Origin of the sequence: Aquibium sp. ELW1220 (assembly GCF_030398385.1) — a bacterium.
In the GTDB taxonomy this organism is placed as follows: domain Bacteria; phylum Pseudomonadota; class Alphaproteobacteria; order Rhizobiales; family Rhizobiaceae; genus Aquibium.
On the sequence record NZ_JAOAOQ010000024.1, the window covers coordinates 1 to 57,129 of the forward strand.

The following is a 57,129-nucleotide window of genomic DNA, read 5'->3' on the forward strand; positions in this document are numbered from 1 at the left end:
CGAGACGAGCAGCGCGATGATGCCCCTCAGCTCCCGTCCGTACCGTCCCGCGCCGCGCATGCTCCAGTTCCTCCTTCAGCTGCGGTCATTGTGCGCCCGGGTGGGAGGGGTGTGGACAGAGCGGCGGGGGATTCGTGCAAGCGGTTGATTTTGCTGGGGGTGGCAGACGCGGATCGGGTGCCGGAAATGCGGGGACAGTTTCCTTAATTCGGATCGGGAACGACTGCGGAAGGCGTCGGAACCTGCCGAATTAAGTAAACTGTCCCCGGATTTCCCTCCGCCGCGGCGGGGCAGACCTGCGATGCTCGCGGTTCGGTCCGGCGGGGTCCCCCCCTCCGCCTCGCTTCGCTCGGCACCTCCCCCCCACTTCGTGGGGTTGGAGGATGGGCGGCAGCGTTGCCGGCGCTTATCCTCAACCCCACGGAGTGGGGGGAGGTGGCGTCGCGAAGCGACGACGGAGGGGGGGCGTGGAGACGTAGGGGGAGTGGCGTCTGTGGCGACGACGGCGGAGGGGGGAGGGCCGTGGGGCGGTCGTGTGCGTCAAGTTCTGCAAATTGGGCGGCCACGGCTCTGGTCATGCGGCTTTTCGGAGTTCGAGCTTCTTGTGCTCTCTGAGGTCGTCCATGTTGAGGTAACGGTTGGCCTCCATCCAGTTTTCGTTGGTTTCGACCGCGAGCGCACGCACGAGGCGCAGGCAGCTCTCTGTGTTGGGGAAGATGCGGACGACGTAGGTACGGCGCCGGATCTCCTCGTTGAGGCGCTCCAGCATGTTGGTCGACTTGAGGTGCTTGTGGTGCTGGCGCGGCAGCCGGAAGAAGGTGGGCGTCTGTTCGATGCTCTCCTCCGCCCAGCCCGTCAGGCGCGGATACTTGCCTGACCACTTGGCGAGCCATGCGGCGAGATCGGCCTTGGCCTCGGCGAGATCGCGGCGGTCGTAGAGCCAGCGCAGTTCCTGCAGGCAGTCGTCGCCATGCTTTCGGGGCAGGTAATCGAGCGCGTTCCGGAGGAAGTGCACGTAGCAGCGCTGCCAGGCGGCTTCCGGGATCGCTTCGCCGATCGCCGCCACCAGGCCGGCATGATCGTCGGACACGACCAGCTCGACGCCTTTGAGGCCGCGCCCCTTCAGGCCGACGAGAAAGTCCCGCCAGGACGAGCGGCTCTCGCGATTGGCCATCTCGACGCCCAGGATCTGGCGCCGTCCGTCCCAGTCGATGCCCACCGCGATCAGCACCGCCTGGCTCATGACGACGCCGGCTTCGCGGACCTTCTCGTAACGGGCATCGAGGATCAGGTAGGGAAAGGGCTCGTGAAGGGGGCGTTCGGCAAAAGCCTTCAGGCTCTCGTCGAGCCGCTTGTTGATGGCCGAGATCGACGAAGCCGAGAAGGCGTGGCCGCACAGTTCCTCGGTGATCGCCTTGACCTTGCGGGTCGACACGCCCTGCACATACATCTCCGCCAGCGTCGCCACCAGGGCCCGCTCGGACCGCTGGTAGCGCTCGAACAGTTCGGTCGAGAAGCGGCCCTGCCGGTCCTGCGGCACCCTGAGCTCGAGCTTGCCGACGCGCGTGACGAGCGTGCGGCTGTAATGGCCCGAACGGTAGCCGAGCCGCTCCGGCGTGCGTTCGCTCTTCGAGGCGCCGAGCGCTTCATCCATCTCGGCCTCCAGAACCTCCTGCATGACTACGCGGATCACGTCGCGCAGCCCATCGGGGTTCGAAAGCAGAATGTCTTTGACGGCGGCGCTGGCGGTCTTACCTTCAGTCTTGGTCATGGTGGCGTTCCTTCGCGGGAATCAGGTGACGTTGAACATCACCAGCCTGCCATGACCGCCCCTCTCAGCGAATTTGCAGAACTCTCCGCACACTACCCGTGGGGCATTGCGGGGAGACCGATGGCGACGCCCATCCCGACCCTCCAGCCGTCGATGCGCGGGAGCGTTGCCGTCTGCCTGGCCAGGTCTGTCGTGCCGGGCCTGCGACGCCCGAGGTTTGGTCTGGCGGCGTCCCCCCCCTTCCGCCTCGCTTCGCTCGGCAACTCCCCCCACTGCGTGGGGTTGGAGGATGGGTGGCAGCGTTGCCGGCGTCTTACAGGAAGCTCTGGGGGTCGATGTCGACCTGCACCCGGACCGAGCCGCGCGGACGGTCGGCTGCGGCGAGCATGGAGCGGACGAATTTCTGGATGTCGGAGCGCCTGTCGCCGTGGACGAGGAGGCGGAAGCGGTGGCGGCCGCCGATGAGGGCGAGGGGGGCTTCTGCGGGGCCGAGCACGTCGATGTCGTCGGCGCGCGGTGCTGCGCGGCGCAGCGCGCGGGCGTGGGCTTCGGCCTCGGCGCGGGTGGCGGCGCTGACGATGAGGGCGGCCAGCCGGCCGAAGGGCGGCATGGCGGCGCGCTGACGCTCGTCGGTCTCGCGGTCGTAGAAGGCGTCGGCGTCGCCCGAGACGATCGCCTTCATGACCGGATGGTCGGGCTGGTAGGTCTGCAGCAGGCCGAGACTCTTCTTGCCGGTGCGGCCGGCGCGGCCGGTGACCTGGGAGAGCAGCTGGAAGGTGCGCTCGGCGGCGCGCGGATCGCCGTTGGCCAGGCCGAGATCCGCATCGACGATGCCGACCAGCGTCATGTTGGGAAAATTGTGGCCCTTGGCGACGAGCTGGGTGCCGATGACGATGTCGGCCTCGCCCTTGGCGATGGCTTCCAGTTCCAGCCGCAGCCGGCGCACGCCGCCGAGCAGGTCGGACGACAAGACGATGATGCGCGCATCCGGGAAATGCGCGACCGCCTCCTCGGCGATGCGTTCGACGCCCGGCCCGCAGGCGACGAGATGGTCGAGCGCGCCGCAGGACGGGCAGGCCTCGGGCTGCCGCTCGGTGTGGCCGCACTGGTGGCAGACGAGCTGGCCGCGGAAGCGGTGCTCGACCAGCCAGCTCGAACAGTCCGGACACTGGAAGCGGTGGCCGCAGACGCGGCAGAGGGTGAGCGGCGCATAGCCGCGCCGGTTGAGGAAGAACAGCGCCTGCTCGCCGCGCGCCAGCGTCTTCTTCGTGGCATCGATCAGCACCGGCGACAGGAAGCCGCCGCGCGCAGGCGGGGTGCGGCGCATGTCGATCGCCTTCAGGTCGGGCAGGGCGGCCTCGGCGAAACGCGACGGCAGGGCGACGCGGCCGTAGCGGCCCGACAGCGCATTGACGCGGCTCTCGATCGACGGCGTCGCCGAGGCGAGGATGACCGGGAAGCCGGCGATGTGGGCGCGCACCACCGCCATGTCGCGGGCATTGTAGAAGACGCGGTCCTCCTGCTTGTAGGCAGGGTCGTGCTCCTCGTCGACGACGACGAGGCCGAGTTCCCGGAAGGGCAGGAACAGCGCCGAACGCGCGCCGGCGACCACGCGCACCTGGCCTTCCGCGACCTGGCGCCAGACCCGCTCGCGCATGCGGGGCGGCAGGTCGGAGTGCCATTCGGCCGGCTTGGCGCCGAAGCGGTCCTGGAAGCGCTCGAGGAAGGCATGGGTGAGCGCGATCTCGGGCAGCAGGATCAGCACCTGGGCGCCGCGTTCGATGGCCGCGGCGATGGCCTCGAAATAGACCTCGGTCTTGCCCGAGCCGGTGACGCCGTCGATGAGGGTGACGGAGAAGGCCGCGGCGCCGGCCCTGTCGCGCAGCGTGTCGGCCGCGGCCTGCTGGTCGGGGTTGAGCGATGCGGCGGCGTAGGCAGGATCGGGCGCGGCGACCACCGGGCGGGGCGGCAGCCTGACGTCCTCGAAGACGCCCTGCTGCTTCAGGCCGTCAATGACCGCGGAGGACACGCCGGCGGCGTGGGCGAGGCCGGAGCGCGTCCAGGCCATGCCCTCGTGTGCCAGTTCGAGCACGCGGCCCCGCGCTGCCGTCATGCGGTCGGGCAGGGCCGCGGTGCGGGCGATGCCGTCGATCCAGGGCTCGGGATCGAAGGCGGCGGGCGCGCGCAGCAGCATGCGCGCCACCATGCCGGGCGGCGAGAGCGTGTAGTCGGCCACCCAGTCGACGAAACGGCGCATGGCGGCGTCGATGGGCGGGCAGTCGAAGACCTGGGAAATCGGCCGCAGTTTCCTCGGGTCGACGGAACCGCCGTTGCCGTCCCAGACGATGCCGGCCACCTCGCGCGGACCGAGCGGCACGCGCACGATCGAGCCCGGCCGAACCGCCATGCCGGCTGGAACGGCATAGGAGTAGGGCCGTTCGGCGGGCATGGGAACCATCACCGGAACGACGGAGGGGGCGGGCGAATCTTGCGTCATGGCGCGTGACCTTGCCCCGAGTTTCGTCTAGATCAAAGGCCAACCAGGCGGGCCAAGCCCGTCCACCCCCCGAATTTGCCAGGAGACGACCATGAAATTCTTCGTCGACACCGCCGACACGAAGGAAATCCGCGAACTCAACGAACTCGGCCTGCTGGACGGCGTGACCACCAATCCGTCGCTGATCCTGAAGTCGGGCGGCAACATCGCCGAGGTCACCAAGGAGATCTGCTCGATCGTCGAAGGCCCGGTCTCGGCCGAGGTCGTGGCCGTCGACTATGCCGAGATGATGCGCGAGGCGGACGTGCTGTCGAAGATCGCCGACAACATCTGCATCAAGGTGCCGCTGACGCTCGACGGCCTGAGGGCCTGCAAGTCGATCACCTCGAGCGGCCGGCTGGTCAATGTGACGCTGTGCTTCTCGGCCAACCAGGCGCTGCTGGCCGCCAAGGCCGGCGCAACCTTCATCTCGCCCTTCATCGGCCGGCTGGACGACATGGGCTTCGACGGCGTCGAGCTGATCGCCGAGATCCGCCAGATCTACGACAATTTCGGCTTCGAGACGGAGATCCTGGCGGCCTCGATCCGCACGCAGGACCACGTCAAGCGCGTGGCGCTGATCGGCGCAGACGTGGCGACCGTGCCGCCGTCGACGCTGCGGGCGCTGGTGAAGCATCCGCTGACCGACAAGGGCCTGGAGCAGTTCCTGGCCGACTGGGCCAAGACCGGCCAGAAGATCGGCTGAGCCGAAATCCGGTCGGCGGCGCCGCCCGGGTTGCGGCAGCGCTGCGGGGCGGCTGAAGGCGAGACGGGGTGATCGGGGCGCGGTGGCGCCCCGTTCGCGTTTACAGCGGCCGCCTGATGATGCGTGCCAGGACGCCGACGATGCCTTCGCGGAACAGCATGACCGCGACCACGAAGATGATGCCCTGGCCGATCGTCACCCAGTCGCCGAAGGTCGCCAGGTAGTTCTGCATGGTGACGATGACGGCGGCGCCGAGGATCGGCCCGAAGACGGTTCCCATGCCCCCGAGCAGGGTCATCAGCACCACCTCGCCCGACATGGTCCAGTAGACGTCGGTGAGCGAGGCGAGCTGGAAGACGATCGCCTTGGTGGCCCCGGCGACGCCGGCGAGTGCTGCAGACAGCACGAACACCGCGAGCTTGTAGCGCCTCGTCCGGTAGCCGAGCGAGACCATGCGGGGTTCGTTGTCGCGGATGCCCTTCAGCACCTGGCCGAAGGGCGAATGGATGATGCGGTAGATGACGAGCAGGCCGATGAAGACCACCGCCAGGACGAAGAAATAGAGGTTGCGGTCGGGCGCCATCGAGATCAGCCCGAACAGATGGCCGCGCGGCACCGACTGGATGCCGTCCTCGCCGCCGGTGAACGGCGCCTGGATGGAGAAGAAGAAGACCATCTGGGCGAAGGCGAGCGTGACCATCGCGAAGTAGATGCCCTGGCGGCGGATGGCGAGCGAGCCGATGGCGAGGCCGAGCCCGGCGGCTGCCAGCGTGCCGGTCAGGATGGCGAGCTCCGGCGTCAGCCCCCACACTTTCGCGGCATGGGCGGAGACATAGCTCGCGCTGCCGAAATAGGCGGCGTGGCCGAAGGACAGGAGCCCGCCGAAGCCGAGCAGGAGGTTGAAGGCGCAGGCAAACAGCGCGAAGCACAGCACCTTCATGACGAAGACGGGATAGAGGATGTAGGGCGCCACCAGGCCGAACAGCAGCAGGCCTGCGAAGATCCACATGTGCAGCGCCGGCATTCCGGGCGCCTCGACGCCGGCGGACCGGGACAGGTCGAGCGAGGAGGTCTGCGTGGCCATCAGGCTTCCCTTCCGAACAGGCCGGCCGGCTTCACGAGAAGCACGATCGCCATGATGACGAAGATGACGACGGCGGAGCCTTCGGGATAGAAGACGCGCGTCAGGCCCTCGACGAGCCCCAGCCCGAAGCCGGTGAGGATGGAGCCGAGGATGGAGCCCATGCCGCCGATGACCACCACGGCGAAGACGACGATGATGACGTCGGCGCCCATGTTGGGGTTGACCGAGTAGATCGGCGCGGCGAGCACGCCGGCGAAGGCGGCGAGCCCGACGCCGAAGCCGTAGGTCAGGGTGATGAGGCGGGGGACATTGATGCCGAAGGCGCCCACCATCGTCGGGTTCTCGGTCGCGGCGCGCAGGTAGGCGCCGAGCCGCGTCTTCTCGATGACGAACCAGGTGGCCAGGCATACGACAAGCGAGGCCACGACGACCCAGCCGCGATAGTTCGGCAGGAACATGAAGCCGAGGTTCTGGCCGCCCGAAAGCTGCCCGGGGATGGCATAGGGCAGGCCGGAGATGCCGTACTGGTTGCGGAAGACGCCGGTGATGATCAGGGCCAGCCCGAAGGTCAGCAGGAGCCCGTAGAGGTGGTCGAGATGGTAGAGCCTAGAGATCAGCAGCCGCTCCAGGACCACGCCGGTGACGCCGACGATGACGGGAACCAGAAACAGCGCGCCCCAGTAGGGGATGCCGACATAGTTCAACAGCATCCAGGCGACGAAGGCGCCCATCATGTACTGCGCGCCGTGCGTGAAGTTGATGATGTTCAGCAGGCCGAAGATGATCGCAAGTCCAAGGCTCAGCAGCGCATAGAAGGAGCCGTTGATCAGGCCCAGCAGCAGCTGGCCGAACAGCGCCTGCGGCGGAATACCCAGCAGTTCGAACATGGTGGCGGACCCTGTCTTGCGCGCGGGGCGGCGCGCCGGCGAACCGGCGCGCCGCCCTCATGCCTTACTGCACGAGCGGGCAGCCGCCGTCGGCGAGCGGACGGAAGGCCTTGTCGGCCGGGATGGTGGCGACGGTCTCGTAGAGATCCCACGGGCCCTTCGAATCCGCGGGCTTCTTGACCCGGAAGAGGTAGGCGTCGTGGGTCTTGCGGCCGTCGGCGCGCACCACGCCCTGGCCGAAGAGCGGATCGTCGGTCGGCATTTCCTTCATCTTGGCCATGACGGCCTCCGGATCCTTCGAGCCCACGGCCTCCACGGCCTTCAGGTAATGCAGGACCGAGGCGTAGACGCCGGCCTGGATCATCGACGGCTTCTTGCCGGTCTTCTCCTCGAAGCGGGCCGACCATTCGCGGGTCTTGTCGTTGAGATCCCAGTAGAAGGTCTCGGTGAGGACGAGGCCCTGGGCGACGTCGAGGCCGAGCGCATGGATGTCGTTGACGAAGACCAGCAGGCCGGCGATCGACTGGCCGGCCTGGGTGATGCCGAACTCGGCCGCCTGCTTCATCGAGTTGACGGTGTCGCCGCCGGCGTTGGCCAGGCCGATGACCTGTGCGCCGGACGCCTGCGCCTGCAGGAGGAACGACGAGAAGTCGGTGCCGGGGAACGGCGTCTTGACGCTGCCGATCACCTCGCCGCCGGCTGCCGTGACGACCGCCGAGGTGTCACGCTCGAGCGCATGGCCGAAGGCGTAGTCGGCGGTCAGGAAGAACCAGGTCTTGCCGCCGGCCGCGACCATGGCGCCGCCCGTGCCGTGGGCGAGCTGCCAGGTGTCGTAGGTCCAGTGCACCGTGTTGGGCGAGCACTTCGACCCGGTCAGGTCGGAGGTCGCGGCGCCCGAGTTGAGGAAGATCTTGTTCTTCTCGCGGGTGATGTCGTTGACGGCGAGCGCCACGGACGAGGTCGGCACGTCGGCGATCACGTCGACGCCTTCGGTGTCGTACCACTGCCGGGCGATGTTGGAGCCGACGTCAGGCTTGTTCTGGTGATCGGCCGAGACGACCTCGACGGTGATGCCCTTGTCGGTGCCGAAATCCTCGGCGGCCATCTGCGCGGCGACGGCCGAGCCTTCGCCGGTGATGTCGGCATAGATGCCCGACCGGTCGTTGAGCACGCCGATCTTGACGGCGGTCTGGGCGAATGCCGTGCCCGCCATCAGCAGGCCGGCCAGCGACGCCACGATAAATCCTGTCTTTCTCATTCTTATCTCCTCCGGTTGCGGCAATTCCTGCCGGTATTCCTCAGCTCAGACGCCCAGATAGCGGTGCAGCTTGTCGATGTTGGCGTCCAGCTCGTCGTTGGGGATCGTGTCGATGACACGCCCTTGCTCCACCACGTAGTGACGGTCTGCGACCGATGCGGCGAAATGGAAGTTCTGCTCCACCAGAACGATGGTGAATCCCTGCTGCTTCAGGCGCGCGATGGTGCGGCCGATCTGCTGGACGATCACGGGGGCGAGGCCCTCGGTCGGTTCGTCGAGCAGCAGGAGCTTGGCGCCGGTCCGCAGGATGCGGCCGATCGCCAGCATCTGCTGCTCGCCGCCGGAGAGCTTGGTGCCCTGGCTCGACAGCCGCTCCTTGATGTTGGGAAACAGCTCGAAGATCTGCTCGACGGTGAGGCCACCCGGCCGCACCTGCGGCGGCAGCATGAGGTTTTCCTCGACGGAGAGCGACGAGAAGATCGCCCGCTCCTCTGGACAGAGCGCGATGCCGAGGCGCGCGATGGCCCGCGCCGGCAGCCGGATGGTCTCCTGGCCGCCGAACGTCACCGAGCCGGACCGCTTGGCCAGAATGCCCATGACGGCCTTCAGCGTCGTGGTCTTGCCGGCACCGTTGCGGCCGAGCAGGGTCACCACCTCGCCTTCCGCGACGTCGAAGCTCACCCCGTGCAGGACGTGGCTTTCGGAGTACCAGCCCTCGAGGCCCTCGACCTTGAGGAGGGGGGCGGCTGCCGGGGATGCCGCGTTGCGGCTTTGGAGTTCGGTCTCAGCCATGACCCGATCCGATATAGGCCTCGATGACGCGGGCATCCTTCGACACCACCGCATAGTCGCCCTCGGCCAGGACCTCGCCGCGGGCCAGGACGGTGATGCGGTCGGACAGGGACGCGACGACCGAGAGGTTGTGCTCCACCATGAAGATGGTGCGGTTGGCCGCGATGCGGCGGATCAGCGTGGAAATCCGGTCGATGTCCTCCTGCGTCATGCCCGCCATCGGCTCGTCGAGCAGCAGCATCTCCGGATCCAGCGCCAGCGTCGTGGCGATCTCCAGCGCCCGCTTGCGGCCATAGGGCAGTTCGCCGGCCGGCGTGGCGGAGAACTCGGTCAGGCCGACATCCTCCAGAAGCGCTGCCGCCTCGTCGTTGAAGGCGGCCAGCACCTTTTCGGAGCGCCAGAAGTCGAAGCTGTCGCCGCGGCGGCGCTGCAGCGCGATGCGGACGTTTTCCAGCGCGGTCATCTTGGGGAACACCGCCGAAATCTGGAACGAGCGCACCAGACCGAGCCGGGCGATGTCGGCCGGCTGCATGGCGGTGATGTCGCGGCCGTTGTAGCGGATGGTGCCGCGGGTCGGCTGCAGGAACTTGGTCAGGAGATTGAAGCAGGTCGTCTTGCCGGCACCGTTCGGTCCGATCAGCGCGTGGATCGAACCGCGCCGGACCTTCAGGTCGACATTGGCGACCGCTACGAAACCCTTGAACTCCTTGGTCAGGCCGGAGGCCTCGAGGATGGTGTCCCCGCTCATGGATGCGAGAAACCTACCATCGAGTTGCACTCAACGGCGCGACGCGAGGGCCGCGCGCCCAAGATTTCGACATGTCTCCTCCCGTGGCAGTTTCTGCCTTTGGCCATTGACTGGCGGGGCGAGTGTACCTGCCTGCGCGGTGCATTCAATAGCGTAAATATACGTTCTTCGGACGGGCAGGGCGGAAGCCGGTATCCGAAGACGGGGCGGCCGCGCAGGGCGCGCGCCGCCGGGGCAGCGGGTGTCGCCACCACGGCCGGACCTGCCCGAACCTGCCCTGCGCTGCGAGGGGCCGGGATCAGAGGAGCCGGTCGTCCTCGGGCTTCCTGGCGGCGCGGCGACGGGGCGCCTCCGCGTCTGATTTGCGATGTTCTTCCTGCGCGGCCTTGCGGACCAGATCGAAGCGGTTCTCCTCGACCTCGTTCGGCGCCGTGGGAGCGGGGATCTTCTTGAAGACGATCATCGGCTTGCTCTCTGCTCGGGTTCAACGGGAAAGGTGCCGCGCCGGGAAAAAAGGCCCGGCGCCGGCATTATCAGGTGGCTTCGCCCTCAGGCCGCGAGCGCGATCGAGCAGGCTTCCGCGCCGCGACGGTCGGGACTCGTGGCGCCGGGCATGGTGGCCCAGCCACCGGCCTCGACGAACTGCCGCTTGGCGGAAGCGCTGGGAATAGCCTTCAGTTCCACGAGGCGGGAGGCGGCGTCGGGTGCGGCGTTGAAGCGCTCGATGCAGATGCTGCTTGCCAGTTCGCCGCGCGCGACGTTGCCCGCCGTCGTGGCAAGATCACGCGAGGTGCCGCCGGTCACCCAGCCGCCCCAGTTGAAGCCGATGATCATGGTTGCGACGGCCGCGCCGGCGCATGCCCAGACGAGCGTCGACTTGGACGGCTGGTAGGCATCGAATTTCTGCGTGACCGAAGTCCTGGTGTCGTTCTGCATGGACGTTTTCCTTTCCGGTTTCTGACGAAGATCGGCCTTCCGGCCACGCTGGCCGAAAGGTTCGGACATGCCTCAGTATCCCCTGCCGGTGTCGGCTCCGCCCTTCGGCGGCGCGTCGGCGATCATCGCCTCCGCGGTGATCAGCAGGGCCGCGATGGACCCCGCATCCTGCAGGGCGGTGCGCACGACCTTGGCCGGGTCGACGATGCCCGCCTCGATCATGTCGACATAGGTTTCGGTCTGGGCATCGAAGCCCTGGTTCGGATCCTTGCCGTCGGCCAGCTTGCCGACCACGACCGAGCCTTCGACACCCGCGTTCTCGGCGATCTGCCGGATCGGGGCCTCGAGCGCCCGCAGGACGATCGAGACGCCGGCGGTCATGTCGGCATTGTCGCCGGCGAGCGAGGCGAGTGCAGTGCGGGCGCGCAGCAGCGCCACGCCGCCGCCCGGAACGATGCCTTCCTCGACCGCGGCGCGGGTGGCGTTGAGCGCATCGTCGATGCGGTCCTTGCGCTCCTTCACCTCGGTCTCGGTGACGCCGCCGACGCGGATGACGGCGACGCCGCCCGCGAGCTTGGCGAGACGCTCCTGCAGCTTCTCCTTGTCGTAGTCCGAGGTGGTCTCCTCGATCTGCGCCTTGATCTGCTGGACGCGCCCCGCGATGGCCGTCTTTTCGCCGGCACCGTCGATGATCGTCGTGGTGTCCTTCTCGATGACCACCCGCTTGGCACGGCCGAGCATGTCGATGGTGACGTTCTCGAGCTTGATGCCGAGGTCCTCGGAGATCAGCTGGCCGGCGGTGAGGATGGCGATGTCCTCCAGCATGGCCTTGCGGCGATCGCCGAAGCCGGGCGCCTTGACGGCCGCGACCTTCAGGCCGCCGCGCAGCTTGTTGACGACCAGCGTGGCGAGCGCCTCGCCCTCGACGTCCTCGGAAATGATGAGGAGCGGCCGGCCGCCCTGCACCACCGCTTCGAGGATCGGCAGCATGGCCTGGAGATTGCCGAGCCGCTTCTCGTGGATGAGGATGTAGGGGTCCTCCAGCTCCGCGCGCATCTTCTCGGCATTGGTGACGAAGTAGGGGGAGAGGTAGCCGCGGTCGAACTGCATGCCCTCGACGACATCGAGTTCGGTCTCGGCGGTCTTGGCTTCCTCGACGGTGATGACGCCCTCGTTGCCGACCTTTTCCATGGCCCTGGCGATCATCTCGCCGACCGTGGCGTCGCCATTGGCGGCGATGGTGCCGACCTGCGCGATCTCGGCGGAGGATGCGACCTTGCGGGCGCGGGCCTGGATGTCCTTGACGACGGCTGCGACCGCGAGGTCGATGCCGCGCTTCAGGTCCATCGGGTTCATGCCGGCGGCGACCAGCTTGGCGCCCTCGCGCAGGATCGAGGCGGCGAGCACGGTGGCGGTGGTGGTGCCGTCGCCGGCGAGATCATTGGTCTTGGAGGCCACCTCGCGCACCATCTGGGCGCCCATGTTCTCGAACTTGTCGGCGAGCTCGATCTCCTTGGCGACGGTGACGCCGTCCTTGGTGATGCGCGGTGCGCCATAGGCCTTGTCGATGACGACGTTGCGGCCCTTGGGGCCGAGCGTCACCTTGACGGCGTCGTTGAGCAGTTCCACGCCGCGCAGCATGCGGTCGCGCGCGTCGGCGGAAAACCTGATTTCCTTGGCAGACATGATGTTCGTCCAGTTCGGTCTCGGGATTGCGGGGAAGGCGAGAAGCGGCCGTTCAGGCCGCCAGGCTCGCGGTCGTTTCGGTGGGCTGGACGACGCCCATGATGTCGGCTTCCTTGACGATCAGGAGGTCCTCGCCGTCGATCTTGACCTCGGTGCCCGACCATTTGCCGAAGAGCACGGTGTCGCCGGCCGCGACGTCGAGGGCGACCAGCTTGCCGGCCTCGTCCCGCGATCCGGGGCCGACGGCCACGACGACGCCTTCCTGGGGCTTTTCCTTGGCGTTGTCGGGAATGATGATCCCGCCCTTGGAGATCAGCTCGCCCTCGGCGCGCCGGATGACGACGCGGTCGTGGAGTGGACGGAATGTCATGGGAAATCTTTCTGGGGCCGGCGCATAGGGCGACCACTCAATACATATAGGTGCATTGGCACTCGGAAGATAGGAGTGCCAGAGATTATTCGGGCCGCGAGGCGCCGCCCGGTGCACCTTCCTGCCCGCACGGGTCGACGATCCGGCAGGCGCAGAAATAATTCGCCGCGCCGGAGTTCCGTCTTATCGATGATTGTATTTGGTCGATAATCTCGCTCGAACGAGCAGCCGCGCGGCCTGTTTTGAAACTTTTCCACCGACGAGGGAAAGACGTCGGCCGGCGTCGAGAACGACTTCCGCGCCCGCCGTTTCGCCTGCTGCGCGGGCGCCGTCGCCGCTCAGCCGCGCATCAGCGGTCCGTTCGCAGGACGCCGGTGAAGAAGGAGCGGAGCTCGTCATGGGCGTCGAGCGGCAGGACGTGGGCGACGTACTGGTCCGGGCGGACGACGACGAGGGCGCCCTTCGCGCGATCGATGCCGCGCATGGCGTAGATGTCGGGTCCGTGTTTCAGCGGCGCGCACAGGATCTTCTCGTAGTCGCGCAGCCGGAGCCTGCCCTTGGCCGGCAGAAGCAGGCCGGGCATGGAGCCAATGGCAAGCGCGCGGTGGTCCTGCTGGAAGACCGCCCGCAGGTCGATCTCCGCATCGGGATCGGACCCCGCCGAAAGGGCGCGGGCGATCGGCAGCTCGGCTGCATTCGACAGACAGGCGCAGAGCGCTGCGACGGGCCCGCCGTGGGAACCGTCGTCGCCGGCTCCGGCGAAGGCGAAGAGGCGCCAGCGCGCGTCAGCCTGGATCACGTGACCGAGCTCGATGCGTTTGCCGTCGCAGAGCCGCATGACGGGTGCCGAATGGAGCCGCGCGCCGATCGGGAACCCGGGCGCAAGCGCCTGCCAGGTGGACGGACCGGTCAGCGCCGAGGGCCTGTAGGTGACGGACATGCCGGCGGTGTAGCGGCCGTGCTCGATGAAGTAGCGCTGGAACTTCGGGACACCGGTGTCGTCGGGCCCGGGCGGCTGGCTGATGATGCGGGACCATTCGCGGTCGAAGTCGATCAGGTCCTTCGCCACCGCCTGGCGCTCGGCGGAGTAGCTGTGCAGCAGTTCGGGGCCGGCGCGCCCGAGCAGGACGGAGACGAGCTTCCAGCCGAGATTGAAGCTGTCGCCCATCGACACGTTCATGCCCTGCCCGGCCTTGGGGCTGTGGGTGTGGCAGGCGTCGCCGGTGATGAAGACGCGCGGCGTGCGCGTCGCGAGTTCCGCTTCGGGCACGTCGTCGAACCTGTCGGTCAGGCGCTGGCCGATCTCGTAGACCGACCACCAGGCGGTCTCCTTCACGTCGAGCGTGTAGGGGTGGAAGATGCGCTGCGCGGCGGCGATGAGGTGATCGAGCGTGACGTTGCGGTGGGCGACGCGCTCGGTCTTGCCGAGCTTGTCGAGCTCGATGTAGAGGCGGACGAGATAGCCGCCCTCGCGCGGGATGAGGACGATGTTGCCCTCGCCGGCCGACTGGATCAGCGACTTGAAGCGGATGTCGGGGAAGTCGGTGACCGCCAGCACGTCCATCACGCCCCAGGCCTGGTTGGCGGAATCGCCGGCGAGTTCGCGGCCGATGGCCTTGCGGACGCCGCTGCGGGCGCCGTCGCAGCCGACGACGTAGCGGGCGCGCACGGTCTCGCGCTCGCCTTCATGGCCTGTGTCGACACGCTCGATCGTGACCGTGACCGGATGATCGCCCCCGTCGGGGTCGACGGTCAGGTCGACGAGCCGGCGGCCGTAGTCCGGCACCAGCCGCGAGGGCGAATGGCGCATGATCTCGAGATACATGTCGTGCACCCGCGCCTGGTTGAGGATGACGTGGGGCATCTCCGACAGTCCCTCCTCGACGTCGTCGACGCGGCCGCTGCGGACGATGCGGCGCGGATCGGCGGGATCGGGCTTCCAGAAGGTGGTCTCGTTGACCCAGTAGCCCTCCTTCATCACCTTTTCGGCAAAGCCGAATGCGCCGAACATCTCCATCGACCGGCACGAGATGCCGTCGGCCTGGCCCTTCTCCATCGGCCCCGGCTTCTGCTCGATGAGGCGCGTCACGATCTGCGGGAAGGCGGCCAGCTGCGCGGCGAGGGTGAGACCGGCGGGTCCTGAGCCGACGATCAGCACGTCGACCTCTCCGGGCAGGCTGTCCAAGGGAGCGCGGCCCGGTGCGGCATCGTGGATCTCGGGATTGCCGGGCCGGAAACCGTTCAGGTGGAACTGCATCTGTCTTCCCTTGCTCGCGGGCGGCTTTTCGATATGATAAGTACCCATATGATATGTGTACTTATCATATCCGTCAATCCACCTCCGGATCCGTCCCGGACCAGTCTCGGCGCTGCCGGCCGACAGGGGAGAACACGATGCAACTCGCCGCGATGGCCGGTCACGTGATCCGACGCCTGCACCAGGTCTCCACCCAGGTGTTCCTCCGGCAGGTCCAGGCCGCCGGCTACGACCTGACGCCGGTGCAGTTCGCGGCGCTGGAGGCGTTGAAAACCCATCCGAAGATCGACCAGGGGCAGTTGTCGGCGCTGATCGCCTATGACCGGGCGACCATCGGCGGCGTCGTCGACCGGCTGGAGCAGAAGGGCCTGGTGACGCGCGAAATCAGCCGCCGCGACCGGCGGGCGCGCGAGGTCAGCCTGACGCCGGAGGGACTGCGCATCTATGCCGAGATGCTGCCGATCGTGCGGCGGCTTCAGGCCGACATCCTCGCGCCGCTCGACGAAGCCGAGCGCGAGCAGTTCATGGCGCTGGCGCGACGGGCGCTCGGCGGCGCCGCGGACTGAGCCCGCTTCAGGCGTCCAGCAGTTCGACCGTGGTCGGATCGTAGGAGAACAGCCAGGCAGAGCGCTCGGCGTTCATGTCGCGCTTGTCGAAGGCGGCGCGCAGGGCGGCCACGTCGGGCAGGTGGAAGAGCGCGCGGTTGGCGCGCGATTCGTTGACGATGCGGGCGGTGCGGTCGACGCGGTTTCGCTGATAGAGCGCGATCGCGGCGGGGATGCCGGGTCCGCGAGCCAGGGCCCGCGCCAGCACCGCCGCGTCTTCGACGGCCATCGCGGCGCCCTGCGCCATGTAGGGCAAGGTCGGGTGCGCGGCGTCGCCGAGCAGCGTCACCCGCGCCGTGCTCCAGTCGCGGATGGGCTCGCGGTCGCGCAGGGCCCAGCGGAAGCACTGGTCGCGGTCGGCCTGGTCGATGATCGTCGTGATCATCGGATGCCAGCCGTCGAAATCGGCGCGCATTTCGGCCCAGGGCCGCGGCGTGGTCCAGGATTCGTCTTCCCACTGCGCGTGCTCGACGCAGCCGACGAGGTTCATCAGCGTGCCGCCGCGCAGGGCATAGGTGACGGCGTGGCGGCCGGGGCCGGCCCAGATGTCGGTGGTGCGGGAGCGGTGCTCGGGCGGCAGCCGGTCCATCGGCACGACGACCCGCCAGACGGCGTCGCCGGTGTAGGCCGCCTCGGTCGGTCCGGCGATGCCGCGGCGCACGACCGACCTGATGCCGTCGGCGCCGATCAGCGCCGCGCCGCGCTCGGTCGAGCCGTCGGCCAGCGTCACGGTCACGCCGTCCCCGTCCTCGGCGAAGGAGGCGACCGCGCTGCCGGTGCGGACGGCTGCGGGATCGAGGCTCCTGACCTTGTCGACCAGCAGCCGGTGCAGGTCGGCCCGGTGGATGGTCACGTAGGGCACGCCATGGCGTTCGCGATATCCGGTGCCGAGCGGGATCGTCTGCAGGACCTCGCCGCTGTCGAAGATGCGGAAATGATAGGCGTCAGGCAGGACGCCCGCCGCCTCGATGGCGTCCATGAGGCCGAGCGACCGGTAGACCCGGCCGGCATTGGCGCTAACCTGGATGCCGGCGCCGACCTCGGCGAGCACCGAAGCCTGCTCGAACACGGCGACCTCGAACCCGGCCTGGAGCAGGGTGGCCGCGGCGGTGAGACCGCCGATGCCGCCGCCCGCGACCAGGATGCGCCCCGTTTCCGCCATGCCCGTCGCCCCTCCCGGTTCCTGCCCTACCCCGCGACCGCGACCGACATTTCGCCGATCTCGTCGATCCAGGCATGCATGGTGTCGCCGGGCGCCACCGGCGCGACGCCCTCGGGCGTGCCGGTCATGATGACGTCGCCGGGGTAGAGCGTGTAGGCCTTGCTGGCATAGGCGATCAGCTTCTGGACGTTCCAGATCAGCAGGCCGGTGTTGGACTTCTGGCGGCTCTCGCCATTGACCTTGATCTCGAAGTCGAGGTTGCCGGGATCGCCGATCTCGTCGGCGGTGACGAGGTGCGGGCCGAAGACGGTGAAGGTGTCGAGCGACTTGCGGAAGGAGCGGTCCTCGGTGCCGCGGATGGTCATGTCGAGGCCGATCATGTAGCCGGCGACGTGGGAGAGCGCATCGGCCTCGGCGATGCGGAAGCCCTTCCTGCCGATCACCAGCGCCAGTTCGATCTCGTGGTCGATGCGCCGGTCGGGCCAGTCGGCCACCACGGCCTCGCCCGCGCCGATCATCGAGCTCGTCGCCTTCAGGAACACGCCGTAGTCGGCGATGGTCTTCACCTGAGTGCCGAAGTTGATCTGCGTGTCGGCACGCGATTCGTCGAGGTGGAGCTGGTAGTTGACCGGCGCGGCGACGATCTTGCCGGGATTGGCGACCGGCGAGAGAAGGCTGACCGACGAGACGGGCACGCCGGGCACCGTGTCGGCCATGGCGTCCATGCGGGGGCGCAGGCTGTCGAGGTGATTGAAGAAATGATCCCCGCGCGGCACCGGCCACTTCAGCGGCGGCAGGTGGTCCAGGACGGGCGTGACGTCATGGACGAGGGACCCACGGACGACACCGAGGCGGTCATCGTCGAAGCGGCAGAAACGCATGTGTTCTTATCCTTGCAGTCGATCGGGTCGTGTTGTTCTTGAATCAGCGTCCGCGTTCCTCGCGCCACAGCCCGAGCTTTTCCTGGGCAACGCGGTCGGAGAAGCAGAAGAGGAAGGAATCCTCGGTGGCGGTGTAGCTGCGCCAGGTCCAGCCGGGCGCGACGGCGACGTCGGAAACCGACAGGTCGAAGCTCCTGTCGCCGATCGAGGCGGTCAGCGCGCCTTCGGCCAGCGCCATGACGATTCCGTCGGTCGAGCGTATCGGCTGCGTCTGGAAGCCCTTCGGCAGATACGTCATCCACGCGGCCATGGTGGGCATCGCCCAGCCGCCGTCGAGCGGATTGGCGTAGCGCAGCGTCACCGCTTCGTGCGCGTCCGGCGCCTCGCCCTTCGAGGCGGCGACCAGCGCCTCGCGGGTGCGCTCGTAGGGGTAGTTGAAGATCGGCGTCGTCAGGCCGTAGCGGCTTTCGGGCTTCAGCGGCAGCAGGCCGGAGCCGAAACGGGCGAGCGCGTCGCCTTCGGGGCGGACGATCGACTGGCGCTCATCGTTGTAGTGTTCGTTGAAGCCCGCCTCGAAGAAGGAGACCAGCGGCAGGTCGAGCCCGTCGAGCCAGGCACAGGGGTCGGAGCCTTCGTTGCCATGGTCGTGATAGGCCCAGGACGGGGTGATGATGAAGTCGCCGCGGCGCATGGTGGTGCGCTCCCCGCCGACCTCGGTGAAGGCGCCCTTGCCTTCCAGCATGAAGCGCAGCGCCGACGGCGTGTGGCGGTGCGCCGGCGCGGTCTCGCCCGGCATGATCAGCTGCAGGCCGGCATACATGGTGGCAGTGGCGCGCGACTGGCCGGGCATGGCGGGGTTTTCCAGCACCAGCACGCGGCGCTCGGCTTCCTTCGCGGTCAGGAGATCGCCCGATTCCATCAGGAGCGGGCGCACGTCGGCATAGCGCCAGCGGTGCGGCGCGGCCTTCGACTTCGGCTCGTTCGGCAGGAGGCCACGCAGCACCTCCCACAGCGGGGCGAGGTTCTGCGGCGCCAGCCTGTCGTAGAATTCCTTGCGCTCGGCTTCGGTGGAGCTTGCGGGGGCGGTGCTCATGGTTCTTCTCCCAATGCAGGGGCCTATTCGGCCGCGATTTCCCGGGTCAGGGCGCGCGCATTGCGGCGCCCCGCGAATTCGGCGAGCAGCACGGCCGCGGCGATCGCGCCACCGGCGAGGTTGGCGATGGTCGACCACCAGGCCATCTCCACCGGGATCAGCAGCAGCGCACCGCAGACGATGGAGGCGAGGCGGATCAACCCGCTCATGCGGCGCAGGCCGTAGCCGATCATGCCGGCCGAGACGAACCAGACGCCGATCGCGGCGGTGGTGATCGACAGGACGGTGTCGAGCCAGGAACCGCTCTGCAGGAGCAGGCTCGGCGAGAAGACGAAGAGGAACGGCACGATGTAGGCCGTCCAGGAGAAGCGCATCGCCAGCCAGCCGGTGCGCATGGGATCGGCCTTGGCGAGGTTGGCGGCGAAGAAGGCGGCGATGGCGACCGGCGGCGTCACGAAGGACATCATGCCGAGGTAGAGGATGAACATGTGCGCGGCCATCGGCGAGACGCCGACCTCGACCAGCGCCGGCACGATCAGCACCGCGAGCAGCACGTAGACGCCGAGCGTGGGCATGCCCATGCCGAGCACGATGCACAGCACGGCGGCGATGAGGAGCAGGAAGAAGACGTTGCCCGCGCCGATGTTCACCAGGAAGACGGTGAGCGCGAAGCTGAGGCCGGTGATCTGGAGGATGCCCATGATGAAGCCGGCAGCGGCCGAGATCATGATGATGTCGGCCGACGACACGCCGGTGCGCACGAGGCAGTTCCAGATCTCGCGCGGGGTGAGGCGCTGGGTTCCGTAGCCGAACAGGATGCCGATGACGATGACGGCGATGCAGGCGTAGATCGCCGCGTTCTCCGGCTCGCGGTTCTGCCAGAACAGCGCGTAGACGAGGACCGCGAAGGGCAGCAGGAAGAGCCAGCCCTTGGCGAGCGACTTGAGGATGTTGGGGATCTCGCTGGCCGGAACGCTGAGGATGTTGCCCTTCGCCGCTTCCAGGTCGGCCTGGATGAACAGAGCGAGGTAGTAGAGCAGCGACGGCACGGCAGCGGCGATGGCCACCTCGGCGTAGGAAATCTGCAGGAAGTCCGCCATCAGGAAGGCGACCGCGCCCATCACCGGCGGCATCAGCTGGCCGCCATTGGAGGCGCTCGCCTCGACCGCCGCGGCGTGCTCGGGCTTGAAGCCCGACCGCTTCATCATCGGGATGGTGACGACGCCGGTGGCCAGGATGTTGGAAACGACGATGCCGTTGATCGAGCCGAACAGGGACGAGGCCATGATCGAGATCTTGGCGGCGCCGCCGCGGAAGCGGCCCATCAGGGCAAGCGAGATGTCGTTGAAGAAATTGGCGCCGCCGGACGATGACAGCAGCTGGCCGAAGAAGACGAAGGGCACGACGACGGTCACGCCGATCAGAAGCACCAGCCCGAACAGGCCGCTGGTGTCGAGGCCGAGATAGACGACCATGTCGTTGACGTCGACTTCGCGGGTCTGCAGATCGCCGCCGACATGGTGGCCGACGAGCGCATAGGCGAAGAAGACGAGGACGGTGATGACCAGAGGCCAGCCGGACGCGCGGCGCAGGCCTTCCATCACCAGCAGAAAGAGCAGCCAGGTGACGATGAGCACGTCCCACGGCGCGTTGAAGAACTCGCCGAGCATGCGGGGATAGGACCAGCCCATGTAGAGCCCGATGCAGAGCGAGACCGCAGCCAGTGCCCAGTCGTACCAGGGCACCGACACGCGCGGCAGGTTCGTGCGGCGGAAGGGCCGCACGATGAAGACGAGGGCCATGGCCAGACCGAGCACGACGGCCAGGAACTGCTCGGCAAGGAAGTTCAGACCGACGAGCCTGTACAGATCGGCGCCCCAGGCGATGCCGGCAAGGCCGAGGGCGGCCCCGAGCACGGTGCTCGCGACCCCCACGATGCCAACCTTCGGCGCTTCCAGTTCGAGTTCTGCCTCGGTGTTCATCTGCACTTCGTTCCCGGCCGGCCCTGTGTCTGATGGAGGTGGACGGCTTACGCCGGTTCCTGCCTCACTCGCCCTTCCAGATCCCGACTTCCTTGTAGTAGCGGATCGCGCCGGGGTGGTAGGTGACGTCCTGCTGCTGGACGGCGAGGTTGTCGGGGTTCATGGCGTTGAAGGAGGGGTGGGCCGCGACGAGGCCTGCCTTGTTCTCGTGGATCGCCTTGACGGTCTTGTAGACGGTCTCCTCGTCCACGTCTGCGCTGACGGCCACCGTCATGGCGTACTGCATGAGGTTGGTGTCGCCGATGACGCCGTTGAGGTGCGGCAGCGGCGCCTGCGCGGCGACGGTGTATTCGGGACGGATCGAGGCCATCGCCTTCTTGGCGTCCTCGCTGTCGTCGAGGCTGAGGAACTTGATGCCGACCGCGGCGTCCACTTCCGCCATCTTCGGGGCGCCGACGGCGAAGACCGTGGCGTCGAGGCGGCCGGACTTGAAGTCGTCGGCGGCGCGCAGCAGGTTGGCGGTCGGCACGCCGTCGGTGTCGTCGAGCGACAGGCCGGCAGTGGCGAGGATGGCGTTGGACAGGGCGATGCCCTGCGGGAAGCCCTGCCAGCCGATCGGGAAGCGCTTGCCCTTCAGGTCGGCGACCGAGTTGATGCCGGAGTCCTTGCGGACCAGCACGCCGACCTTGAACGGGAAGACGGTGACGGCGAGCTGCAGCTTGTCGAGCGGCTTGCCCATATGCTCGTCCTTGCCGCGAACGGCGATGCCGACCTCGTCGTTGGACATGAAGGTGAAGGCAGCCTGGCCTGCCTGCACGGCGCCCATGGAGGCGGCCGGGGAGTTGAAGGTGACGACGCGCATCTGGATGCCGGCGGCGTCCTGCACGACCTTGGCGATGGCCTGTGTCTGCACGTTGTTGATGGAGCCCGGCGGCAGCGTCGAGATCGACACGGTCTGGGCGGCGGCGGCACCCGTCAGGATGAGCCCGGCAGCCAGCACGGCTGCCCGTTGAAGCAGATGTTTCACGATCGTTTCCTCCCTTTGTCCCGCTCCTGCGGGGTTCACTGCGCTCCAGCCGGCGATGCGCGCGGTTTGTCCTCCCCGCTGTCCGCCGTCTGGCATTCCCCGTCCGGCGCGGCGACGCGCCGGACGTCGATCAGGTTCCGACTGCGGCCAGCAGCCGGGTGGTGTCGCGTCCCTCGCTCATGAGCTGCTGGGCGAGCGCGAAGCCGTGCACCTGGCGGGCCACGGTTTCGAGCTGCCCGGCGACCTCGGCATTGGCCGGAAGTCCGTTCTCGAAGGGGCGGTTCTGCCCGTTGAGGGCGGCGGCGAACGGGGTCGGCCAGCCGCGCAGGGCGTGCACGATCGAGCGCACCCCGACCAGCGTCGTGCCGAGCGCCTGCGCGCCATAGGCGCTGACGATGATGCCGATGGCGCGGCCGTCGAAATAGGGCCGGTGGTCGCCGCGCATGTCCTCGACATAGTCGAGCGCATTCTTGATCACGCCGGACATGCCGCCGTGATAGGCCGGCGTGGCGATGACGATGCCGTCGGCGCGGCGCAGCGACTGCACCAGCCGCCGGGCCGAGGGGCTGCGATGTTCGTCCGACGGGTCGTACATCGGCAGGTCGAGCAGCGGACCGACGATCAGCTCGGTGGTCGCGCCCATCTCGGCGATCATGCCCATCGTATAGCGCAGCGCCGTCTCGGAGGACGAGCCGATGCGGGTCGTGCCGCCGATGCCGACGATGTGCGGGCGGCGCGCGCCGCCGTCGGCCTGGCCGTATCCGTGCATGGGCGTGGTGGCGATGGTGTCGAGCATGCGGTTCTCCTATTCGGCCGCAGCCGCCGCGCCGGCGGCCACGGACGGTTGCGCCTTGGCGAAGGCGGCGTCGATGGCGGCATGGCGCCGGTCGAGCCACTCTTTCGTCTCTGGGTGCGTGAAGATGTAGAAATCGTCCGCCTCGATGGCGGCGGCGACGCGCTCGCCGATCTCGTCCGGCTGCATCTGGCCCTTGATCAGGTCGCCCATGAAGTGGTTCTGCGGCCGCACCGTGGCGCCGCCGAGCCGGTCGGGACGGCTGCGCTCGGACAGATGGATCTTGGTGTCGACGGCGGCAGGCGCGAGGATCGAGATGCCGATGGGCGTGCCTTCCAGCTCGTTGCGGAGACCTTCGGACAGCGCCACGACGGCGTATTTCGTCATCGAATAGGCGCCGGTCAGGAAGTTCGGGTTGACCTGGAAGCCGCCGATCGAGGCGGTGTTGACCATGTGCGCAGGCCGCCCGGAGGCCAGCATGCGCGGGATGATCGCCTGGATGCCGTTGATGACGCCGTGGATGTTGACGCCGATCACCCAGTCCCAGTCGGCGGCGCTGATCTCGTGCAGCGGCACGCCGTGCATGGCGATGCCGGCATTGTTGCAGGCGATGGCAAGGGGTCCGAAGGCCTGCTCGACGGCTGCGACGGCGGCTTCGACCGAGGCGCGGTCGGAGACGTCGACACGAAACGCCTGCGCCGTGCCGCCCTCTGCCTCGATCAGGCGCACCGTCTCGGCCGCATCCGCCTCGCGGATGTCGCAGACGCCGACCCGGACGCCACGGCGCGCGAAGCTCATGGACATGCCGCGTCCGATGCCCGATCCGCCGCCCGTGACGAGGGCTGCCATGCCCGCTTCGATCTTCATGGGGTTCTCCTCCCGGCTTGCGCCGTCGACATTCTTGCATACCAGTTGCGGATCGGCGACGAGACATTTGGCTTCGTCATCCGATTTCGGCGGGGGATCGTATACAGGGACCAGAACTTGCAGGGTCCGTCCGTCGTATGCCAAACAACCTTCGAAACCTTCCGACGGAGCGGAGCCGGCGCAGCATGACGAACCAGGACACGGCCGGGATCCGCGACGGCGAGGCGAGCGGCGCCGTAGAGACCGCCTACCGCTTCATCCGCACGGCGATCATCACCGGCGAGCTGACCTCCGGCGAGACGCTGCAGGAGTCGCGGCTGGCGGAGCGCATCGGCGTCAGCCGCACGCCGGTCCGCGAGGCCCTGTCGCGGCTGGCCAGCGAAGGGCTCGTCGTTCTGGAGCGCTACCGCCGCGGCCAGGTCGCCAGCTTCTCCCAGGCCGACGTCGCCGAGGTGTTCCGGCTGCGCGGCAAGCTCGAGGGGCATGGTGCGCGGCGCGCCTGCCGCCGGATCACGGCCGCCGACATCGCGCGGCTGGAAGCGGTGGAGGACGAGATGGAGGCGGTCTTCGCCGAACTCGGCTGGCACCGCCACCTGACGCGCTTCGACGAGTTGAACAACGAGTTCCATGCTATCATCGCCCGGGCGGCCGACAGCCCGCGGCTGGAGCGGATCCTGGCGTCGTCGCTGGAGCTGCCCGCCTCGATCTTCAACTATTACATCGAGCCGCTCGACGAGCGCACGAAGCGCACGCACCGCCAGCACCGCGAGATCATCGCGGCGCTCAAGGCGCGCAATCCCGACTGGGCCGAAGCTGCGATGAGCGCTCATCTGTTCTCGATCCTCAACGATCCGGCTCCCGACCCGGAGTGACGCGACGCCACTCCGGACCGGGGCAGAGGGTCTATTCTGCCGCGACCTGCGTCTTGGCGACGCTCTGGCGGTCGCGCAGCCAGGGCATGACGGCGGTGGCGTAGAGTTCCATGTTCTTGCGGGTGAGCTCGGCGGGCAGCGTGCCGAACTGCAGGAGCGTCAGCAGATGGCCGAAGCCGATCTCGCTCTGGTACTGCTCCAGCTTCTGGCGGACCGTCTCCGGGCTGCCGCAGATGAACATGCCCTTGTCGATGACGTCGTCGATGGTTTGCTGGCCGCCGATCGACGACTTCGCCTTCATGACGCCGAGCATCGATTTCAGGGACAGGTATCCCGGGGGCAGCAGCATCTCCTTGGGCATCCGCAGGAACTTGTTGAGGAAGTTCTCGATGTGCGGCTTGGCCTCGCGGCGCGCGATCTCGTCGGTCTCGGCGACGTAGAGCGGCACCGACCAGCCGAGCTGGTCCTCGGTCGCCTCGTAGCCGTGCTCGGCCGCCATGTCCTTGTACATCTGCATGTACTTCGCCAGCATCGCCACCGGCGTGAAGGTCTGCAGGTAGGTGTAGCGGCGGTCCGGGTGGGAGGCCCATTCGATGGTCTCCGACGAGCCCTGCGAGGGAATCCAGATCGGCGGGCGCGGCGTCTGGTAGGGGCGCGGCCACAGGTTCACATATTCGAACTGGTAGTGCTTGCCCTCGAAGGCGAAGGGTCCGGTCTCGGTCCAGGCGCGGATGATCAGATCGTGCGCCTCGTGGAAGCGCTCGTGACTGTCGGCCGGGTTTGAGCTCCAGGCGTGGTACTCGGCGCCGATGCCGCGCACGAAGCCGGCGATGAAGCGGCCCTCGGTGATGTTGTCGACCATCGCGAACTCTTCCGCCACGGTGACCGGATTGTTGAGCAGCGGCAGGGCGCGGCCGAGGATGGCGATCTTGACCTTCTTCGTCCGGCGGGCGAGCGCGCCGGCCATCACGCCCGGCTGCGGCATCAGGCCGTAGGCGTTCTGGTGGTGCTCGTTGACGCAGACGCCGTCGAAGCCGAGCTGGTCGGCATATTCGAGCTCGTCGAGATAGCGGTTGTAGAGCTTGGCGCCCTTCTTGGGATCATAGTAGCTGTTGGGCAGCGTGATCCAGGCGGAGTTGTGGGTCTTGTCGTAGTCGAGATCCAGATCCGCATAGGGCATCAGATGCATCATGTAGAATTTCATCACGCTGCTCCCTGGAGAAAGTCGACGACCTTGGAGGTGAATTCCTGCGCCTTCTCGACGTGCGGAAGGTGCCCGCACTCGGGAATGATCTCGAGCGAGGAGGCCGGGATGAGGTCGCGATAGGCCGGGCCGTAGGCGGTGGGGATGAGCTTGTCGTCGTCGCCCCAGATGATGAGCGTCGGCACCGCGATGCGGTGCAGCCACTTCTTCAGGTGCGGATTGTGGAAGCGCGGGCTCCAGCCGAGCTTTGCCGTCATCAGCCGGTTCTTCAGCACCACGAGGAGTTCCTCCTCGTTGGCCGGCTGCGGCATCGCCCTGGCGATTTCCTGATTGTGGAACAGGTTCTGCGCCAGTTCCTCCGGCGACCACATGAACATGTCGCCCTTGCGCACGCCGTGCACGGTGATGCCGGCCGGGGCGACGAGGGTCAGCGACCTGATCTTCTCGCAGGACCGGGTGGCCAGTTCCGCGGCGATCCAGCCGCCGATCGAGGTGCCGACCAGATGCACCTTGTCAAGGCCCAGATGGTCGATCACGTCGAGATAGAAATAGGCGAGGTCGCCCACCGTATCGAGCCATTCCGGCGTGTCGGACGCGCCGAAGCCGGGATGCTCGGGCACGATGACGTCGTAGCGTTCGGCCAGCATGTCCATGAAGGGCAGCCAGCGGCTGGCGCCCGATGCGCCGTGCAGGAAGAGCAGCGGCTCGCCCTTGCCTCCCCGCATGATCCGGATCTTGCATCCGGCCACCGTCTCGAATGTTTCCTCGTGCGCCATGACGGTCGCGGGCCTCCCTTCGCGTCTTCTTGATCGACTGGTTCGATGCGACAAATTGTACACCTTATGATGTGATCCAGGTCAAGGCGGAATCGACGAAACCTCCGAACCAAGTTTGCTGCACCGCATCATTTTATTGATATTGCTATCGAATTTCGGAGGGGCTACAGATGATCTGGCGCGGGGTGAAGCGCGGGGATTGCATACCAAACACGTTTCTGGACAGTTTTGGGAGGGTGCCGATGGCTCTGGAGATGTTCGCGATGGGCGGCCGCGTGGCCGCCGTGACGGGGGCGGCGAGCGGGCTGGGGCTGGCCATGGCCGAGGCGCTGGCGCAGGCAGGCGCGACGGTGGTCCTGCTCGACATCGACGCGGCGGGGCTGGCGAAGGCCTGCGAAGCGATCCGGGCGGCGGGCGGACAGGCGGAGAGCGCGCTCCTCGACGTCGCCGACCGGCAGGCCATCCGCACGACGATCGACGGTATCGCCGCGCGGCACGGCCGGCTGGACGCAGTGATCGCCAATGCGGGCGTGACGGCGGGGCCCGGCTATCGCACCGAGGCGGGGCAGATCAACGCGGTGCGCGACGAGCAGTGGGACCAGGTGCTGTCGATCAACCTGACCGGCGTCTTCGTCACTATCCAGGCGGCGGCCGCGCACATGAAGCGGCAGCGGTCGGGCCGCATCGTGGCCGTGGCCTCGGTCGCGGGGCTCAAGTCGGAAGTGATGTGCGGCTATGCCTACACCGCCACCAAGGCGGCGGTGGTGAACCTGGTGCGGCAGGCGGCGATGGAACTCGCGCCCTACGACGTGATGGTGAACGGAATCGCGCCCGGCCCCTTCCGCACCAACATCGCGGGCGGGCGGATTCGGCAGCCGGAGATCGAGGCCGAGTTCGCCTCGATGGTGCCGCTCGGCCGCATCGCGACGCCCGACGAGATCAAGGGTCTGGCGATCCTGCTCACGTCGCCCGCATCGAGCTTCATGACCGGAACGACGATCCCGATCGACGGCGGGATCATGGCGAAGTAGGACCATCGCGGGAGGACGAGACGATGACCGAGACCATGACCGTGCCGTTTGCCGGGCGGCTGATGCAGACCGCCTTCACCACGGCCGACATCCGCGTCTCGATGCGCGAGATGACCGCTTCGCTCGGCATCGGCCCATGGTTCCTGCGCGAGCGCGGCGTGTTCCGGAACCAGCTCTATCGCGGGGAGAGCGTCTCCACCGCGCTCGCCATCGCCATGGGCTATGCCGGCGACATGCAGTTCGAGCTCATCCAGCAGCTCGACGATTCGCCGTCGGTCTACCGCGAGGCGGTGGAGCGGGGCGGCCACGGGCTGCACCATTTCGGCGTTGCGGCGACGGACTACGCCGCGGCGCTGGCGCACTACCGGAGCCTCGGCTTCACGCTGGTCTATTCGGCCGAGGTGGCGAACGGCGCGCGCGTCGGCTATTTCGACACGCACGGTCGGCTGCCGGCAATGGTCGAGGCGATCGAACTGCTGCCCGCCACGGAGGCGATGTTCGACCGCTTCCGGGCGGCTGCCCGCGGCTGGGACGGCAGCGATCCGGTGCGGCCGCTGGCCTGACGCCGCAGCCTGCGACGCCGGGCGAGGCGCCGGCCGGGGCCGGCGGCGTCTATCGGCCGTGGTAGAGAGAGGACTGCCGGCCGATCCAGAATTCGGTGCGCTCGAACATCAGCCGGGTGGCGTCCGCGAGGCCGTCCGGCGCATTGAAGCGGCCGTCGGCGCCGAGGTTGGCGTGCACGAAGGGAATGTTGACGCCTTCCAGCACCGGCACCATCTGCAGCGCCGCCAGCACCGGCTTCAGCGCCTGAACGGCGCGGGTGCCTGCGGCGACGCCGCCATAGCTGACGAAGCCGACAGGCTTGTACTGCCACTCGTTGTGCAGGTAGTCGATCGCGTTCTTCAGCGAGGCCGGGAAGCTGTGATTGTATTCCGGCGTGACGAAGACGAAGCCGTCGGCGCGGGCGACGCCGGCGCTCCAGCGCTTGGTGTGCTCGTGGACGTACTGGCCGAGGCGCGGATGCTTCGGCTCATCGAACATCGGCAAGGCCACGTCCTTCAGGTCCACGAGTTCGACCTCGGCGCTGCCGCGGGCGCGACCGACCTCGAGTACCCAGTCGGCGACGCTCTGGCCGATGCGGCCTTCCCGCGTGCTGGCGACGACGACCTGAATGAGTGGCATGGCGTTTCCTTGTCCGGGATGGGAGGTGGCGGGCCGGGTTTGACGCCTGCGGTCCTGCCTGCGTCCCCAGGCCACATGATGGGCCGGGGGCGATACAAGCGCAGCCTGCCGCGCGAGGCAAGCGCGATGTTCGGCCCGGACACACCGTTCACGAAACGGCTTGCCGTCGACGAGCGATGGCGAGAGACGCTGCCAGCGCCGTGGCTTCAGGTCAGTGCGTCACCACCACCCGCGTGCCGACATGGACGCGACCGTAGAGATCGAGGATGTCGTCGTTCTGCATCCTGATGCAGCCATAGGAGACGAAGCCGCCGATCGAAGCGGGCCGGTTGGTGCCGTGGATGGCGTAGGAGCCGCCCGAGAGCGTCATGGCGGCGGCGCCCATCGGATTGGCGGGAGAGCCGCTGGCGATCACCGCCGGGAGGTTCGGCCGGTCGCGGCGGATCTCGGCGGGCGGAGCCCAATGGGGTCTGATGAACATGCCGTCGATGCGGGACGTGCCCGACCATTGCGCACCGGCGCGCCCGACCCCGACCACGTAACGCAGCGCCCGGCCATGGCCGAGAACCAGGTAGAGACGACGCTCGCTGGTGCGCACCACGATCGTGCCTGCCGCCATCCCGCCTTCGAACTGCACGACGTCAGGCGCGGACGCGCGCGCCATGGCTGTCGGCGGAGCGACGAACAGGAGCAGGATCGTCAAGATGACTGCTGCGGAGCGATATGAGATGATCATGACTATGTTCATACATAGCGTTCATCATGACTATCGCAACGGAATAGGGAGAATGCAACCTATCGGTTGATTTAACGGATCACCAGGCGTAGCCGACCTTGACGTTGCCGGAATAGATCTGGGTGTTCATGCCAAGCTTGCCGGACGCCGATCCGGCGACGTAGAGGCCATTGTGGAAGCCGAGCCCGACGCCTGCCGACACGAGGAGTGCGTGTCGATCCTGCGTGGCGCCTTCGACGGTGAAATCAGAGCCCGCGATGGACTGGAAGGCGGCATCGACCGTGTTGTCGACGTCATGGTCGTAACCCCAGGCGCCGCGTGCCCGCAGGGACAGCGAGCCGGTATCGAAGGGGACGGACCACTCGGCGCCGGCGCCCAGTTCGGTGCGCAGGGACGTCGCGGTGCGCTCCTCGTAGTCGAGCGCGAAGGTGGAGACGCCCGCAACGGTGCGCTCGCTGTAGGCCGGGGTCATGAAGGCCTGGCCCCGGACCGCCGCATAGGGTGTGATCCAGCCGATCCGGTAACCGGCCTCCAGATGTCCGGCGACGTTGTGGGCGTCGAAATGCGCCGCGTACCGGTCGGTGCCGGCAATGGTGACGGTGCGCTCGGTGGTCACGTCGCTGAAGCCGTAGGCAAGCGCGCCAGCGATGTAGGCTGCGTCGAAGTCCGAGCGGGCGTGGATGGCGACATGATAGGTGTCGCTGTCGCCGCTGCCGACATCGTCGCCGAGGTCGAAGCTGGCGCCTCCGGCGGCGAAGGCGATGCCGATCCTGCTGTAGGGGTCGACATAGTGGTCGATGCCGAAGGCGACGCCGAAATCGGTGGAGGTGCGCTGGCGGCTGCCAGTCCCGTCGTCGCCGTCGATCTCGCCGCGGCTGCCATAGGCGCCGCCCCAGGCGTTCCAGCTGCGGCCGCGGCCTGCGTCGTCGCCGGCGAGGAAGGGGTCGTTGCTTCCGGCGGGTTCGAGCGGGCCGTATCCCAGCGTGCTGACCGTGCCGGGCGCGTCGGGCGTCCGGCCGGGAGGAACTGCCGCATCGGGCGGTGTCAGGCCCATGCCGCCGCCCATCACCGTGTCGAGGAAGGAATCCATCGACTGCATGCCTGTCGGCGCGACGCCGGTGGCAACCTCGCCGGACAGCTGCGCGAGCGCGTCGGCCAGCTCGGCGGGCGTCAGCGTCAGGGCCAGGATGGCAAAGCCCGACGGCAGCACGCCGCCGCCATCGACATAGGCATCCAGCGCATCGGCGACGGCCTGCGCGTTGTCGGTGGGGGGCGTGTCGTCCTCGTCGAGCACGTCCTCGAAGGAGGCGGCGTCGATGGTGCAGATGTTGATCGTGTTGGTATCGAGGGTTACCGCGCCGGTGCGGGCGAGCGCGGCACCGCAGTCGATGATGGCGCCCGTCGTCAGCGTGATGTCGGCAAGCGCGACGATCTGGCCCTGGAAAGCGGTTGTGGTGCCAAGTGTTGCCGAGGAACCGACCCTGAAGAACACGTTGCCGGCCTGGGCGTTACCGATGAGCTCGATCGAGGAGGCGCTTCCCGTGATCAGGGTCGACTCGATGTTGAAGATGAAGACCGCATTCGCGTTGCCGCCGCCGTCGAGCACCAGGGCATCGGTCCCTGTCAGCCCGGCCGAACCGCTGAAGCTATAGACGCCCGGGGTGAGGGTGAGGCCACCGAGATCCTGACCGGTCAGATTTCCGGTGCTCGGCCGCGACGCGAGGACGTTGTAGAGCGTCGTGAGATCGGCCTGCATGCGAATGGCGACTTCATCGGCGATGAAGGTCTCTCCTGTCTGGGTGAGGATGCCGTTGTCGGTGAGCGCGGAACCGGGGCTGAGGCCGATATTGCCGGTGATCGTGGTCGGACCCGTGTTGGTGATCGTCGACCCAGCGAGGATGGCGAAGCTCGGCAGCTCCTGCGCGCCTGCGTCCTGCGGCAAGATTATCACAAACGGCAGGAGCAAAAATGCAACGGTCGAGCGCGAAAATACTCGGTTTTTTCGAGTAGAGCTTCCAAAATCCGAGATCGTTAAGCAGCCGGCGTGAGATTTATGGTCACAGCTGCGTGATATACCCGCAGGCGCGGGTGTAGCGGATATAGCCAGTGTCATTTGATAATCCACCTGTCCAAGCAGGAAAATCGAAGTTGGCGACCGCGCAACGACTGTTAGACTATGACATGTCAGGCTGCGAACACGCAACTTAAGTTTCAGGGCCGGGATAAATCGACCTATACGGGAAAACGTCGTTAACAGGCTGATAACCAGACGCTTTCGATTTTTGCCGATTGGGCGGGGCGCGACGGTTCAGGTGGCGCCTTCGGGAATTCCTCATCCGGGACACTGGAACGCGATGGCGGTGATTCGCGGTGCCGGCCGCCTCGCGCGGCGTGCGGGACGACAGATCCCACCCGGCGGCTCCCGAAGCAACGCGTGCGCGGGAGACGGGCCGGCGGGTCAGCCTGGTCGCGCCGCCCGCCGCATCTCCGGTTGCCTGCTAGGGCCGGGGTCCGTGTCCGGCCGGGGTCTGCCCACCTGCGCGGCCGGTGAGCTCCCGCGGCTCGCGCAGGCCAAGCAGCCCCATCGCCGTATCCATCTCGCGCAGCAGCAGGCGCAGGATCGCGACGGCGCCGGCCTCGCCGCCGGCGGCAAGGCCCCAGAGCGGCAGGCGCCCGACCTGGACCGCCTCGGCGCCCAGCGCGAGGTATTTGAGGACGTCGGTGCCGCGCCGGACGCCGCTGTCGGCGAGGACGGCGATCCTGCCGGCGCAGGCCTGCGCGATCGCCGGCAGGCAGTCGGCCGGCGAGGGGAGACAGTCGAGATTGCGCCCGCCATGGGCCGAGACGACGATGCCGTCCGCGCCGATGGCCGCGACCTTCAGGGCGTCCTCGACCGACAGGATGCCCTTGACGATCAGCCGGCCCGTCCAGCGGTCGCGCAGGCGGGCAAGGTCGTTCCAGTCGATCGAGCCGTCGAGGCGGACCGCGTCTGCCATCGCCGGGCGGGTGACCGAGCTTCGATAGGTGTCGGGATAGTGGCCATAGGTCGGCACGCCGCCGTTCCACCAGGTGCGCCCGAACACGCCGGCGAGCCAGCGCGGATGCAGGAGCCCGTCGACGACCGCGCGGACCGATGGCTCGAACGGCACGGAGAAGCCGTTGCGGCGATTGTATTCGCGGTTCGGCGCCACCGCGGTGTCGGCGGTCAGCACGAGGCAGTCGCAGCCGGCCGCGGCGACACGATCGAGCAGGCGGTCGGTCAGCGCGCGATCGTGCCAGACATAGAGCTGGAACCAGAGCATGGCGTCGGGCGCGCCGGCGCGGATGGTCTCGATCGTGGTGATCGACTGGGTGGAGACGCAAAAGGGGATGCCGACGGCTTCGGCGGCGCGGGCGAGCTTCGTCTCGCCGTCATGCGCCACGATGCCGGCCAGCGCGGTGGGGGCGATGACGAGCGGCGCGGCGAGGTCGCGGTCGAAGAGCCGGATGGCCAGCGCTCTTTCACGGTGGCCGGTCAGCACGGAGGGCGTGAGCGTGACCGCGTCCAGGCTGGAGCGCAGGCGCTGCAGCGCCAGTTCGTCCTCGGTGCCGCGGTCGATGTATTCGAAGAGGCCGCGCGGCAGGACGCGTCGGGCGCCGCGGCGATAATCATCGGCGTTGAGCAGGGCCGGCATCGCTTCAGGAGGCCAGGACCCAGATCACTTCCGCGTCCTCGGGGCCTTCCGAGAGCCAGATGTGCGGGGTGCTGGCGTCGTAATAGAGGCAGTCGCCCGCCTGCAGCGTCAGCGGTTCGTAGATCTGGCTGTGCACGACGACGGTTCCTCCGACCACGGTCAGGAAGATCTCGGCGTCGCTGACGGGCCAGGAGTCGTAGTCGGAGGGCTTGCGCGCGGTGACGCGGCTGCGGATCGGCGTCATCTTCTTGTCGATGAGGTCGGCGCAGAGCAGCGTGTTGGCGCAGCTGTTGGACTGGTAGGCGCGGCCGCCGCTGGCGCGGGTCACGCTGCGCCGGCCGGCGAGGCTGCGCGGCGCCTCCCTGTCGGCGAGGAGATCGACGAGGTCCATCTCGTAGCCGCGCGCCACCCGCTGCAGCGTGGCGATCGTGGGCGACAGCTCGTTGCGCTCGATCTTCGACAGGGCCGAAGCCGAAACGCCGGTCTGGCGGCTGGCCTGCTGCAGCGTCCAGGCGCGCTCCTGGCGCAGCTGGGAGAGCCGTGCGCCAATGTCGATGCCTGCGCCGATGTCGGGCAGTTCCGCGTCCAGCGTGTCGACCGACCTCGAATTCATTCCTGGCTCCGGCTGGTTGGAATCGTGCGCCATGCGGGGGTATCCTCGGGTCTATACAGGCTCGGCGTGTCCGGCGGAAGCGCGATCCGACCATTCATCCACTATAGGAAACAGTTTCCACTATCCGACTTGACACACGAATGACGTTTCGTATGGTGGACGAGTGCCGAGGCGCGCGCAACGCCTCCAAGGCTCGACAAGCAACAAGACCGAGGGTGAGCTTTCTCGCCGCGCCGACTTCCCGTCGGCGTGACAGGCCGCTTGCGACCGTCGGGAACTCAAGGGGAATTTGGCAGATGACGACGCTTCTACGTAAACTCCGGGCCCTGACCGCCGTGGCCCTGATCGGTGCGGCAGCCTTCGCGGCGGCGCCCGCCCAGGCGCAGACCGTGGTTCGCTTCGGCCATGTCGACGGCGAAGGCGACCTGCTGGCCAATCCCTACTGGACCTTCACGGAAGTGTTCGGGTCGATCGTCAAGACGCAGACCAACGGCCGCTACGAGATACAGGTCTTCCCGAGCGGACAGCTGGGCGATCTGGAGTCGCTGCTGGAGCAGAACGTGAAGGGCTCGCTGCAGATCGTCGGCGGCCTCAATGCCGGCCATGTCGGCGCCTATGCGCCCGCCGCGCAGGTGCTCGAGATGCCCTATACCTTCCCGACCACGGAAGTGGCCCGCGAGGTGCTGGACGGAGCGTTCGGCAAGAAGCTCGCCGACACCATCGCCGAGCAGAGCGGCGTGCGCATCCTGAGCTACCTGCCGTCGGCGTTCCGCAACTTCTCCAACTCGGTGCGCCCGATCAAGACGCCCGAAGACATGGTCGGCCTGAAGATCCGCACGCAGCAGGTGCCGATCCACATCAAGATGGTCGAGCTTCTGGGCGCATCGCCGACCCCGATCGCCTGGGCCGAGCTCTACAGCGCGCTGCAGACCGGCGTCGTCGACGGCCAGGAGAACGCCCCCTACACCATGCTGCTGGCCAACCTGCAGCAGGTGCAGAAGTACTACACGCTCGATCACCACCTCATCAACATGCCGCTGATCACCATCAACGAGGACTTCTACAAGAGCCTCAGCGACGACGACCGGGTGATCTTCGACTACGCCTCCCGCGAGGCGACCTTCGCCATGCTCGGCATCATCGCCGCCAAGGAATCGCAGGACCTGAAGGTGATCGCGAATGCCGGCGTCGAGATCTACCAGCCGACGCCCGCGGAATTCCAGATGTTCGTCGACAAGGTGCAGCTGCCGATCGCCGAGATCCTGGCCGAGCAGGTCGGCAAGGAACTCGTCAGCGATCTGCAGGCAGCGGTGAAGGCCGCGCAGGAGTAGGCTCCGGCAATCACGGGCGCGCGCCTCCCGCGGAGGCGCGCGCCGTCACCGGCGGCGAAGGATCGCGCATGCTGAAGACCCTTGATCGTATTGCCGACGTGCTCGGCTTCGCCGCTTCCGTCGTCGCGCGGTTGCTGCTCGTCTTCGTGGCAGTGATCCTGTTCCTGCAGGTGGTGCTGCGTTACGGCTTCGGCTTCTCCCTGCCCTGGCCGGAAGAGGCGGCGCGCTACAGCATGATCTGGGTGGTGATGCTGGCCGGCAGCCTGCTGGTGAAGGACGACCAGCTCGTCCGCGTGGATTTCTTCGACAACTACTGGCCGGCGCGGCTGATGTCGTTGCGCAACGCGGTCTTCCGTGTCCTGCTCGCCGTGCTTCTCGGCGTCATGGTCTGGAAGGGGTACGAGAATGCGCAGTTCGGTGCCCGGCGCTCGGCGGTGACGCTGGGGGTGAGCTTCTACTGGGTCTATCTCTCGATCCCGGTCGGGGCGGGACTGATGATGTTCCACATGCTCGTGCTCGCCCTGCGCGACCTTCTCGGCCGGACCGAAAGTTCGGGGCCGTCCATCCTCAAAGCCGAGATCTGAGAGCGCCCGATGGATCACTCCCTGCTTGTCGTGATCGGACTGCTGCTGCTGCTCATGATCCTCGGCAGTCCCGTCATCTTCGCCATCGGCTTCGCCGGCATGGCCTATTTCGTCGTCAAGCCCGGCATGATGGGCATGCTCGACATCTACGTGCACAAGTTCTTTACCGGCATGGACGTCTTCATCTGGCTGTCGATCCCGCTCTTCGTGATCGCAGGCGAGATCATGACGTCGATCGGGATGACGGACCGGCTGCTCAACCTGTCGCGCCTGCTCGTCGGGCGGCTGCGCGGCGGCCTCGCCTACGTGAACGTGGTCGGGTCGATGCTGTTTTCGGGCGTGTCGGGCTCGGCGCTCGCCGACATCTCGGCGCTCGGCCCGGTCGAGATCAAGATGATGGAAAAGGACGGCTACCGCACCGACTTCGCCGCCGCGCTGACGGTGAGCTCGGCGATCCAGGGGCCGATCATCCCGCCGTCGATTCCGCTCATCGTCTTCTCGGCGCTGACCAATACCTCGGTGGCCGCCCTGTTCCTCGCGGGAGCAGTGCCGGGCATCCTCCTCGGGCTCGCGCAGATGGCGGTGCTGTTCGTCATGGCCCGCCGCAAGGGCTTCCCGCGCAACCCGATCCTCGACCTGTCGGTCGCGGTGGCGATGGGCATCATCTTCAACGCCTTCTTCGCCATCATCATGCCGGTCATCATCATCGGCGGCATCATCTCCGGCGTCTTCACCGCAACCGAGGCGGCGGCGATCGCGGTTGCCTATGCGACGCTGGTCGGCGTGCTCGCCTACCGCAACCTGTCGCTGAAGACCTTCTGGGGGATCCTCGACCGGGCTGCGCGGACGTCCGCCTCGGTCTACCTCATCGTCGGCTTCGCCACGATCATCAGCTGGGTGCTCGCCAACGAGCGCGTGCCGACGGAGCTCAGCGCCTTGGTCCAGGACCTGCAGCTCGAGCCGTGGATGCTGCTTCTGGCGCTCAACCTGTTCTTCCTGCTGAACGGCCTGTGGATCGGAGATTCGGTCCAGCTGCTGCTTTTTGCGCCGCTGTTCACGCCGATCCTGGCCGCCATGGGCGTCGATCCCGTGCATTTCGGCGTGATCATGGTGGTCAACGTGATGATCGGGCTGATGACGCCGCCCTATGGGCTGGCGCTCTATCTCGGCTCGTCGATATCCGGCGTGCCGCTGGGGGCGATCGTCCGGCAGAGCGTGCCGTTCCTGCTCTCCAACCTCGCCGTCCTGATGGTCATCACCTATGTGCCGGCCGTCTCCCTGACCCTCCCCCGCCTCTTAGGCTTCGTCGACTGATCCCGGGATACATACGCGCATGACACTCACCAAGGATGACCTGACCGGCCTTTTCACGGCGATCGTGACGCCGTTCGCCGACGATGGCGCGGTCGATTTCGACGCGCTGAAGGCGCTCGTCCGGTTCCAGCTCACCAGCGGCGCCACCGGCATCGTGCCGATCGGCGGGACGGGCGAGTATCCCGCCCTGTCGCGGGCCGAGCGCGCCGACGTGGTGCGGGCCTGCGTGGAGGTGGCGCAGGGCGCGCCGGTGCTGCCCGGCGTGCTCGCCACCGGGTTCAAGGATGCGGTCGAGGCCGCTCTGGATTTCCGCGCCGCCGGGGCCAGCGGCGTCATGGCGGTGACGCCCTATTATGCGGCCGGACCCCAGGACGGCATGATCGCCTATTTCCGCGCGCTGCGCGAGGAGGTCGGCCTGCCGGTGCTGGCCTACGAGATCCCGCGCCGGACGGGCGTGGCGCTGAAGGCCGAGACGATCGCCCGGCTGGCCGAGGACGGCTCGATCATCGGCATGAAATGCTCCTCCTACGACGTTCCGGAATTCATCAAGGCGATGAAGCTCGCCGGCGGTTCGATGGCGATGCTGAGCGGCGAGGAGCCGCTGTTTGCCACCCATGTCGCGCTCGGGGCGCAGGGCGGCGTGCTCGCGTCGGCGTCGGTCTATCCGCGGCTCTGGATCGAGGTCTTCCGCCTCGCCCGCGCAGGGCAGCTCGCCGCCGCGATCCGGATGCAGCAGAAGCTCGACCCGGTGATCGACACGATCTATCGTGAGACCAACCCCGGTCCGCTGAAATACTACATGAACCTCGCCGGGCTGCGGGCCGGCAGCGTGCGCCTGCCGCTGACGGGGCCGTCGGGCGAGACGCGCAAGGCGCTGGAGGAGGTCCATCTGGCGATGCGGGACATGGAAGAGGCGGCATGAGCGCATTTCTCGAGGGTCTCGGCAATGCCCTCGGTCGACAAGGCCTTCTGACGGACGACGCCGACATCGCGGCGCACGTGACGGACTTCCGCGGGCGGATGACGGGACGGGCGCAGGCGGTCGTCCTGCCTGCCAGCACCGATGAAGCGTCGGCCGTCATGCGGCTCGCCAGCGCACACGCGGTGCCGGTGTTTCCGCTCGGCGGCAATACCGGCCTGTGCTTCGGCGCGGTGCCGACGGCGGGACGGAACGGCCCGGTGGGCATCGTGGTTGGCATGCGGCGCATGAACCGGATCCGGAGCATGGACCGCGCCGGCAACGTGCTGTCGGTCGATGCCGGCGTGACGCTTTCGGCCGTGCACGAGGCGGCCGCGGATGCCGGTCGGCAGTTTCCGCTGCATCTCGGTTCGGAGGGAACGGCGCAGATCGGCGGGCTGATCTCGACCAATGCCGGCGGGACGGGCGTCGTGCGCTACGGCGCCATGCGCAGCCTCGTGGCCGGCCTCGAGGCGGTGCTGCCGGACGGCCGCATCCTCAGCGAAATGGAAGCGCTGAAAAAGAACAACACCGGCTACGAACTGCGCCAGCTGTTCATCGGCGCGGAAGGCACGCTCGGCCTGATCACCGGCGCGGCGCTGCGGCTGCATCCGCCGGTGGGTGTGCGCGCGCATGCCTGGGTGGCCGTCGCGGATCCGCAGGCCGCCGTCGATCTGCTGTCGCGGCTGCAGGAACGCTGCGGCGACGCGATCGAAGCCTTCGAGATGCTCAATGCGGCGGAGGTCGACTGCATCCGTGGCCATATCCCGCGCGTGCGCAGCGCCTTCGCCGCGACGCCGGCCTGGTCGGTGATGATCGAGCTCGGCGACGTGGATCCGGGGGCGGCGCTGCAGGCCGCGCTGGAGGAAGTGCTGGCCGAGGCGATGGAAGCCGGGCTGGTGGCCGACGCGGTGATCGCGCAGAACGAGAGTCAGGCGGCCGAGATCTGGCGGTTCCGCCATTCGATCACCGAGGCGCACAAGATCGACGGCATCGGCATCGTGCACGACACGGCCGTGCGCAATTCGGCCGTTCCCGCCTTCATCGAGGCTGCGAACGAGGCGACCGAACGACTGTTCCCGGAGGCGCGCGTGCTGGTGGTCTCGCATCTCGGCGACGGCAACGTGCATTTCACCGTGATGTTTCCCCACGCCTTCTGGAAGGCGCTTCCCGACCCCGAGGCGAAGGCGCTCGAGGTGGAGATGGCGATCCACGACGTGGCCGTGCGGCACGGCGGGACGATCTCCGCCGAACACGGCATCGGCCGCAAGCTGGTGACGGAACTCGAGCGTCTCGGCGATCCCGTCCGCCTCGCCATCATGCGCGACATCAAGCGGACGCTCGATCCCGCAAACCTGATGAATCCGGGCGCGCTGTTCGCCTGACGCCGCGCGGCCGCGTTGCAGAATCATGCGGCGTGGCCGGCAAGGTTTGCGTTAAACCAAAATTAGCAAATCCCCTGCTAAACGTTTTGTAAGGGACTCCGTCCCGAGGCCGCTCGTCTTGCAGCCTCCGGGACGGAAAACGGGTGACGCAAACTTCCCCTGGAAAGACGTCGCATACACAGGCTCGGGACCGAAGCGCAGCGCGCTTCGCATGCATGATGCATCTCCCGCGCCCAGGCTCCTGCGAGAGAGCCATGTCTCAGGCAGCATGAGGTCGCATCCGCAAGGATGCCCGGACGGCCGTCGCCATCGGGCGCGTGCCGAACGGCAATCGTCGACAGCAGGCGCAGTGCACGCGAAGCCGGATGAACGGCGCGTGTTTCGCCTCGGCAGAGATGCGACTGGTGTAACCGTGTAAAGCAAGGGCGCCGTAGATGACATCGATCGTTTCGTCTTTCTCCGTGGCACAGATCCGGTCGATGTCGACCTCCACGATCGCCTCGCTGACGACCGAGGACATTGCGGAACTCAGCACGGCCCAGGTCGGCGCGCTGAGCGCGCAGCAGGTCGGGGCTCTCGAGGTCGAGGACTTCGAGGCGCTCAGCGAAGACCAGCTCAAGTCGATCGCGGCCGGATCCGTGAAGGGCCTGACGGTCGACCAGCTGGCGGTGCTCGACGAGACGAAGATCCAGGCGCTGGGCAAGACGCAGGTGGCGGCGCTCAGCAGCAGCCAGATCGGCGCCCTGACGACGGACCAGATCGAGGCGCTCGACGCCGAGCAGATCGCGGCCCTCAACGCCACCCAGATCGGTGCGCTCGGCGCCGACGACATCGCAGGATTCACCACCGACGAGATCGCGGCGATCAACGCCAAGGCCATCTCCGGCCTGTCCAACGACGCCGTGGCGGCGCTTTCGGAAGACCAGCTCGGGGCGCTGACGACCGGCCAGATCGCCGGAATGAAGCCGAGCCAGATCGGCGCGATGACGACGGACCAGATCGGAGCCCTGACGACCGACCAGGTGGGCGCACTGACGGCGACCCAGGTCGCGGCGATGACCAACGACCAGATCGGCGCCCTGACCACGGACCAGGTCGGCGCGCTGAGCGCGAAGGCGGTCGCGGGTCTCAAGGCGACGCAGGTCGCGGCGCTGAGCACCGACCAGGTCGGCGCCCTGACCACGGCACAGATCAAGTCGCTGAACGACAAGCAGCTCGGCGCGCTCGGCGCCGACGACATCGCCGAACTCTCCACCGACGCGATCGCGGCGATCAGCACCAAGGCGATTTCCGGTCTGTCGACCGATGCGGTCGCCGCGCTGTCGGAAGATCAGATCGGGGCGCTGAGCAACGGCCAGGTCGCCGCACTGAGCGCCAAGCAGGTGGCGGCGCTGACCACGGACCAGGTCGGCTACCTCTCGACCGGCCAGGTTGGCGCGCTCACGGCTGCCCAGGCTGGCGCACTGACGACGGATCAGGTGGGCGCGCTGACGACCGACCAGACGGCCGCGCTGAGCGCGAAGGCCGTGACCGGCCTGAAGGCGACCCAGGTCGAGGCGCTGAGCACCGACCAGGTCGGCGCGCTGACGACGACCCAGATCAAGGCGCTGAGTGCCGCGCAGCTCGGCGCGCTGGGCGCGGACGATGTTGCGGAACTGTCGACCGACGCCATCGGCTCGATCAATACCAAGGCGATCTCCGGTCTGACGACGGACGCGGTCGCGGCGCTGACCGAAGACCAGATCGGCGCTCTGACGAACGCCCAGGTCTCGTCGCTGGGCACCAAGCAGGTGGCGGCGCTGACCACCGACCAGATCGGCTACCTCTCCACCGACCAGGTGGGTGCCCTGACGGCCGCGCAGACCGGCGCCCTGACGACGGACCAGGTGGGCGCACTGTCGACCGACCAGGTCGCGGCGCTGAGCGCCAAGGCGGTGACGGGCCTGACCTCGACGCAGGTTGGCGCGCTGTCGACCGATCAGGTGGGCGCGCTGACGACCAGCCAGATTTCCGCGCTGAACGACAAGCAGCTCGGCGCGCTGGGTGCCGACGACATCGCGGAACTGTCGACCGACGCGATCGGTGCGATCAGCGCCAAGTCGATCGGTGGCCTGTCCACCGATGCTGTGGCGGCACTCACCGAAGATCAGGTCGGTGCGCTGACGACCGGCCAGATTTCCAGCCTGAAAGGGACCCAGGTGGCCGCGCTGACCACCGACCAGATCGGCTACCTCTCGACCGACCAGGTGGGCGCGCTGACGTCGGCGCAGGTCGGCGCTCTCACGACCGACCAGATCGGCGCGCTTTCGACCGACCAGGTGGCGGCGCTGAGCGCCAAGGCGGTGACGGGCCTGACGGCGACGCAGGTGGGCGCGCTGTCAACCGACCAGGTGGGCGCGCTGACGACCAGCCAGATTTCCGCGCTGAACGACAAGCAATTGGGCGCACTCGGCGCTGACGACATTGCGGAACTCTCGACCGACGCGATCGGCGCCATCGGCGCCAAGTCGATCGGCGGCCTGTCGACCGATGCGGTGGCGGCACTGACGGAAGACCAGGTGGGGGCCCTGACGAAGGGCCAGATCGCGGGCATGAAGACGACCCAGGTGGCGGCTCTGACGACCGACCAGATCGGCTATCTGTCGACCGACCAGGTGGGTGCGCTGACGGCGGCGCAGGCCGGCGCGCTGACCACCGACCAGATCGGCGCTCTGACGACGGACCAGGTGGGTGCGCTGAGCACGAAGGCCGTGACCGGCCTGACGACGACCCAGGTCGGTGCGCTCTCCACCGACCAGGTGGGTGCGCTGACGACCGGTCAGATCGCGGCGCTGAACGACAAGCAGCTCGGCGCGCTGGGCGCCGACGACATCGCGGAACTGTCGACCGACGCCATCGGCGCGATCAGCGCCAAGTCGATCGGCGGGTTGTCGACCGATGCCGTCGCTGCCTTGACGACAGACCAGCTGGGGGCGCTGACGACCGGCCAGGTCTCGGCTCTCAAGGGGACACAGGTCGCGGCGCTGACGACGGACCAGATCGGTGATCTGACGACCGACCAGATCGGGGCCTTGACCGCGGAACAGGTGGGTGCGCTGACGACGGACCAGATCGGGGCGCTGACGACCGACCAGGTGGGGGCATTGAGCGACAAGGCCGTGACGGGGCTCACGGCCGCCCAGATCGGCGCCATGAGCACGGACCAGCTCGAGGCGCTCGATACGGGCCAGACGGGCGCCCTGAGCGCATCGCAGCTCGGCGCGCTGGGCGCCGACGACATTGCGGAATTCTCGACCGACGAGATCGCGGCGATCAGCACCAAGGCGATTTCCGGTCTTTCGACCGAGGCGGTCGCGGCCCTCTCCGAAGATCAGGTCGGGGCATTGACGACCGGCCAGGTTTCGGCGCTGAGCACCAAGCAGGTCGCGGCGCTGACGACCGACCAGATCGGCTACCTCTCCACCGACCAGGTGGGTGCGCTGACGGCGGCGCAGGTGGGCGCGCTGACCACGGACCAGATCGGTGCGCTGTCGACCGACCAGATCGCGGCGATCAGCACCAAGGCGGCGACCGGGCTGACGGCCGGCCAGGTGGGCGCGCTGTCGACCGACCAGGTGGGCGCGCTGACGACCGGGCAGGTCGCGGTGCTGAATGACAAGCAGCTCGGCGCGCTCGGCGCCGACGACATCGCGGAACTCTCGACCGACGCGGTGACGGCGATCAGCACCAAGGCGATTTCCGGCCTGTCGACGGATGCGGTCGCGGCGCTGTCGGAGGACCAGATCGGCGCCCTGACGAACGGCCAGGTCGCCGCGCTTTCCAGCAAGCAGGTCGCGGCGCTTACGACGGACCAGATCGGCTACCTGTCGACGGACCAGGTCGGCGCCATGACGTCGACGCAGGTGGCTGCGCTGACGACGGACCAGGTGGGTGCGCTGACGACGGACCAGGTCGGCGCATTGAGCGCCAAGGCCGTCGCCGGCCTCACCGCGACGCAGGTGGGGGCGCTCACGACCGACCAGGTGGGTGCGCTGACGACGGGCCAGATCGCGGCGCTGAATGACAAGCAGCTCGGCGGGCTCGGCGCCGACGACGTCGCCGAGCTTTCGACCGACGCGATCACGGCGATCAGCGCGAAGGCGATCGGCGGGCTGTCGACCGATGCGGTGGCGGCGCTGACGGAAGACCAGGTGGGGGCCCTGACCACGGGCCAGATCGCCGGCATGAAGACGACCCAGGTGGCCGCCCTGACCACCGACCAGATCGGCTATCTCTCCACGGACCAGGTGGGTGCGCTGACGGCGGCGCAGACGGGCGCGCTGACGACGGACCAGATCGGCGCGCTGACCACGGACCAGGTGGCCGCACTGAGCGCCAAGGCGGTGACGGGCCTGACGGCGACGCAGGTGGGTGCGCTTTCGACCGACCAGGTCGGTGCGTTGACGACCGGCCAGATCGCGGCTCTCAATGACAAGCAGCTGGGCGCGCTCGGTGCCGACGATGTCGCCGAACTGTCCACCGATGCGATCACGGCGATCAGCACCAAGTCCATATCCGGCCTGTCGACCGATGCGGTTGCGGCGCTGACGGAGGACCAGGTCGGCGCGCTGTCGACCGGCCAGGTCGCGGCCCTGAAGGGGACGCAGGTGGCCGCGATGACGACCGACCAGATCGGCTACCTCTCGACCGATCAGGTCGGCGCCATGACGGCGGAGCAGGTCGGCTCCCTGACGGCCGACCAGATCGGGGCGCTGACGACCGACCAGGTTGCGGCGCTGAGCACCAAGGCCATCACGGGCATGACGGCGACGCAGGTCGGCGCCTTGACCACCGATCAGGTGGGTGCGCTGACGACGGGTCAGGTCGCGGCGCTCAATGACAAGCAGCTCGGCGCGCTCGGCGCCGACGACATCGCCGAGCTTTCGACCGACGCGATTTCGGCGATCGGCGCCAAGTCGATCGGCGGCCTGTCGACCGATGCGGTCGCGGCGCTGTCGGAAGACCAGGTCGGCGCGCTGTCGACCGGACAGGTCTCGTCCCTGACCGCCAAGCAGGTGGCCGCGCTGACGACGGACCAGATCGGCTATCTCTCCACCGACCAGGTCGGCGCGCTGACGGCCGCGCAGGCCACGTCGCTGACGACGGACCAGATCGGCGCACTGACCACCGACCAGGTGGGCGCGCTGAGCGTGAAGGCCGTCACCGGCCTGACCTCGACCCAGGTCGGCGCGCTGTCGACCGACCAGGTGGGTGCGCTGACGACGGGGCAGATCGCGGCGCTGAATGACAAGCAGCTCGGCGCGCTCGGCGCCGACGACATCGCCGAACTCTCGACCGACGCGATCACGGCGATCAGCGCCAAGTCGATCGGAGGCCTGTCGACCGATGCGGTGGCTGCGCTCTCCGAAGACCAGGTGGGCGCCCTGACGACCGGCCAGGTCGCCGGCATGAAGCCGAGCCAGGTGGCGGCGCTGACGACGGACCAGATCGGCTACCTGTCGACCGACCAGGTCGGCGCGCTGACGGCGGCGCAGGTGACGTCGCTGACGACGGACCAGGTCGGCGCACTGACCACAGACCAGGTGGGCGCGCTGAGCGTCAAGGCCGTCGCCGGCCTGACCTCGACCCAGGTGGGCGCGCTGTCGACCGACCAGGTCGGCGCGCTGACGACCGGCCAGATCGCGGCGCTGAACGACAAGCAGCTTGGCGCGCTGGGCGCTGACGACATTGCGGAACTCTCGACCGATGCGATCGGCGCGATCAGCGCCAAGTCGATCGGCGGGCTCACGGCCGATGCGGTCGCGGCACTGTCTGAGGACCAGGTGGGCGCCCTGACGACCGGCCAGGTCGCGGGCATGAAGACGAGCCAGGTGGCGGCGCTGACGACCGACCAGATCGGCTACCTGTCGACCGACCAGGTCGGCGCGCTCACGTCTGCGCAGGTCGCCGGCATGACGACGGATCAGATCGGCGCGCTGACGACCGACCAGGTGGCGGCGCTGAGCGCCAAGGCGGTGACGGGCCTGACGGCGACGCAGATCGGCGCCATGAGCACCGACCAGGTCGCGGCGCTGGACACCGCCCAGTCTGGCGCCCTGAGCGCGACGCAGCTCGGCGCGCTGGGCGCCGATGACATCGCCGAGTTCTCGACCGACGAGATCGCCGGCATGAGCACCAAGGCCATTTCCGGTCTCTCGAACGACGCGATCGCGGCGCTTTCCACGGACCAGATCGGGGCGCTGACGAACGGCCAGATGGCGGCGCTCAAGCCGAGCCAGGTGGCTGCGTTCACGACCGACCAGATCGGCGACCTGTCGACCGGCCAGGTCGGTGCGCTGACGGCGGCGCAGGTGGGGGCTTTGACGACCGACCAGGTCGGCGCGCTGACCACCGATCAGGTCACGGCCCTGAGCGCCAAGGCGGTGACGGGTCTTACGGCGACGCAGATCGGCGCGATGAGCACCGACCAGGTGGAAGCGCTGTCCACGACCCAGGTCTCGGCGCTGAGCGCGACACAGATCGCTGCCATCGGAGCCGACGACATCGCCGAGTTCACGACCGACGACATCGCTGCGACCAGCACCAAGGCAATTTCCGGATTGTCGACCGATGCGGTGGCCGCGCTTTCGACGGATCAGATCGGCGCGCTGACGAACGGCCAGATCGCGGCGCTCAAGGGCACGCAGGTGGCGGCGTTCACGACCGACCAGATCGGCGACCTTTCGACCGGCCAGATCGGCGCCCTGACGGCCGAGCAGGCAGGCTCCCTGACCACGGACCAGATCGGTGCGCTGACCACCGACCAGGTGGCTGCGCTGAGCGCCAAGGCGATCACCGGCCTCAAGCCGGCCCAGATCGAGGCGCTGAGCACCGACCAGGCAGGCGCGCTGACGACGACCCAGATCGGGGCCATGAGTGCCACCCAGCTCGGTGCACTCGGCGCCGACGACGTCGCCGAGTTCTCGACCGACGCGATCGGCGCGATCAACGCCAAGTCGATCTCGGGCCTGTCGACCGACGTGGTCGCGGCGCTCACGACCGATCAGCTCGGCGCACTTTCGACCGGCCAGGTCGCCGCCATGAAGGCGAGCCAGGTGGCTGCTCTGACCACCGACCAGATCGGCGACCTGTCCACTGACCAGGTCGGCGCGCTGACGGCGACGCAGGTGGCGGCCATGACCACGGACCAGGTCGGCGCTCTGACGACCGACCAGGTGGGCGCGCTCAGCGCCAAGGCGGTCGTCGGCCTGACCGCGGCGCAGGTGGGCGCCATGAGCACCGACCAGGTGGGGGCACTGACGACGGGCCAGATCGGGGCGATGAGTGCGACGCAGCTCGGTGCGCTCGGCGCCGACGACATCGCGGAGTTCTCGACCGACGGGATCGGCGCGATCAGCGCCAAGTCGATCGCCGGTCTCTCCACCGACGCCGTGGCGGCGCTTTCGACCGACCAGATCGGTGCGCTGACGACGACGCAGGTCGCGGCGATGAGCGCCGGCCAGGTGGCCGCGCTGACGACCGACCAGGTGGGCGATCTCTCCACCGGGCAGGTGGGGGCGCTCGGAGCGACGCAGGTCGCGGCCATGACGACGGACCAGATCGGGGCGCTGACGACCGACCAGGTCGGTGCGCTGACGACGAAAGCGGCCGCCGGGCTCACGGCCACCCAGGTCGGCGCGCTGTCGACGGATCAGGTCGGGGCTCTGACGACGGGTCAGGTGGCGGTGCTCAGCGCGACGCAACTCGGCGCGCTCGGCGCCGACGACATCGCGGAACTCTCCACGGATGCCATCTCGGCGATCAACGCCAAGGCGATCCCCGGCCTCTCGACCGACGCTGTCGCCGCGCTCACCACCGACCAGATCGGTGCCCTGTCGACGGCACAGGTTGGCGCCATGACCGCCAATCAGGTGGCGGCGCTGACGACGGACCAGGTCGGAGACCTGTCGACCGACCAGGTGGGCGCGCTGACGTCGACGCAGGTCGCCGGCATGACGACCGACCAGATCGGTGCGCTGACGACCGACCAGGTGACGGCGCTGAGCGCCGATGCGGTGTCCGGCCTGACGGCGGCCCAGGTCGAGGCGATGACGGCCGAACAGATCGGCGCCTTCTCCGAAACCCAGACCGCGGCGCTCAGCGGCAGCCAGATCGAAGCCATGGCGACCGAGGATCTGGCCGAATTCTCGACCGGCGACATCGCGGCGATCAGCACTGCCGGCATCACCGGCCTGTCGGCGGACGACATCGGCGATCTGAGCACGGACCAGGTGCAGGCGCTGACGTCGGCGCAGATCCAGTCGATGAACTCGAGCCAGGTCGCAGCCGTCCTGGCCGCCTACCAGGCGATCTGACCAGACTGACCCGCGCTGCGGCTCCGACCGGAGCCGTGGCGGGACGGTAGGGCGGATGTCCTCCGGCCGGCCGCCTGCCTGGCCGCGTCGCCTGACGCCGGCCTGCATCCCGGCACGGCCTTCAAACATCCCTTTCTCCCGATGGCTTGGTCCGCGCGGGGAGGCGCATGTCCGGCGGGTGCGGGGGCCCCTTTTTCCGATGTCGCGGCTCGCCGCGTTCTGATATCGCCACGCCACGCGGCTTTCGGATAGAAGAAGGGCCCGGCGAGAGGAGAACCGCATGAGACAGACCTGGCGATGGTTCGGACCGAAGGACCTCGTTTCGATCGACGACATGCTCCAGGCCGGGGTCCAGGGTGTGGTGACCGCGCTTCATCACGTGCCGACCGGCGACGTGTGGTCACCGGACGAGATCGCCAGGCGGCAGCGCGAACTGGCGGTGATGAAGGACGGAGAGCCCTCGGGGCTGCGCTGGGAAGTGGTTGAAAGCCTGCCTGTCTCCGAAGACATCAAGAAGCAGAAGGGCGCCTGGCGCGAGCACGTCGCCAATTACAAGATCAGCCTGAAGCACCTGGCGGACGCCGGCATCGAGGTGATCTGCTACAATTTCATGCCGGTGCTGGACTGGACCCGCACGTCGCTGGCCTGGCGCGTGCCGACCGGCGCGACCTGCATGCGCTTCGACTATGCCGATTTCGCCGCCTTCGACATCCACATCCTGGCCCGCCGCAACGCTGCCGCCGACTATCCCGAGGAGATCGTCGACGCCGCACGGGCGCGCCATGCTGACATGAGCGAGGCCGACCGCGACGCGCTCGCCCGCAACGTCGTGTTCGGCCTGCCCGGTGCGGCCGAGCATTTCACGCTCGACGACGTGCGGCGGCACCTCGACGAGTACGGCTCGATACCGGCGGAGCGGCTGCGAAGCCATTTCATCGACTTCCTGACCGAGGTCGCGCCCGTGGCCGAGGATCTCGGCCTCAGGCTGTGCTGCCACCCGGACGATCCGCCGTTCGACCTGCTCGGGCTGCCGCGCGTCATGTCGACGGAGGCGGACTACGAGGCCATCATGGCGGCGGTGGACACGCCGGCCAACGGCATCACGCTGTGCAGCGGCTCGCTCGGCGCGCGGCCCGACAACGACCTGCCGGGCATGATGGAGCGGCTGGGCGAGCGGGTGCATTTCCTGCATCTTCGCAACGTCAAGCGCGAAACCGCCGACATCAGGGGATCCTTCTACGAGGCCGAGCACCTGGGGGGCGACACCGACATGGTGGCGCTGCTGGCGGCTGCGCTGCGCGAGGAAAAGCGCCGCAAGGCCGCCGGGCGAGCCGACTGGTCGATTCCCATGCGGCCCGATCACGGCCAGGACATCCTCGACGACCTGAACCGCAGGGCGCAGCCGGGCTATCCCTCGATCGGCCGGCTCAAGGGACTGGCCGAGCTGCGCGGCATCATCACCGCCCTGTCCCACCCCCAGGTGGGCGCCATCGGCTGAGGCTTCCTTCCGCTGCGGCACCGTCGCGGGAGAGGCCGGCGGCCGCGTCGCGCTTGCAAACGGCCGGTACTTAGGAGACAAGCGAGGCACAACAGCGAGCCCCGATCCATGGAACCCCGGGCCAACCGAAGCGAGCAGCCCTGGCTTGGCTCGTCGCTCCAGACGCGGACGGCGCTGATACCGCCGCTTTCCGCGGCGCGCTGGCTCTTGGTCCTGATCGCCGCTGCCGGGATCTATTTCTTCCAGGACTTTCTGGTGCCGGTCCTCGCGGCGCTGGTTATCGGATTCGCCAGCTGGCCGCTCTACCGGCTGCTGCTCGACCGGATCGGCGGCAGCAGCACGCTGGGCGCCACGCTGGCGATCCTGCTGATCCTCTTCTTCCTCGTGGTTCCGATCGCGGTGGCGATCGCCTACACGCTGGACGAAGTCGCCCTGTGGTTCAGCTGGGCCGTCGAGACCAACGAGCTCGGTGCAGCGACGCCGGCCTGGATCGCCGAGCTCCCCCTGGCGGGGGCGTGGCTCGACGAGCAATGGATCCGCTACATCGGCCATCCCGGGGCGCTGGGCGAGCTTGCGCAAATGGTCAGCGGCGCCAACATCGGCAACATCTACCGGGCGGTGCTGGCGACGGGCAGCGGCGCCTTCGACGTCGTCCTGACGCTGCTGTTCATGATGATCGTGCTGTTCTTCGTCTATCGCGACGGCGAGAGCTTCGCTGGCGAGCTCGACACGATCGGCGAGCGGATCCTGCCGGCCCGGTGGGAACGGATCTCGCGCGTGGTGCCGATGACGATCCGCTCGACCGTGGTCGGAATGACGCTGATCGCCATCGGCGAAGGCATCGTGCTCGGGTTCGCCTACTGGATCGCGGGGGTGCCCTCGCCGGTGACGCTGGGCGTGATCACCGGCCTGCTGGCGCTGGTGCCCGGCGGCGCGCCGCTGTCGATGACGCTCGTCTCGATCTACCTCGTCGCCAGCGGTTCGATGGTGGCGGGCGTCGGCCTCTTCGCCTGGGGCAGTCTGGAACTCTTCGTGGTCGACAAGACGATCCGGCCGCGGCTGGTGGGCGGGCCGATCAGCCTGCCCTTCCTGCCGACCTTCTTCGGCCTGATCGGCGGGGTCAAGACGATGGGTTTCCTCGGCCTGTTCGTCGGGCCGGTGCTGATGGCACTGCTGGTGGCGATCTGGCGGGAGTGGGTGCGGGAAGCGGAAGCCATTCCGGTGCCCGTCGTTCCCGAACCCGTGCCGGAGTCGGGCGGCGCGGAAGGCGCCGACAGGTTGCGCCTCTGACCGTCGCGGCCGCTTCGGTGGCTGCCTGGTGTTTGCGCCAGCACAACGATCGGCCGGACCGGCCATGAGATGCTTCGTGCTTCGTTCGACGAGGACACAGCATGGCGCACGGCCCCTTGATAGACCCCGACATGCCGGTCGACGAGATCATGCGACGCTGGCCGTCGACCATCGCCGTGATGATCCGGCACGGGATGCTGTGCATCGGCTGCCCGATCGGCGGCTTCCACACCGTCACCGACGCCTGCCGCGAACACGGCGTGGCGGAGGTCGTCTTCGTGGCGGAGCTCGAGGCGGCGATTGCGGGCTGAGCCGCGCACTCAGCCCTTGCGGCGGTTCTCGGCGATCAGCATCAGGGCATGCGGGTCGACGACCGTGACCTTCTGGCGGCCGCCGCGCACCAGGCCCCGCTGCTCCCAGCCGCTCAGCAGGCGGCTCACCGTGTGCAGGGTCGTGCCGGTCATCTCGGCGATGTCCTGGCGGGTGATCGGAAAGTCGATCTCGATGCCGTCCGGCGTCTTGCGCCCGGACTGCTGCACCAGGCGGAGCACGGCCCGCGCGATGCGCTGTTCGACCTGCTCGGTCGCCATCTCCATGACGGTCGCCTGGGTTTCCTGCAGGCGCGTGCCGATGGTCTGCAAGGCGGAGGCGCCGAAGGCCGGGACGCGCGCCTGCAGATCGGGCCAGGCGGCGTTGGGCCAGGTCAGCACGACGCAATCGGCCGCCGCGATGGCGCTTGCCGGGTAGGTGGTGCGTCCCATCGCCATGGCGATGCCGAAGAGTTCACCCTCGGCGATGTAGCGCGCGATCACCTGGTGGCCCTCCGGCGAGGTGCGCACGACGCGGACGTGGCCCGACAGGAGCAGGTGGAAGGCCGTCGCCTCCTCGTCCTGGCCGAAGATCTCGGCATCGCGGGCAAAGCGGCCCGAGCGGGCCGGGGACAGGATCGCGTCGAGCTGGTCCCCCGTCAGGCCGGCGAAGGCGGGCAGGCCGGCGATGAGGCTTCTGTCGAGTGGCGGCATGGGCTCGCTTCCTGTCCGTGCCGGGCCTTTCTAGCGGCTGTTTGCGATCGCGCAAAGTCATGGCTTCCCGCAAGGCCTATCACCACGCCCAACGGTTGCATGACAGCCGTCGCAAGAAAGGAAACGACATCATGAACAAGATCATTGCCGCGCTGACGATCGGCGCAGCTCTTGCCGTCACGGGCGTTGCCCAGGCCGCCGAGTTCGAGGTGAAGATGCTGAACAAGGGCGAGAAGGGTGCGATGGTGTTCGAGCCGGACTTCCTCAAGCTGACCCCCGGCGACGTCGTCCATTTCGTGCCGACCGACAAGGGGCACAATGTCGAGACGATGAAGGGGATGATCCCGGAGGGCGCCGCTGCCTTCAAGACCAAGTTCAACGAGCCGATCTCGGTGACTTTCGACGCGCAAGGCGTCTACGGCCTCAAATGCGCGCCGCACTACGCCATGGGCATGGTGGCGCTGATCGCCGTCGGCGAGCCCGGCAATCTCGACGCGGCCAAGGCGGTGAAGCAGACCGGCAAGGCGAAGAAGGTGTTCGAGGCGCTGTTCGCGGAGGTGGGGGAGTAGGCGGGGGCGAATGGCGAATGGCGAATAGGGAATAGGGAATGAGGGGCGGTGGCTTCTCTGTTCCCTCTTTCTGTCGTTCGGCATTCAGGCCGCGACCAAGCCGCACGCCCCCGGGCGTTGCGGCTCTTCTTTTGCTATCGGACTGGCGTCCGAGGATCGCGGCTCCGGGACTGAGCCCATGGCGGGCGCCTCTGGCCTGTCCAGAGGATCTACCTCCATTGCAAGGCGGGCATGGCGGTCAACGCTCGACCCGTCGCCAATGGCAGATCCTCCGGACAAGCCAGAGGATGACGCTGCGTGTGGGTGGTCTCTCGCCGACTGTCCTGAACCGGCCCTGCTCTGGCCGAAGGCGCCATGCGTGGGCGTCGACGTCGGCCCCGCTCACGCCGCCCGCCTGCCCCACAACACCGGCGCGTAGCGGATGGCGAAGAGGAGGAAGGAAGCGCTCCAGAGGGTGCCCCCGGTGGCGAGGAGGGGGATGTAGAGGTCCGGGGCCAGCGGCGCGGCGACGCGCAGCGCCGCGCCCAGCGTGACGAGGGCGTAGATCGCCTGGACGGATCGGTCGGCGACGATGGCGCGGCCGGTGTGGCCGAGGCTGGCGCGGGTCATGACGGCCAGCGTCATGGTGCCGATGGCGCCGGCGGTGAGCGCGTGGAGCGCCGAGGATTGCGGCAGGAAGCCGGCAAGGCTCGCGCCGAAGAGCAGCAAGGCGGCCGCCAGCCAGAGATAGCCGAGATGCAGGACCAGCACGATCGGCTCGCCCAGCGTGCGATGGCCGCGCCAGCGAACGAGCCGGGCAAGCAGCAGCGCGCCGGCGAGTGCCATGCCTGCGGCGGTGGTGGCTTCGTCCGGCACGGCGATCCAGAGCGACAGTGCCAGGCCGGTCGCCGCGAGCGCGGCCTTGTCCAGCCATCCGAAGCTCGTCGGCAGAGACGCGGTTCCGGTGCGGGCGAGGAAATTGCGCGTGAAGCTCGGCACGATGCGCCCGCCGATCAGTGCAATCAGCATGGCGACAGCGGCGAGCGCCAGCCGGGTTCCGAGGCCTTGCGGCACGAGATCGAGATTGCCGGCATGATGCAGCGCATTGGCCGCGCCGAACAGCGTGATGATGATGGCGACGGGCGCGTTGCGCCAGTTGCGCCCGGCCAGCACCTCGCGCCAGACGGAGAGCGCAAGCACGGAGGGAAAGGCGAGGTCGACGGCCATCGCGGCCACCGGATCGGCGAGCAGGGTCGTCGCCGCGCGGCCGGCGAGCCAAAGCCCGACCAGGCCGGCGAGCGGCCAGCCGCTGAGCGGCAGGCGGCCGGTCCAGTTGGGGATCGCGGTCAGGAGGAAGCCGGCGATGACGGCGGCGAGATAGCCGAACAGCATCTCGTGCACGTGCCAGTCGAGCCCGGCGAAGGAACCGGGCAGCACGCCGCCGCGCAGGTGGAGCCAGAGCCAGGCGGGAATGGCCAGGCCGGCATGGACCGCGGCGAGAAAGAAGAAGGGCCTGAAGCCGTAGTGCAGGATCGGCGGCATGGTGCGCACGCGGCCGCGACCGTCGCGGGAGCGGTCGCCGGACTTCGCAAGCCGACGCGGTGCGAAGCGGTCGGCGGCGGCGGGTGCGTCGACGCCACTCATACGAAATCTCCCCGCGCGCCGGCCCTTCTCGCGGCAATGGCCGCGAAGGCAGCGAAATCCGCAATGTCCTGGAACAGATCGGCGACGGAGCTGAAGGCCGACCGGTCGGGCTCGTCGGGCATCAGGTCGTCGAGATCGGACAGAAGCCCGAGCACCAGCACGATGGCGTCGCGCATGCGCCTGGCTTCGGCGAGGTCGGCGGTGCGGCCGCGCAGATCCTCCTCGGCGTCGAGGCGGTCCAGCGCCGCATCTGCGGCCTTGCGGCAGACGCAGTCGAGGCCGGCGTCCTCGATGGCCCGGCGCAGCCGCGCGATCACGCCATCGACCATCGGCAGCGCGGCCAAGGGGGAAGGCGACAAGGGGGCGCGGGACTGGTGCATGGGACAGGCTTTCTCGTGAAGTCGTGTGGTTCAGCGGCCGAAAAGAGCTGCGGCGCGATGCGTCAGGCGGGCGAGGAGCGGCCGGCCCGGTTCGCGGACGAGGCGGAAGCCGAGATTGTCGGGCGGGGTGCCGACGGCGCAGCCGCCGCTGCGGCCATCGCGCACGAAGTCGGACATGATGGCGCGGTGACGGCCCTCCAGAACGTGGACGCGGCAGTTCTCAGTGCGGCTGCGTTCGGTGACGCGGTCGGTGTCGAGGCCGACCCGGACGTAGCAGGTCGAGGTCCACTCCCAGACGTTGCCGCCGAAATCGGCGACGCCAAGGGCATTGATACCGTAGGTGCCGAACGGTTTCGGATCCGGGTCGACCGGGCGCCTGGCGGCGCCCTCGTCGCGGTAGCGCCGGATCCAGGCGACGGCGGGGTTCTTCGGGTCGTCGGCGGCGTCGGAAAAGGTCTCGGCGGAAAAGCGTTCGCCGGCCATGACTGCCGCTTCCAGCGCCGAAGGCAGGCGCCAGCGCGCGCCGGTAACCTCGCCGAGCCAGGCGGCGTAGGCGACCGCGTCGAAATGGCTGACCCCGGTGACCGGCACTGCGCGTGCGGAGCGGGGCGCTGCTGCGTCGGCTGCGGTGCAGCGGCCTGCGGCGACGCAGCGGCCGTAGTCGGCGAGGCCGACCTGGTGCGTCATGATCGCGAAGGTTGGAACGTCGGCGCTGCGCACCGGCGCGGGCATCGGCCGGCCGTCGAGGAGGAACTCGCCGGGCTCGGGAAAGGCGAGGCGGGTGGCTTCGATGACGACGGTCGGGGGCGCGGTGACGGCGTCGGCGATCCGGTCGGATCCGTGGGTGGCGAGAGCAGCGATCGAGAGCGCGACGGCCGCGACGCCACCCGCGGCCGTTTCGGCGATGTGCCAGGGCATGATGCTTCTCCTGAAGGAGCGGCCGGGGGCGGAACGCCCGGCGGCCAGGCCGCCCGAGGGTTCGGGCGGCCGTCGGCGCAGCGTCAGTTCACCGGGATGGGACCGGGTGCGGCGACCTGCTTCATCAGGTCGTCGTCCCACTCGCCCTCGACCACGAAGTGGGCCGTGGCGCCGAGCTCGACCGCCTCGATCAGGTTGTGGTTGACGTAGGCGTAGATGCCCGGCTGCAGGAAGGTGTAGAGGGCGGCGCCCGCCGATCCGCCGCGGATGAACCAGGTCTCGAGGTCCTTCATGGGCGGGTTGTCGAACTTGCCTTCTTCCCAGACGTAGTCGCCATGGCCGCCGATCAGGTGAGGCCGCGTGTCGCGGTTGGCCTGGGAATGGACGATCAGCACGGTCTCGCCGACCCTGGACGTCATGGCGTTGTCGCCCGTGAGCGCGCCCTTGGCGCCGTTGAAGACGACGTGGGTCGGGATCAGGCCGCGCATGACCGGAAGCGTGTCGGCATAGCTGTCGCCGGGGCTCTCGTAGGAGATGAAGTTGCCCGCCTCGTCGCGCGGAATGTAGAAGTCGTTCTCGCCGACGTAGAACACCTTCTCGTAGCGCAGGGGCTTGCCGTTCTCGTCCTTGAGGCCGTCGCGCGGCAGCACCATGATGGTGCCGCTCATGCCCGACACGACGTGCCAGGGGATCATCGCGCCTTCGGGCGCGCAGTGATAGACGAAGGTGCCGCTGCGCGTCGCCTTGAAGCGCAGCGTGGTCTGCTCGCCGGGATTGATCAGCGTCAGCGCGCCGCCGCCCAGCCCGCCGGTGGCAGCGTGGAAGTCGATGTTGTGCGGCAGGGAGTTGGTCTCGGGATTGACCAGCGTCAGCTCGACGTAATCACCTTGGTGCACCACCATCATCGGGCCGGGGATGGAGCCGTTGAAGGTCATGCCCTGGAGCGTGGTGCCCTCGTCGTCGATGACGACGGTCTTTTCCTCGATGGTCATGGTGTATTCGATGACCCGGGGGCCGGTCGTCGCGACCTGCTCGTGGGCGTGGACGAAGGGCGGCGCGACGAGCGCGATCCGCTCGCGCGGCAGCGCGGACAAGTCGATCTCGCCGGCCATTGCAGCCGTCATCGGCGGCAGGGCGGCCAGAAGGCTGGCGGCCACCACTCCGATCAGTGCCTGGCGACGCGTGAACATTGTCTTTCTCCTTCGGATCATCGGTTGTCGATGAGGCGAGGATAGAGAAAGCGGCGCTCCGTTCTTTGCGCGGGAACAAACAAGCAAGCGTTTGCTAAAATAAGGATGGCGGGCCATCTGGCCCGCCATCCACAATATCATTGCCTCAGAGGCTGTTGGCGGCGATGCGCTGCTGGAGATAGTCGTGCGCGGTGATCGGGGCGTACTTCTTCCCCGGGCCCTGGATGACGGCGTCCTTGTTGGCCTGGCAGAAGAAGGGCAGCGAGTAGCGCGGGCCGAGATACTCGTCCTGGCGCGGCATGCGCACGCGGTGCAGGGTCGACTGCAACTGGTCGTCGGACCAGCGCATCAGCATGTCGCCGATGTTGCAGGTGACGACGCCCGGCAGCGGCGCCACGTCGGTCCATTCGAGTTCGCCGCCGACGGCCTCCTTGCCGGGGCAGAGCTGGAGCCCGCCCTGACCGACCCGCTGGTGCAGCAGCGTCAGGCAGTCGAAGTCGGTGTGGGCGCCGGCGCGCCAGCCGGTGAAGTCCTCCGGCTTGGCGTCGAGCATCGGCAGGTAGTGGATCATGCGCTGCGTGCTCTGGTACTCCGGCGACATCGGGTCGTGCGCGTCGGTGAAGAAGTCCGGCGCGAAGCCGAGCTTGAGCGCGAAACAGGACAGAACCTTCATGCCGAGCGCCCAGTTGGCCCGCTCGAAGGCGAGCATGACGGCCTTGAAGCCCGGCAGCTCCTCGCCGGTCGGCCAGAGTTTCGCCATGCGCGGCAGGGTGATCTGGTAGCTTTCCTTGTTGTCGGCGGTGCCGGTGGAGGGGCGCACCTGCGCCTTGTACTCCCATCCGGAATTGGTGCCCTTCTCGAGCGGGTACTTGCCCTTGGTCTCCATCGGGAGATCGAAGAACTTCTCGGCGAACTCGAAGGCCTCGTCGATCTGGCTCTGCGGGATGCCGTGGTTGATCAGCTGGAAGAAGCCGATCTCGGTCGAGGCTTCCCAGAGCTGATCGGCGATCTCGGGCTTGCGCTTCTCGAAGTCCGACAGGTCGATCTGCGGGACGTCGCGCGCCTTTTCCCGGCCCATGCCGCCGAAGGTCGCTTCCTTGTTCAATTCGGCCAGACCGTAGTCCTGCTTGAGTGCCGTGCTTTCCATGGATGTACTCCGTTTCTGTCGATCGCGGCCGCGGCCG

48 protein-coding genes are annotated in these 57,129 nt (G+C 68.1%); 15 read left to right on the forward strand and 33 right to left on the reverse strand.

The window, feature by feature from the left end:
- Positions 1–574 precede the first annotated feature (574 nt).
- Together N1F91_RS19650 and N1F91_RS19655 are read right to left on the reverse strand one after the other, a co-directional pair.
- Positions 575–1,771: an IS256 family transposase gene (locus tag N1F91_RS19650; protein ID WP_289994799.1), complete on the reverse strand. Its 1,197-nt coding sequence runs from the start codon at positions 1,769–1,771 to the stop codon at positions 575–577.
- A 313-nt stretch (positions 1,772–2,084) separates the two neighbouring features.
- Positions 2,085–4,268, reverse strand: a complete 2,184-nt coding sequence (locus tag N1F91_RS19655) for a primosomal protein N' (protein ID WP_289994801.1) — start codon at positions 4,266–4,268, stop codon at positions 2,085–2,087.
- Positions 4,269–4,359: 91 nt separating this feature from the next.
- Here N1F91_RS19655 and fsa point away from each other — a divergent pair, with 91 nt between their 5' ends.
- Complete coding sequence (fsa, locus tag N1F91_RS19660) at positions 4,360–5,013, forward strand: fructose-6-phosphate aldolase (protein WP_289994802.1); 654 nt, start codon at positions 4,360–4,362, stop codon at positions 5,011–5,013.
- Between the two features lie 100 nt (positions 5,014–5,113).
- On the opposite strand, the gene N1F91_RS19665 is transcribed toward fsa, so the two are convergent.
- From N1F91_RS19665 to N1F91_RS19710, 10 genes are all read right to left on the reverse strand, one after another.
- Positions 5,114–6,097, reverse strand: coding sequence for a branched-chain amino acid ABC transporter permease (locus N1F91_RS19665; protein WP_289994804.1), 984 nt, complete (start codon positions 6,095–6,097; stop codon positions 5,114–5,116).
- A complete protein-coding gene (locus N1F91_RS19670) occupies positions 6,097–6,984 on the reverse strand; it encodes a branched-chain amino acid ABC transporter permease (protein ID WP_289994805.1) in 888 nt (295 codons plus the stop codon). Before N1F91_RS19670 ends, N1F91_RS19665 begins: the two co-directional genes overlap by 1 nt.
- A gap of 64 nt (positions 6,985–7,048) precedes the next feature.
- Entirely contained in the window at positions 7,049–8,242 is a 1,194-nt protein-coding gene (locus tag N1F91_RS19675; protein WP_289994806.1) for an ABC transporter substrate-binding protein, read from the reverse strand.
- A gap of 45 nt (positions 8,243–8,287) precedes the next feature.
- Positions 8,288–9,034, reverse strand: a complete 747-nt coding sequence (locus tag N1F91_RS19680; RefSeq protein ID WP_289994808.1) for an ABC transporter ATP-binding protein — start codon at positions 9,032–9,034, stop codon at positions 8,288–8,290.
- Positions 9,027–9,782, reverse strand: coding sequence for an ABC transporter ATP-binding protein (locus N1F91_RS19685; RefSeq protein ID WP_289994809.1), 756 nt, complete (start codon positions 9,780–9,782; stop codon positions 9,027–9,029). Before N1F91_RS19685 ends, N1F91_RS19680 begins: the two co-directional genes overlap by 8 nt.
- Before the next feature lie 298 nt (positions 9,783–10,080).
- Positions 10,081–10,245: a hypothetical protein gene (locus tag N1F91_RS19690; protein WP_289994810.1), complete on the reverse strand. Its 165-nt coding sequence runs from the start codon at positions 10,243–10,245 to the stop codon at positions 10,081–10,083.
- Positions 10,246–10,331: 86 nt separating this feature from the next.
- Positions 10,332–10,718 (reverse strand): hypothetical protein, encoded by a 387-nt coding sequence (locus tag N1F91_RS19695; protein WP_289994811.1) that lies wholly within the window; start codon positions 10,716–10,718, stop codon positions 10,332–10,334.
- Positions 10,719–10,790: 72 nt separating this feature from the next.
- The gene (gene groL / locus N1F91_RS19700) at positions 10,791–12,404 is read right to left on the reverse strand and encodes a chaperonin GroEL (RefSeq protein ID WP_289994812.1); all 1,614 of its coding nucleotides are present in this window, start codon (positions 12,402–12,404) and stop codon (positions 10,791–10,793) included.
- A gap of 52 nt (positions 12,405–12,456) precedes the next feature.
- Entirely contained in the window at positions 12,457–12,774 is a 318-nt protein-coding gene (locus N1F91_RS19705) for a co-chaperone GroES (protein ID WP_289994813.1), read from the reverse strand.
- Positions 12,775–13,123: 349 nt separating this feature from the next.
- Positions 13,124–15,031, reverse strand: coding sequence for an FAD-binding monooxygenase (locus N1F91_RS19710; RefSeq protein ID WP_289994815.1), 1,908 nt, complete (start codon positions 15,029–15,031; stop codon positions 13,124–13,126).
- Between the two features lie 137 nt (positions 15,032–15,168).
- Between N1F91_RS19710 and N1F91_RS19715 the strand changes: the two genes are divergently transcribed.
- Positions 15,169–15,597 carry a MarR family transcriptional regulator gene (locus N1F91_RS19715; protein ID WP_289994816.1) on the forward strand — a complete coding sequence of 143 codons (429 nt, stop codon included), beginning with the start codon at positions 15,169–15,171 and terminating at the stop codon, positions 15,595–15,597.
- Positions 15,598–15,604: 7 nt separating this feature from the next.
- On the opposite strand, the gene N1F91_RS19720 is transcribed toward N1F91_RS19715, so the two are convergent.
- The 7 genes from N1F91_RS19720 to N1F91_RS19750 form a co-directional block, all read right to left on the reverse strand.
- Complete coding sequence (locus N1F91_RS19720) at positions 15,605–16,798, reverse strand: FAD-dependent monooxygenase (protein WP_289994817.1); 1,194 nt, start codon at positions 16,796–16,798, stop codon at positions 15,605–15,607.
- Positions 16,799–16,824: 26 nt separating this feature from the next.
- Complete coding sequence (locus tag N1F91_RS19725; RefSeq protein WP_289994818.1) at positions 16,825–17,679, reverse strand: fumarylacetoacetate hydrolase family protein; 855 nt, start codon at positions 17,677–17,679, stop codon at positions 16,825–16,827.
- A gap of 43 nt (positions 17,680–17,722) precedes the next feature.
- On the reverse strand, positions 17,723–18,772 hold the full coding sequence (gtdA, locus tag N1F91_RS19730) for a gentisate 1,2-dioxygenase (protein ID WP_289994819.1): 1,050 nt from the start codon (positions 18,770–18,772) through the stop codon (positions 17,723–17,725).
- Between the two features lie 23 nt (positions 18,773–18,795).
- Complete coding sequence (locus N1F91_RS19735; protein ID WP_289994820.1) at positions 18,796–20,754, reverse strand: TRAP transporter fused permease subunit; 1,959 nt, start codon at positions 20,752–20,754, stop codon at positions 18,796–18,798.
- 64 nt (positions 20,755–20,818) lie between these two features.
- A complete protein-coding gene (locus N1F91_RS19740; protein ID WP_289994822.1) occupies positions 20,819–21,781 on the reverse strand; it encodes a TAXI family TRAP transporter solute-binding subunit in 963 nt (320 codons plus the stop codon).
- Between the two features lie 130 nt (positions 21,782–21,911).
- Positions 21,912–22,577 (reverse strand): NADPH-dependent FMN reductase, encoded by a 666-nt coding sequence (locus N1F91_RS19745; protein WP_289994823.1) that lies wholly within the window; start codon positions 22,575–22,577, stop codon positions 21,912–21,914.
- A gap of 9 nt (positions 22,578–22,586) precedes the next feature.
- Positions 22,587–23,441 (reverse strand): SDR family NAD(P)-dependent oxidoreductase, encoded by an 855-nt coding sequence (locus N1F91_RS19750; protein WP_289994824.1) that lies wholly within the window; start codon positions 23,439–23,441, stop codon positions 22,587–22,589.
- 185 nt (positions 23,442–23,626) lie between these two features.
- On the opposite strand from N1F91_RS19750, the gene N1F91_RS19755 reads away from it, so the two are divergent.
- Positions 23,627–24,313, forward strand: a complete 687-nt coding sequence (locus tag N1F91_RS19755) for a GntR family transcriptional regulator (protein ID WP_289994825.1) — start codon at positions 23,627–23,629, stop codon at positions 24,311–24,313.
- A 31-nt stretch (positions 24,314–24,344) separates the two neighbouring features.
- Here N1F91_RS19755 and N1F91_RS19760 read toward each other — a convergent pair whose 3' ends face one another.
- Positions 24,345–25,517, reverse strand: a complete 1,173-nt coding sequence (locus N1F91_RS19760; protein WP_289994828.1) for an LLM class flavin-dependent oxidoreductase — start codon at positions 25,515–25,517, stop codon at positions 24,345–24,347.
- Positions 25,517–26,293 carry an alpha/beta hydrolase gene (locus N1F91_RS19765; RefSeq protein WP_289994830.1) on the reverse strand — a complete coding sequence of 259 codons (777 nt, stop codon included), beginning with the start codon at positions 26,291–26,293 and terminating at the stop codon, positions 25,517–25,519. Before N1F91_RS19765 ends, N1F91_RS19760 begins: the two co-directional genes overlap by 1 nt.
- 242 nt (positions 26,294–26,535) lie before the next feature.
- On the opposite strand from N1F91_RS19765, the gene N1F91_RS19770 reads away from it, so the two are divergent.
- Together N1F91_RS19770 and N1F91_RS19775 are read left to right on the forward strand one after the other, a co-directional pair.
- The gene (locus N1F91_RS19770; protein WP_289994832.1) at positions 26,536–27,324 is read left to right on the forward strand and encodes an SDR family NAD(P)-dependent oxidoreductase; all 789 of its coding nucleotides are present in this window, start codon (positions 26,536–26,538) and stop codon (positions 27,322–27,324) included.
- A 23-nt stretch (positions 27,325–27,347) separates the two neighbouring features.
- The gene (locus N1F91_RS19775; RefSeq protein WP_289994833.1) at positions 27,348–27,887 is read left to right on the forward strand and encodes a VOC family protein; all 540 of its coding nucleotides are present in this window, start codon (positions 27,348–27,350) and stop codon (positions 27,885–27,887) included.
- A 49-nt stretch (positions 27,888–27,936) separates the two neighbouring features.
- On the opposite strand, the gene N1F91_RS19780 is transcribed toward N1F91_RS19775, so the two are convergent.
- The 5 genes from N1F91_RS19780 to N1F91_RS19800 form a co-directional block, all read right to left on the reverse strand.
- Positions 27,937–28,506 carry an NAD(P)H-dependent oxidoreductase gene (locus tag N1F91_RS19780; protein WP_289994834.1) on the reverse strand — a complete coding sequence of 190 codons (570 nt, stop codon included), beginning with the start codon at positions 28,504–28,506 and terminating at the stop codon, positions 27,937–27,939.
- Between the two features lie 211 nt (positions 28,507–28,717).
- On the reverse strand, positions 28,718–29,170 hold the full coding sequence (locus tag N1F91_RS19785; protein ID WP_289994914.1) for a L,D-transpeptidase: 453 nt from the start codon (positions 29,168–29,170) through the stop codon (positions 28,718–28,720).
- Positions 29,171–29,321: 151 nt separating this feature from the next.
- Complete coding sequence (locus tag N1F91_RS19790; RefSeq protein ID WP_289994835.1) at positions 29,322–31,184, reverse strand: ice-binding family protein; 1,863 nt, start codon at positions 31,182–31,184, stop codon at positions 29,322–29,324.
- 556 nt (positions 31,185–31,740) lie between these two features.
- Positions 31,741–32,916: an alpha-hydroxy acid oxidase gene (locus N1F91_RS19795; RefSeq protein WP_289994837.1), complete on the reverse strand. Its 1,176-nt coding sequence runs from the start codon at positions 32,914–32,916 to the stop codon at positions 31,741–31,743.
- A gap of 4 nt (positions 32,917–32,920) precedes the next feature.
- The gene (locus N1F91_RS19800) at positions 32,921–33,529 is read right to left on the reverse strand and encodes an XRE family transcriptional regulator (RefSeq protein ID WP_289994839.1); all 609 of its coding nucleotides are present in this window, start codon (positions 33,527–33,529) and stop codon (positions 32,921–32,923) included.
- Between the two features lie 296 nt (positions 33,530–33,825).
- Here N1F91_RS19800 and N1F91_RS19805 point away from each other — a divergent pair, with 296 nt between their 5' ends.
- The 5 genes from N1F91_RS19805 (at position 33,826) to N1F91_RS19825 (ending at position 39,101) form a co-directional block, all read left to right on the forward strand.
- A complete protein-coding gene (locus tag N1F91_RS19805; RefSeq protein ID WP_289994840.1) occupies positions 33,826–34,860 on the forward strand; it encodes a TRAP transporter substrate-binding protein in 1,035 nt (344 codons plus the stop codon).
- A 68-nt stretch (positions 34,861–34,928) separates the two neighbouring features.
- Positions 34,929–35,444, forward strand: a complete 516-nt coding sequence (locus N1F91_RS19810; protein ID WP_289994841.1) for a TRAP transporter small permease — start codon at positions 34,929–34,931, stop codon at positions 35,442–35,444.
- A gap of 9 nt (positions 35,445–35,453) precedes the next feature.
- Complete coding sequence (locus N1F91_RS19815) at positions 35,454–36,758, forward strand: TRAP transporter large permease (RefSeq protein WP_289994842.1); 1,305 nt, start codon at positions 35,454–35,456, stop codon at positions 36,756–36,758.
- 19 nt (positions 36,759–36,777) lie between these two features.
- Positions 36,778–37,680: a 4-hydroxy-tetrahydrodipicolinate synthase gene (gene dapA / locus N1F91_RS19820; protein ID WP_289994843.1), complete on the forward strand. Its 903-nt coding sequence runs from the start codon at positions 36,778–36,780 to the stop codon at positions 37,678–37,680.
- Complete coding sequence (locus tag N1F91_RS19825) at positions 37,677–39,101, forward strand: FAD-binding oxidoreductase (protein ID WP_289994845.1); 1,425 nt, start codon at positions 37,677–37,679, stop codon at positions 39,099–39,101. The genes dapA and N1F91_RS19825 overlap by 4 nt, the downstream gene beginning before the upstream one ends.
- Before the next feature lie 259 nt (positions 39,102–39,360).
- Here N1F91_RS19825 and N1F91_RS19830 read toward each other — a convergent pair whose 3' ends face one another.
- Positions 39,361–39,594: a hypothetical protein gene (locus N1F91_RS19830; RefSeq protein WP_289994846.1), complete on the reverse strand. Its 234-nt coding sequence runs from the start codon at positions 39,592–39,594 to the stop codon at positions 39,361–39,363.
- Here N1F91_RS19830 and N1F91_RS19835 point away from each other — a divergent pair.
- The 4 genes from N1F91_RS19835 (at position 39,581) to N1F91_RS19850 (ending at position 50,554) form a co-directional block, all read left to right on the forward strand.
- Positions 39,581–47,455 (forward strand): hypothetical protein, encoded by a 7,875-nt coding sequence (locus N1F91_RS19835; protein WP_289994848.1) that lies wholly within the window; start codon positions 39,581–39,583, stop codon positions 47,453–47,455. The two genes, N1F91_RS19830 and N1F91_RS19835, sit on opposite strands and share 14 nt — an antisense overlap.
- A gap of 280 nt (positions 47,456–47,735) precedes the next feature.
- Positions 47,736–48,953, forward strand: a complete 1,218-nt coding sequence (gene uxuA, locus N1F91_RS19840) for a mannonate dehydratase (protein WP_289994850.1) — start codon at positions 47,736–47,738, stop codon at positions 48,951–48,953.
- Positions 48,954–49,061: 108 nt separating this feature from the next.
- Positions 49,062–50,243, forward strand: a complete 1,182-nt coding sequence (locus N1F91_RS19845; RefSeq protein WP_289994852.1) for an AI-2E family transporter — start codon at positions 49,062–49,064, stop codon at positions 50,241–50,243.
- A gap of 101 nt (positions 50,244–50,344) precedes the next feature.
- Positions 50,345–50,554, forward strand: a complete 210-nt coding sequence (locus N1F91_RS19850; protein WP_289994853.1) for a DUF1858 domain-containing protein — start codon at positions 50,345–50,347, stop codon at positions 50,552–50,554.
- A gap of 9 nt (positions 50,555–50,563) precedes the next feature.
- Here N1F91_RS19850 and N1F91_RS19855 read toward each other — a convergent pair whose 3' ends face one another.
- Positions 50,564–51,265, reverse strand: coding sequence for a Crp/Fnr family transcriptional regulator (locus N1F91_RS19855; RefSeq protein ID WP_289994854.1), 702 nt, complete (start codon positions 51,263–51,265; stop codon positions 50,564–50,566).
- A 131-nt stretch (positions 51,266–51,396) separates the two neighbouring features.
- Here N1F91_RS19855 and N1F91_RS19860 point away from each other — a divergent pair, with 131 nt between their 5' ends.
- Positions 51,397–51,834: a pseudoazurin gene (locus N1F91_RS19860; RefSeq protein WP_289994855.1), complete on the forward strand. Its 438-nt coding sequence runs from the start codon at positions 51,397–51,399 to the stop codon at positions 51,832–51,834.
- 381 nt (positions 51,835–52,215) lie between these two features.
- On the opposite strand, the gene N1F91_RS19865 is transcribed toward N1F91_RS19860, so the two are convergent.
- The 5 genes from N1F91_RS19865 to N1F91_RS19885 all read right to left on the reverse strand — a co-directional run bounded on the left by N1F91_RS19865 (position 52,216) and on the right by N1F91_RS19885 (position 57,092).
- Complete coding sequence (locus tag N1F91_RS19865; protein WP_289994856.1) at positions 52,216–53,457, reverse strand: NnrS family protein; 1,242 nt, start codon at positions 53,455–53,457, stop codon at positions 52,216–52,218.
- Positions 53,454–53,837 (reverse strand): hypothetical protein, encoded by a 384-nt coding sequence (locus tag N1F91_RS19870; protein ID WP_289994857.1) that lies wholly within the window; start codon positions 53,835–53,837, stop codon positions 53,454–53,456. Before N1F91_RS19870 ends, N1F91_RS19865 begins: the two co-directional genes overlap by 4 nt.
- A gap of 30 nt (positions 53,838–53,867) precedes the next feature.
- Positions 53,868–54,755 carry an SUMF1/EgtB/PvdO family nonheme iron enzyme gene (locus N1F91_RS19875; protein ID WP_289994859.1) on the reverse strand — a complete coding sequence of 296 codons (888 nt, stop codon included), beginning with the start codon at positions 54,753–54,755 and terminating at the stop codon, positions 53,868–53,870.
- Between the two features lie 83 nt (positions 54,756–54,838).
- On the reverse strand, positions 54,839–55,945 hold the full coding sequence (gene nirK, locus N1F91_RS19880) for a copper-containing nitrite reductase (protein WP_289994860.1): 1,107 nt from the start codon (positions 55,943–55,945) through the stop codon (positions 54,839–54,841).
- A 145-nt stretch (positions 55,946–56,090) separates the two neighbouring features.
- A complete protein-coding gene (locus N1F91_RS19885; RefSeq protein WP_289994861.1) occupies positions 56,091–57,092 on the reverse strand; it encodes a 2-oxoglutarate and iron-dependent oxygenase domain-containing protein in 1,002 nt (333 codons plus the stop codon).
- Positions 57,093–57,129 lie beyond the last annotated feature (37 nt).

Excerpts from the sequence above, each read along its gene's own strand:
- N1F91_RS19780 (WP_289994834.1), bottom strand. The coding sequence starts at position 28,506 with ATGCCACTCATTCAGGTCGTCGTCGCCAGCACGCGGGAAGGCCGCATC.
- N1F91_RS19845 (WP_289994852.1), top strand. The coding sequence starts at position 49,062 with ATGGAACCCCGGGCCAACCGAAGCGAGCAGCCCTGGCTTGGCTCGTCG.
- N1F91_RS19800 (WP_289994839.1), bottom strand. The coding sequence starts at position 33,529 with ATGAATTCGAGGTCGGTCGACACGCTGGACGCGGAACTGCCCGACATC.
- N1F91_RS19750 (WP_289994824.1), bottom strand. The coding sequence starts at position 23,441 with ATGAAGATCGAAGCGGGCATGGCAGCCCTCGTCACGGGCGGCGGATCG.
- N1F91_RS19755 (WP_289994825.1), top strand. The coding sequence starts at position 23,627 with ATGACGAACCAGGACACGGCCGGGATCCGCGACGGCGAGGCGAGCGGC.
- N1F91_RS19775 (WP_289994833.1), top strand. The coding sequence starts at position 27,348 with ATGACCGAGACCATGACCGTGCCGTTTGCCGGGCGGCTGATGCAGACC.
- N1F91_RS19855 (WP_289994854.1), bottom strand. The coding sequence starts at position 51,265 with ATGCCGCCACTCGACAGAAGCCTCATCGCCGGCCTGCCCGCCTTCGCC.
- N1F91_RS19675 (WP_289994806.1), bottom strand. The coding sequence starts at position 8,242 with ATGAGAAAGACAGGATTTATCGTGGCGTCGCTGGCCGGCCTGCTGATG.
- N1F91_RS19805 (WP_289994840.1), top strand. The coding sequence starts at position 33,826 with ATGACGACGCTTCTACGTAAACTCCGGGCCCTGACCGCCGTGGCCCTG.
- N1F91_RS19670 (WP_289994805.1), bottom strand. The coding sequence starts at position 6,984 with ATGTTCGAACTGCTGGGTATTCCGCCGCAGGCGCTGTTCGGCCAGCTG.
- N1F91_RS19650 (WP_289994799.1), bottom strand. The coding sequence starts at position 1,771 with ATGACCAAGACTGAAGGTAAGACCGCCAGCGCCGCCGTCAAAGACATT.
- N1F91_RS19860 (WP_289994855.1), top strand. The coding sequence starts at position 51,397 with ATGAACAAGATCATTGCCGCGCTGACGATCGGCGCAGCTCTTGCCGTC.
- N1F91_RS19690 (WP_289994810.1), bottom strand. The coding sequence starts at position 10,245 with ATGATCGTCTTCAAGAAGATCCCCGCTCCCACGGCGCCGAACGAGGTC.
- N1F91_RS19885 (WP_289994861.1), bottom strand. The coding sequence starts at position 57,092 with ATGGAAAGCACGGCACTCAAGCAGGACTACGGTCTGGCCGAATTGAAC.
- N1F91_RS19725 (WP_289994818.1), bottom strand. The coding sequence starts at position 17,679 with ATGCGTTTCTGCCGCTTCGACGATGACCGCCTCGGTGTCGTCCGTGGG.
- N1F91_RS19655 (WP_289994801.1), bottom strand. The coding sequence starts at position 4,268 with ATGACGCAAGATTCGCCCGCCCCCTCCGTCGTTCCGGTGATGGTTCCC.
- N1F91_RS19735 (WP_289994820.1), bottom strand. The coding sequence starts at position 20,754 with ATGAACACCGAGGCAGAACTCGAACTGGAAGCGCCGAAGGTTGGCATC.
- N1F91_RS19825 (WP_289994845.1), top strand. The coding sequence starts at position 37,677 with ATGAGCGCATTTCTCGAGGGTCTCGGCAATGCCCTCGGTCGACAAGGC.
- N1F91_RS19795 (WP_289994837.1), bottom strand. The coding sequence starts at position 32,916 with ATGCCGGCCCTGCTCAACGCCGATGATTATCGCCGCGGCGCCCGACGC.
- N1F91_RS19815 (WP_289994842.1), top strand. The coding sequence starts at position 35,454 with ATGGATCACTCCCTGCTTGTCGTGATCGGACTGCTGCTGCTGCTCATG.
- gtdA (WP_289994819.1), bottom strand. The coding sequence starts at position 18,772 with ATGAGCACCGCCCCCGCAAGCTCCACCGAAGCCGAGCGCAAGGAATTC.
- N1F91_RS19785 (WP_289994914.1), bottom strand. The coding sequence starts at position 29,170 with ATGGCGCGCGCGTCCGCGCCTGACGTCGTGCAGTTCGAAGGCGGGATG.
- dapA (WP_289994843.1), top strand. The coding sequence starts at position 36,778 with ATGACACTCACCAAGGATGACCTGACCGGCCTTTTCACGGCGATCGTG.
- N1F91_RS19710 (WP_289994815.1), bottom strand. The coding sequence starts at position 15,031 with ATGCAGTTCCACCTGAACGGTTTCCGGCCCGGCAATCCCGAGATCCAC.
- N1F91_RS19745 (WP_289994823.1), bottom strand. The coding sequence starts at position 22,577 with ATGCTCGACACCATCGCCACCACGCCCATGCACGGATACGGCCAGGCC.
- N1F91_RS19770 (WP_289994832.1), top strand. The coding sequence starts at position 26,536 with ATGGCTCTGGAGATGTTCGCGATGGGCGGCCGCGTGGCCGCCGTGACG.
- groL (WP_289994812.1), bottom strand. The coding sequence starts at position 12,404 with ATGTCTGCCAAGGAAATCAGGTTTTCCGCCGACGCGCGCGACCGCATG.
- N1F91_RS19695 (WP_289994811.1), bottom strand. The coding sequence starts at position 10,718 with ATGCAGAACGACACCAGGACTTCGGTCACGCAGAAATTCGATGCCTAC.
- N1F91_RS19720 (WP_289994817.1), bottom strand. The coding sequence starts at position 16,798 with ATGGCGGAAACGGGGCGCATCCTGGTCGCGGGCGGCGGCATCGGCGGT.
- fsa (WP_289994802.1), top strand. The coding sequence starts at position 4,360 with ATGAAATTCTTCGTCGACACCGCCGACACGAAGGAAATCCGCGAACTC.
- N1F91_RS19705 (WP_289994813.1), bottom strand. The coding sequence starts at position 12,774 with ATGACATTCCGTCCACTCCACGACCGCGTCGTCATCCGGCGCGCCGAG.
- N1F91_RS19875 (WP_289994859.1), bottom strand. The coding sequence starts at position 54,755 with ATGCCCTGGCACATCGCCGAAACGGCCGCGGGTGGCGTCGCGGCCGTC.
- N1F91_RS19685 (WP_289994809.1), bottom strand. The coding sequence starts at position 9,782 with ATGAGCGGGGACACCATCCTCGAGGCCTCCGGCCTGACCAAGGAGTTC.
- N1F91_RS19715 (WP_289994816.1), top strand. The coding sequence starts at position 15,169 with ATGCAACTCGCCGCGATGGCCGGTCACGTGATCCGACGCCTGCACCAG.
- N1F91_RS19760 (WP_289994828.1), bottom strand. The coding sequence starts at position 25,517 with ATGAAATTCTACATGATGCATCTGATGCCCTATGCGGATCTGGATCTC.
- N1F91_RS19835 (WP_289994848.1), top strand. The coding sequence starts at position 39,581 with ATGTCGACCTCCACGATCGCCTCGCTGACGACCGAGGACATTGCGGAA.
- N1F91_RS19810 (WP_289994841.1), top strand. The coding sequence starts at position 34,929 with ATGCTGAAGACCCTTGATCGTATTGCCGACGTGCTCGGCTTCGCCGCT.
- nirK (WP_289994860.1), bottom strand. The coding sequence starts at position 55,945 with ATGTTCACGCGTCGCCAGGCACTGATCGGAGTGGTGGCCGCCAGCCTT.
- uxuA (WP_289994850.1), top strand. The coding sequence starts at position 47,736 with ATGAGACAGACCTGGCGATGGTTCGGACCGAAGGACCTCGTTTCGATC.
- N1F91_RS19850 (WP_289994853.1), top strand. The coding sequence starts at position 50,345 with ATGGCGCACGGCCCCTTGATAGACCCCGACATGCCGGTCGACGAGATC.
- N1F91_RS19665 (WP_289994804.1), bottom strand. The coding sequence starts at position 6,097 with ATGGCCACGCAGACCTCCTCGCTCGACCTGTCCCGGTCCGCCGGCGTC.
- N1F91_RS19870 (WP_289994857.1), bottom strand. The coding sequence starts at position 53,837 with ATGCACCAGTCCCGCGCCCCCTTGTCGCCTTCCCCCTTGGCCGCGCTG.
- N1F91_RS19865 (WP_289994856.1), bottom strand. The coding sequence starts at position 53,457 with ATGAGTGGCGTCGACGCACCCGCCGCCGCCGACCGCTTCGCACCGCGT.
- N1F91_RS19680 (WP_289994808.1), bottom strand. The coding sequence starts at position 9,034 with ATGGCTGAGACCGAACTCCAAAGCCGCAACGCGGCATCCCCGGCAGCC.
- N1F91_RS19765 (WP_289994830.1), bottom strand. The coding sequence starts at position 26,293 with ATGGCGCACGAGGAAACATTCGAGACGGTGGCCGGATGCAAGATCCGG.